Here is a 57340-nt window from a genome sequence, read left to right as displayed (position 1 = left end):
AATCGGTTCATCGGAATTGCTGAAGAGGACGGCTCGATCGTCCAGCTCGGGCGGTGGGTCCTGCGTACGGCGTGCCGCCAGGCCCGCCAGTGGCAGAAGGAGCACCCCGAGGCGCCGCCGCTGTTCGTGAGCGTCAACGTCGCCGTGCGGCAGGTCTGGGACTCCGACCTGGTCGCCGACGTGGCGGGCATCCTGGCCGAGACGGGACTCGCGCCGCAACTGCTGCAGCTGGAGCTCACCGAATCGGCGGTGATGGGCTCTGCGGGCCGCCCGCTCCAGGCACTGCAGGCGCTGAGCGACATGGGCGTGCAGATCGCGATCGACGACTTCGGGACGGGCTACTCGAACCTGGCGTACCTGAGCCGGCTGCCCGTATCCGTACTGAAGCTCGACGGATCGTTTGTCCGCGGCTTCCAGGACGAGGCGCACCCGAACCCGGCGGACGAGACGATCGTCGAGGCGATGGTCCAACTGGCGCACCGGCTGGGGCTGACGGTCACGGCGGAATGCGTGGAGACGGCGGGGCAGGCGTCGCGGCTGCGGCGGATCGGGTGCGACACGGGGCAGGGGTGGCTGTATTCGCGGGCGGTGACGGCGGAGCGGATTGCGGAGCTGATCGGGGCGGCGGCGCTGCCTGTTTGAGCGGGCGATGGTGCGGGCTGGTGCGCCTGCGGCGGGCCTTGTCCCCGACCCCGCCCCTTCCCGAACTGGGGGCAAGCCCCCAGACCCCCCGTATGCGACCTTCGGCCGCATGTCCTCAAACGCCGGACAGGCTGAATGTGCGGCTCGACCGCACATTCAGCCCCGGGTTACATCAGCACGCGCCCTGGTCGCGCCAGACTCCCCATTCGCCCGTCGTGCCCGGCTCCTCGCCCTGCGTCCACCACTGCGCCTTCCAGGTGTGGCCCTTGTGCGAGACCAGGCCGCCGCCCGTGTAGACCGCCGTGCCGGACCAGGCCGCCGCCGTGCAGCCGGTCTGCGGCGTGCTCGGGGACGGAGAGGGGGTCGGGTCGCTCGCAGAGGGCGTCGGACTCGGCGTCGGGGTCGGGTCCGGGGTCGGGGAGCCGCCGACCGCCGTCACGATGTCGTTCAGCAGTGTCGTGTTGGCGTCCAGGCCGAGCAGCGAGTACATCATGGCGCCCGCCAGGCCACGGCTGTGCGCGTAGTCCGCACGCGCCTGGATCGCGCGCTTGTCGAGGCCGGTGAAGAACTCGCCGTCCTTGTAGAAGTACGCCGCCTTCGCCTCGTCGTCCCAGAACGTCGTCGCCGCGTTGTCGACGATCCCGCCGAGCTCCTTGTAATGCGCGATGCCCGCCTGCTGGCTCACCGGTCGGGCCGTCGACGCGCCGGCCGCGGACTGGGCGAGGCCGTTCTTCGCGCCCGCGGGGACGCCCTTCCAGCCGCGGTAGTAGAACTCGTAGCCGAGCGTCAGCTTGTCCGCCGGGAAACCGCCCGCGATGCCGTACGCCGTGTTCCCGTCCAGCCACGCGTCGATCGCGTTGTCGATCGAGTACTTCTGCGTGCCCGGGGCTATCGGGTCCGTCGGGTCGGACGCCGGGGAGTACAGCGGCGACTGGTGGTACGTCGGGCCGTCCGCGTCCCAGGCGCCGTGCATGTCGTACGTCATGATGTTCGCGTAGTCGAGATACGCGCCGATCTTGTCGGTCTCGATGTTCTTGATCTTGTCCTGGCCGGCCGGGAGCGCCGCCGTCAGCAGGTACTTCTTGCCGCCGTGCGCCGCGCCGTACTCGTCGAGCTGCTTGCGGAACTCGGCCAGCAGGAGCGTGAAGTTGGCCTTGTCCTCGGGCCCGTAGTGGTTGCCGAGGTGGCCGTTCTCCGAGCCCGGGTACTCCCAGTCGATGTCGATGCCGTCGAAGATCCCGGCGGCGGTGCCCGCGCCTCCGTAGCCGCCCTCGACGGGCAGGTCGCCCGCGATGTACTGCTTGACGCAGGAGGCCACGAACTTCTTGCGGCTCGCGTCCGTCAGGGCCGCGTCGTGGAAGTACTTGGAGTACGTCCAGCCGCCCAGCGAGATATTGATCTTCAGCTTGGGGTACTTCGCCTTCAGCTCCTTGAACTGGTTGAAGACGCCCACGATCGGCTGGTTCCAGGTGTCGGCCACGCCGTCGACGCTGTCCGCCGCCGCGAAGGACCTCTGGTAGTCGGCGTACGAATCGCCCGCGCCGTCACCGGCGTTGGGGTTGGCGTCGTCGCCCGCGGCCTTGTTCGCCTCGAAGCAGGTCAGGTCGGTGGGGTGGATATTGCCGAAGGAGTAGTTGATGACATCGAGCTTGCCCGCGATGCCGCGGGTGTCCAGGTGCTTGGGGTAGAAGGCGTTGCCGTACACGCTCCACTGGTCGTAGTACGCGATCTTCACCCCGCCGGACGAGGACGCGGCGGCATCCGCCGCCTGGGCCGAGCCGAGGCCGACGGACGCGGCGAGGGCGCCTGCGGCGAGCGCGGCGCTTGTGAGCGCGGCGATCAAGAGTCTGCGGGAGCGCACGGGCTTCCTCCGAGGGGGGTGTGCGGAACGGGAGTTGGAGAAGAGATAGCGATCCGGCCACCCCCGTCAATGGTCTGAACCAAATGAGGACTAGACCAATTTCCGCGAGAAACCCCTCGTCAAGCAGGTGCACCCCCAACAAGGAACCGCTCGCCACCATCAGTGACGAGCGGTTTTAGGACTGCCTTAAGGCCATCGGAGCAGGCGGTTCAGGAATGAACCACTCCACGCGGCAGATCGTAGGCGTCCGCGATCAGTTCGTACGAACGCAGCCGCACGTCGGCGCCATGCGCATTGGCCGTGATCATCAACTCGTCGGCCCCCGTGCGCTTCTGGAGGTCGTCCAGGCCCGTGCGTACCGCGTCCGGCGTGCCGTGAATGACATTCACCAGCCAGCTGTCGACGAACTCCCGCTCCATGGGGCTGAATTCATACGCCGCCGCCTCGTCGGGCGTCGGGATCAGACCGGGGCGGCCGGTGCGCAGCCGGACCATGGACAGCGCGCCCGTCAGGACCTGGCGGCGTGCCTCCTTCTCGTCGTCCGATGCGAGCGCGGAGACGCCGATCAGGGCGTACGGGGCATCCAGCACCGCGGACGGCCGGAAGGACTCGCGGTACAGGTCGAGCGCCGGAATCGTGTTCTGGGCCGAGAAGTGGTGGGCGAAGGCGAAGGGCAGTCCGAGCACTCCGGCCAGCCGGGCGCTGAAGCCGGAGGAGCCGAGCAGCCAGATCGGCGGCCGGCTGGAGGGGCCCTGCACGGGGCCGGGGACGGCGTGGATTCGGGCGTAGGGATGGCCGTCGGGGAAGTCGTCGTCCAGGAAGCGGGTGAGTTCGGCGAGTTGCTGCGGGAAGTCGTCCGCGCCCTCGTTCAGCCGCTCGGTACGGCGCAGTGCCGCCGCGGTCGCGCCGTCCGTGCCGGGTGCCCGGCCAAGACCCAGATCGACACGGCCCGGCGCGAGGGCCTCCAGGGTGCCGAACTGCTCGGCGATCACCAGCGGCGCGTGGTTCGGGAGCATCACGCCGCCCGAACCGAGGCGGATCCGCTCGGTGTGGGCGGCGAGATGGGCGAGGATCACGGCCGGGGAGGACGAGGCGACGCCGGGCATGGAGTGGTGCTCGGCGACCCAGTGGCGGTGGAAGCCGCGGCTCTCGGCGAGTCGGGAGATGTCCACGCTGGTGCGCAGCGCGTCGCTCGCGGTGCGGCCGACGCCGACCGTCACCAGGTCCAGTACCGACAGCGGTACGGGTGCGGTGCCGATCGCCGTGCCTCGAATCTCGTCCACCGGTGGGTCCTCCTGCGCATGAAAATAGGTACAGCGCAGTCAAACAGGAGGGCCTCTCCGTTTATTCCGGGTGCCCGGACTGCTCGGGGTGCCCGGACCATTCCGGGTCCTCGAACTATTCGGGGTGCTCGAACTCCAGCTTCTGGAAGAGCGTGCCGAGCTTCGGGCCGTACACCCACGCCCTGCGCTCCGCCAGCCGCAGCCCCTCCCACACGGTCACCTGGTTCGCCGTGAGCACCGGCTTGCCCACGGCCTCCTCCAGATCGGCGAGATACGCCGCCGTGTGCAGGGCGGTGTCCGGCAGCAGGACGACCTCGGCGTCGGGGTGGTCCCCCGCACGCGCCAGCTCCAGTACCTCCTCCCGGCCCCAGGTGCCCACCTCGGCCGCCGTGACGATCCCGCTCGCCCGGTCGGCCACGACCTCGGCCCCGGACGCCTTGAGGAAGGCGGTGAACAGGGCCGTGATGTCCTCCGGATAGGTCGCGGCGACCGCGACGCGCAGAGCGCCCAGCTCCCGCAGGGCGTGCGCGAAGCCGAAGGACGTGCTCGACGCGGGCATCCCCGCCGCCAGGGCGAGCGAGCGGATCTGCTCGTGCGCACCCTCCCAGCCGTACACGAAGCTCCCGCTGGTGCACGCCCACACCACCGACTCCGCACCCTCCAGCCGCAGCTGCTCCACCCGAGCCGCGAGCCGGTCCGCCGCGCCCATCCGCAGCAGCGCGTCGACGCGGTGCGCGTCCTCGCCGATGTCGGTGTGGACGACGGGCAGTCTGATGTCGCTGTCGAGCAGCACCTCGAGCCGGGGGTAGTCGTCCTCGGCGGAGTGGCCGGGGTAGAGGAGTCCGACCGTGGTCATGTCCAGCCTTCCTGGTCTTCGGGCCCAGCGGGCTGAGCCGGCTGAGCGGGCTCTGCGGGCGGGGCCTGGGGTGCGGGTGGCACGTCCGCCTGAGCCTCCGGCTGAAGCAGCAGGCCCTGATAGGGACCTACCGCATGCACGCCGATCCGGCGCAGCGCCGACCACATCGTCACCTGATTCGCGGAGAGCACCGGCATCCTCAGTTCGGCCTCCAGCTGCGGGATCGCGTCGTACGTCGGCAGATTGGTGCAGCTGATGAAGAGCGCGTCGGCCGCGCCCACCACCGCTTGGCGCGCCATGTCCACCACCGACCGGTACGGCACCTTCCAGATGTGCCGGGTCAGCCCGAGAAAAGCGCGTCCGGTGACGGTTGCCCCGGCTTCGCCGAGATACTCCTCCAGCGCCTCGGTGACCGATTCCGTGTACGGCGTGACCAGGGCGATACGGCCGACGCCCAGCTCGTCGAGTGCTTCGAGCAGGGCGCCGGAGGTGGTCAGCGAGGGCACCTCCCCCGCCGCGGTCATCGCCTCGCACATGGCCCGCTCACCGGCGAGACCGCCGACGAAACTCCCCGATGTGCAGGCGTAGGCGATCACCTCGGGCTCGGATGCGCTCAGCGCCCGTACCGCGTCGCGCAGTGTCTCGTGCTCGCTCACCAGGCGCGCGAGATCGAGGGAGACCTCGACGGGCACGTAGGGCGTACGGGTGAGCCGCAGAGAGACATCGTCGGGGACCCAGCGCCACAGCTCACGGTCCAGCGCGAAGTCGAAAGGGGCGACCACGCCGACACCGTGCTGGGGCTGTGGTCCGCCGAGGAAGGAGACATCCATAGCAGGCCCCCTTATGGCTCTGGCCCGTTGTTGACGACGTTAGGTTCGGGTGCGAGCGTGGTCAATCCGTACATGTCAGACTCCCCCGTAAACCCTTCGGGCACGGGAGGTGCCCCCGTCGAAACGGCTTCCGCTTGATGTCCGAACCCACTCTTCTGGTGCTTGCTGCCGACCCTGAGCCCCGTCTCGGCCGACTGGCCGGACGGGTCCACGTCCAGTACGCCGACGAGCAGACCCTGGCCGGTCAACTTCCGTACGCCGACGTGCTGTTGGTGTGGGACTTCACCTCCGAGGCGGTACGCGCCGCCTGGCCGGGCGAGGGTCCGCGTCCGCGCTGGGTGCACACCCCGAGCGCGGGCGTCGACCGGCTGCTCTGCCCGGAACTGATCGCTTCCGACACCGTCGTCACCAATGCGCGAGGAGTCTTCGAGGAGCCCATCGCCGAATACGTCGCCGGTCTGGTCCTGGCCATGGCGAAGGACCTCCCCGGCACCCTGGAACTCCAGCGGCAGCGGCGCTGGCGCCATCGCGAGGGCCTGCGGGTCGCGGGCACCCGGGCCACCGTCGTCGGCGCGGGCCCCATCGGCCGGGCCGTGGCCGGCACCCTGGAGGCACTGGGTGTCACCGTGGCGGTCGTGGGCCGTACCGAGCGCGCCGGCATCCATGGCGCCCAGGACCTGGATCCGCTGCTCGCCCGCGCCGACTGGGTGGTGTGCGCCGCGCCGCTCACCGACGCGACGCGCGGGATGTTCGGCGCGCGGCGCTTCGGTCTGATGCAGCCGTCGGCGCGGTTCATCAATGTCGGGCGCGGGCCGCTGGTCGTCGAGGACGATCTGGTGGCCGCGCTGAACAAGCGGTGGCTCGCGGGCGCGGCACTCGATGTCTTCGCCTCGGAGCCGCTCACGCCCGACAGCCCGCTCTGGGACGTGCCGGGGCTGATCGTCTCGCCGCACATGAGCGGCGACACGGTCGGCTGGCGCGACCGGCTCGGGGAGCAGTTCGTGGAGCTGTACGAATTGTGGGAGGCCGGAAAGCCGTTCCCGAACGTGGTCGACAAGAAACGTGGGTACGTCCCCATGCATGATGTCTCCGCTGACTGACCTCACCGCCCACCAGCTCCTGGCCGGCTACGAAAAAGGCGACTTCACACCCGTCGACGCGACCCGCGCGGCGCTGGAGCGGATCGAGGTGGTGCAACCGCTGGTGAATGCCTTCGTCCGGGTCGACGCCGAACAGGCACTGGCCCAGGCGCGCGCGTCCGCCGGGCGCTGGCACCGGGGGGAGCCCCAGGGGCTGCTCGACGGGGTTCCGGTGACCGTCAAGGACCTGCTGCTGCAGCGCGGAGGGCCGACGCTGCGCGGCTCCAAGAACGTCTCCGAACAGGGGAGTTGGGACGAGGACGCGCCGTCCGTCGCACGGCTGCGGGCACATGGCGCGGTCTTCCTGGGCAAGACGACGACCCCCGAGTTCGGCTGGAAGGGGGTCACCGACTCCCCGCGGCACGGGGTGACGGGCAATCCGTACGATCCGGCGCGCACTTCGGGTGGTTCCAGCGGCGGCAGCGCCGCGGCTGTCGCGCTCGGCGCGGGTGCGCTCTCGATCGGCACGGACGGCGGCGGCTCGATCCGCATCCCCGCGTCCTTCTGCGGCGTCTTCGGGCTGAAGCCGACGTACGGGCGCGTGCCGTTGTACCCGTCGAGCCCCTTCGGGACGCTCTCGCACGCGGGCCCGATGACCCGCGACGCCGCGGACGCCGCGCTGATGCTCGACGTCATCAGCGGCGAGGACTGGCGGGACTGGTCCCATCTGGGCCCGGCGGCGGGCGTGCGCGGCACACTCGCGCAGGGCGTGAAGGGGCTGCGCATCGCCTACTCGCCGTCCTTCGGCGGACAGGTGGCGGTACGCCCGGCTGTGGCGTCCGCGGTACGGCGGGCGGTGGGGGCGCTCGCCGAACTCGGCGCGTACATCGAGGAGTCCGACCCCGACATCGCCGACCCGGTGGAGTCCTTCCACACCCTGTGGTTCAGCGGCGCGGCCCGGCTGCTCCAGCCCTACGGGCCCCGCCAGCGCGAGCTGCTGGACCCGGGACTGCGGGAGATCGCCGGGCACGGCGCGCGGTACAGCGCGCTGGAGTACCTGGCGGCCGTGGACACCCGCATGGCGCTGGGCAGGCGGATGGGCCGCTTCCACACCTCCTACGACCTGCTGGTCACCCCGACCCTGCCGATCACGGCGTTCGAGGCGGGCCCGGAGGTCCCGGCGCACTCGGCGCACCACCGCTGGACGGGGTGGACGCCGTTCACGTACCCCTTCAACATGACGCAGCAGCCCGCCGCGACGGTGCCGTGCGGGCTCGACGAGGACGGGCTCCCGATCGGCGTCCAGCTGATCGGCCCGCGACACGCGGACGCGGTGGTCCTGCGGGCGGCGCACGCGCTGTACGAGTCGGGTGCGGCGGCGATTCCCGGGCCTACGCTCGCCGGAAGCTGAGCGTCTCGCCCAGCGCGCCCGCGCGCCACAGGTCCTGGCACGCGTCCGCCATCCGGTCCAGGCCGTCCACCACCGTGCCCCAGACGATGCCCGGCACCCACCCGGTGTCGCCGTTCAGCAGCAGGTTGTTCCGCTCGTAGAACAGCGCCAGGTCGACCGTCACCGGGCGGGAGACGTCGCGGTCGTATCCGTACGCCGCCGTGCTCAACTCCGTACCGCTGAAGGTGAAATAGCACAGATCACCCGGAATCGGGGTCACCGTCGGGTTCTCCAGCGGTGGCTCCTGTTCCGCGAACGCCGGGAACAGGGCGTAGATCTCATTGCGGGCGTACTTCGCGTGGTACACGTCCCCCGCGAGGGGCAGCGCGTCCCACACGGCCGCGCAGGCGAGCGGGGCCTTGTCGTCGAGGAGCTTCGCGGTGCAACGCACACCGCGCTTGTCGAGGGCTACGGTCACATATCGGTCGGCCATTTCGTACGCATACCCAGCCGGGAGCCGGGTAGCCGCGCGCCCATGGCTCGTACAAGACTGACAGGATCGATTCGCAGACGCACAGTGCTGCTCGGCACCGCTGCCGCCGGTGCCCTCGGCGCCGCGAGCGCGGCGGGCTGCAGCCGGGTGCCCTCGGGTGACGCGCTGGCCCGGCTCAAGTCCCAGCGCACGGTGCGCCTGGGCATCGCCGGCGAGGTGCCCTACGGGTATGTCGACGACCAGGGCGAGTTCACCGGGGAGGCTCCGGAGCTGGCCCGGGTGATCTTCAAACGGCTGGGGATCGACAGTGTCCAGCCGGTCGCCACGGACTTCGCCTCCCTCATACCCGGGCTCAACTCGCAGCAGTTCGACGTCGTCTCGGCCGGGATGTACATCAACAAGGAGCGCTGCGAGCAGGTCATCTTCGCCGACCCCGAGTACCAGATGCTCGACGCTTTCATCGTGCGCAAGGGCAATCCCAAGAACCTGCACACCTACGAGGACGTGGTGAAGGCGAAGGCGAAGTTCGCCACCGGCACCGGCTATGCGGAGATCGACTACGCGGTCGCCGCCGGCTATCCGGAGAAGGACATCGTCATCCTCCAGGACCAGGTGGCGGGCCTGAACGCCGTCGAGTCGGGCCGGGTCGACGTCTTCGCGGGCACCGCGCTGACCACCCGCGAGGTGGTGAAGAAGAGCCGGAAGGCAGAGGCGACCGAGCCGTTCGCGGCCGTCGTGGACGGCGAGAAGAAGATCGACGGCGGCGGCTTCGCCTTCCGTCCCACCGACACCGAGCTGCGCGACGCGTTCAACGTCGAGATACACAAGATGAAGAAGAGCGGCGAGCTCTTCCGCATACTGCGGCCGTTCGGCTTCACCAAGAACGAGATGACCGCTCTCACTGCCGAGGAGCTGTGCCGATGACAGCCGGACTCTGGCAGAACTGGGTACTTCCGGGCATCTGGATCACCGTCCAACTGCTGGTGTACAGCGCGGTGCTGGCCGGTTTCGTCGCCTTCGCCGTCGGTATGGCCCGCACCCACCGCTCCCCCTTCGTCCGCTTCCTGGCGGGCTTCTACACCGAGATCTTCCGCGGCACGTCCGCGCTGGTCCTGATGTTCTGGCTCTTCTTCGTGCTGCCTCCGCTGCTGGGCTGGCAGCTCGTCCCGATGTGGGCCGCGGTGCTGGCACTTGGCCTCTCCTACGGCGCGTACGGCGCGGAGATCGTGCGCGGCGCGCTGAACTCGGTGGCGCCGGCCCAGCGCGAGGCCGGCGTCGCGCTCAGCTTCTCGCCCTGGCAGCGGATGCGGCTGATCCTGCTGCCGCAGGCGGTGCCGGAGATGATCCCGCCGTTCTGCAATCTGCTGGTGGAACTGCTCAAGGGCACGGCGCTGGTGTCGCTGCTCGGGGTGGGCGACGTCTCCTTCGCGGCGTACCTGGTGCGGCTCGCGACCCAGGAGAGCGCACAGATCTACACCGTCAGCCTGGTCATCTACTTCGTGCTCGCCTTCGTCATCACACGCTCCATGAAGGCCCTTGAGACGAAGACCAAGAGGAATATCGGCGTCGCGGTCTCGGGAGGTGGCGCGAAGTGAACTGGGACTGGTCCGCCGTCTGGGACTTCATGCCGCGCTTCTGGGACGGCGTGCTGATCACGCTGCAGATCCTGGTGCTCGGCTCGCTGATCTCCTTCACTCTCGGCCTCCTCTGGGCGATCGGATTCCGCGCGCCCACCCGTTTCGTACGGTGGCCGGTGAACCTGATCACGGAGTTCATCCGCACCACACCGCTGCTGGTGCAGCTCTTCTTCCTCTACTTCGTACTGCCGGAGTGGGGCGTGCAGTTCTCGGCGCTGACCACGGGAACGATCGCGATCGGGCTGCACTACTCGACGTACACCGCGCAGGTCTACCGGGCGGGCATCGAAGCCGTGCCGGCCGGTCAGTGGGAGGCGGCGACGGCGCTGAGCCTGCCCGCCCACCGCACCTGGTTCGCGGTGATCCTGCCGCAGGCGGTCCGGCGCATCACACCGGCGCTGGGCAACTACGTCATCGCGATGCTGAAGGACACACCGCTGCTCGCCGCGATCGGCGTCCTGGAGATGCTCCAGGAGTCCCGGCTGGAGAGCGCCTCGACGTTCCAGTACACCGAGCCGCTGACCGTGATCGGCATCGCCTTCATTCTCATCGCCTATCCGGCTTCCCTTCTCGTACGAGCCCTGGAGCGCCGTCTTGTCCGCTGACACCACTCCCACCGATACGACGTCCGAGCTGATCCGCTTCGAGAATGTGACGAAGCGCTTCGGCGACAACACCGTCCTCGACAACCTCTGTTTTTCGGTGAAACCCGGCAAACACGTCACGCTGATCGGTCCGTCGGGTTCCGGAAAGACGACGATCCTGCGGCTGCTGATGACGCTGGCGACGCCCGACGAGGGCACGATCCGGGTGAACGGGAACCGGCTGTTTCCGGCCGCCGAGAAGGAGCGGCGGGAAGCGCGCAAGCAGATCGGCATGGTCTTCCAGCAGTTCAATCTCTTTCCCAATATGACCGCTCTGCGGAATATCACCGAGGCTCCCGTGCGCGTGCTCGGCATGTCCAAGGACGAGGCCGAGGTGCGCGCCAAGGAGCTGCTGGAGCTGGTCGGCCTCGGCGACCGCTGTGACGCGAAGCCGACCCAGCTGTCGGGCGGCCAGCAGCAGCGGGTGGCGATCGCCCGGGCGCTGGCGATGCGCCCGCAGGTGCTGCTCCTCGACGAGGTGACCTCGGCACTCGACCCCGAGCTGGTGGCCGGCGTGCTGGACGTACTGCGGGACATCGCGCGCTCGACGGACATCACGATGCTGTGTGTCACGCACGAGATGAACTTCGCGCGGGACATCTCCGACGAGGTGCTGATGTTCGACGCGGGCAGGGTCATCGAGTCCGGATCGCCGGAAAAAATCTTCTCCGATCCGGAGCAGGAACGTACTCGCGAGTTTCTCGGTGCGGTGCTCTGACCATTTACTCGGGTCGATAAGTGTGACCCTGGCATATGCCAATTGGATGCGCCCCAGCTTATGCGGCTGGGGCGCACCATCATTCTCGCCAACAGCCGCCCCGGAAACGGCTCTTGGCCGCTATCGTGGTACGGAAGCTTGCGGTAACAACCTGGTAGGGGGAAACCGTGGCGCTGAAGCCCGAGCCGACCGCGCCGTTCCACTCGGTGCAATACGTCTTGCGTGTCCTGGAGACGATCTCGAAGCACGGTGGCGGTGTCACCGATGTCCAGATCGCACGCGAGACAGGTCTGCCGACCGGCCATCTGGCTCCCATGCTGGCGATGCTGCGCCGCGAGGGCTATGTGGAACAGGTCGCGGACGGCGCCTATGTGATCGGCGACTCCCTGATCCTGCTCGGCTCGGGGATCACCCGCCAGCAGGCGCTGGAGGCGAAGATCCAGGAGACGCTCACCGAGCTGCGCGACTCCGTGGGCGCGGCCGTCTACATCAGCCGGTACATCGACGGCGAGGTCAAGATCACCCAGTACGCGGACGGCCCGCGCGCCCCGAAGGTCAACGAGTGGGTGGACTTCCGCTCGGCGGCGCACGCGAGCGCGGTCGGCAAGTGCCTGCTGACCCAGCTGGATGTGAACGGCCGCCGTGACCACCTCTCGCGCCACAAGATCGCCCGCCTGACCTCGCGGACGATCACCAGCGAGAAGCTGCTCTTCTCCAAGCTGGACAGCCAGCCTCCGACGGTCCCGGTGCTGGACCTCCAGGAGTACGCGGTGGGCACGGTCTGCGCGGCGGTCCCGCTGACGGCGGGCTCGGCCGTGGGGTGCCTGGCGCTGTCCATGCCGATCGAGCACGCCCACCGACTGCGCTCGGCGGCCGACCTGCTGAACCGCAAGGCGGCGCCGGTGGTGCTGTCGCTGGCGATCTAGGGCGTGTGCTCGCGGGGTGCCCCCGGGGGGTGTCAGGAGCACCCCTCCGGACCAGGTATTATTTTCGACGTCAGCAAGCGCCGCTAGCTCAGTTGGTTAGAGCAGCTGACTCTTAATCAGCGGGTCCGGGGTTCGAGTCCCTGGCGGCGCACAGACAGGGAAAGCCCCTCGCTCACGCGAGGGGCTTTCTCATGTGTGATCCGCGCAGCACGGGGTGGGATCGGGAGCCTCGAACGGCACCAGGCTGCCGCCCACCGCGGGCATCACCGTGAGCACCAGCCGTCCCTCCCGCCACTCGGGCCGTACATGGTCGCGTGTGACCAGCCGTCGGCCGGGGTCCACGGCGCCGGGCGCGCCCAGGGCGGCCACCTCGTCGACGGCGGAGGCGGCCGACAGCTCGCCGACGGTCAGCGTGCCGGGGCTGTTCCCCCACCCCGCCCCCGCTCCGCGTACTCCGCCTCCAGCGCCGACCGGTCCTGGACGCCCAGCAACCGATACGACCCCGCGCCCCCCGGCCGCCACCACACCGGGTCCCCACCCCCGAACCCCACCCTCCGCAACCCCATCCGGTGAACCTTGTTCGTCGCCGTCACCGGCAGCTCCCGCAGCACCCGTACGAACCGCGGCGCCATCTTCGTGCCCAGGTCCGGCTGCGCCGCCAGGAAGTCGGCGAAGGCCTCCGGGTCGAAGGACTCCCCGTCCCGAAGGGCCACCGCCGCCATCACCTGGTCGCCCGACACCGGGTCGGGCACGGCGTAGACCGCGACCGCCGCCGCGGGCTCCCAGCGGGCGAGGATATTCTCGATCATCGCGGCGGCGAGGTTCTCGCCGTCGACCCGCAGCCGGTCGTCCGTACGGCCCGCGAAGTACAGGAAGCCCTCCGCGTCGCGGAAGAAGAGGTCGCCGGTCCAGTACCAGCCGCCGCGGGTCCGGGCCGCGTCCGCCTCGGGGTGGCGCCAGTAGCCCTCGAAGGGGTTCGGGCCGCGGTTGACCAACTCCCCTATCGCTTCGTCCCCGTTGAGCAGCCGCCCGTCCTCGTCCAGCGCCGCGGCCGCCCGTTCCTTGCCCGTGTCGGGGTCGACCACCGCGAGGTCGTCGCCGGGACCGGCCCTGCCTATCGCGCCGACGGGCGTGTCGGGGGTCCGCTGGATCGCCGCGCCGCCTTCGGAGGAGCCGTAGCCCTCGACGAGGCGTACGCCGAAGCGCGCCTGGAAGCGGGCCGCGTCCATCGCGCCCGCCTCGGTGCCGAAGCCCAGCCGCAGGGAGTGCGAACGGTCGTCGTCGCGCTCGGGCGTGGCCAGCAGGTACTGCACCGCCCGGCCGACGTAGGTGAAGTACGTGGCGCCGAACTCCCGTACGTCGGACAGGAAGCCCGAGGCCGAGAAGCGCCGGCGCAGCGCGACTGCCGCGCCCGCCGACAGCGCGGGCGCCCAGTCGGCGATGACGGCGTTGCCGTGGAACATCGGCATACAGATGTAGTGCACGTCGTCCGCGCGCACGCCGAAGTGCGCGACGAGGGACGCGCCCGCCGCCGCGAGCCGCCCCTGGGAGCAGATCGCGGCCTTGGGCGCGCCCGTCGACCCGGAGGTGAAGTACAGCAGCAGCCGGCTGCCGGGCCCGACAGGGCCGAGCGTGGCCTCGCCCGGTACGGCGGCGGCGTACGGGGCGAGGAGCTCGGCGTAGTCGGCGTCGTCGGGATCGGTCACCAGCACCCGTGTCCCCGGCAGTTCGAGACCGTCGAGGAGGGGAAGGCGGGAGCGTTCGGTGACCAGCACCCGGCAGTCGGTGTGCCGGATGTCGCGGGCCAGTTCGGGCCCGCGCCGGGTCGGGTTGATGCCTGCCACGGCGGCTCCGGCAAGAGCCGCCGCGCTGAGCCACAGGGGAAACTCAGGGGTGTTGTCGAGCAGTACCCCGAGGTGTGGCTCGGCTCCGCGCGGCATCAGGTCCACAAGGAGCGCGGCCCGTGCTGCGGCGCCCGCGGCCATCTGGTGGTGGGTGAGCGAGTGACCGTGGTCTCTCAGGCCCACCCGATGATCGCCCCATTGGCGCTGTACGAGCTCCGCGACGGTGCATGCTTCCGCGTTCCTCATGACGCCGCACGGTAACTGACTATCTGTCAGAACTGAACGTCCGAACAGGCATAGAAGGCGTTGCCGGTGTCGTGCACCGTCCACACCGCGAGGATCACGTGCCTGCCGGACTTCGAGGGCAGCGTCCCGGAGTGACTGAGCGTGGACGGCGGGCGCTGGCCGTTGTAGGGGATCGTCAGGAACGGCTGCGAGTCGAGCGAGGCGCGGGTGAGCTTCTGGCTCGGGTTCCAGCCGTTCTTGGTGATGTAGTACTTGAAGTCGGTCGTCGCGTGCATGGCGGTGAACTGCCACCGGAAGGTGTAGTTCTGGCCCGAGGAGACCTTGGTAGTGGGCCAGGTGCCGCCACGCGGGTCGTCGAGCTGCGAGAAGCGGCTGTTGCCACCGGCGCAGATCGTTCCGTCGGCCGGGCCCGCGGCCGGGAAGCCCTTGGGGCCTTCGACGCTCTGGGGTTCGTAGATGATCTCGCCGCAGTCGGCGACCGTGCGGTTGGCGCAGAGCTTCTGGCGGCTGATGGGCGAGTCGGTGTAGCCGTGGCTGCTGGCGCTGCCGGTGGCGAGCACTGTGGTGCCCGCTACGGCGAGACCGACCACGGCCGCGCTTATCTTCTTGCGCATGCTTCGCTCCTGGAGAACGTGGGGGAGTTCAGGCGAGCCGTGCTGCACGCGTGCGGTGGTACGTATTCCGGTCTAGACCAAGTCCCAGGGTATTAACGGAACTTGAACATGTCCAGACCAATCACGTACCTTCCGCGGCCCCACAACGCCCGGTGTAGAAGGCGATCGTGAGGTCCTTCACCAGAGCCTTGCGCTCGTAGTCGTCGAGCTCCACGAGCCCCCGCGCGGTCAGCCTGCTCACCGTCTCCTCCACCGCGTCCACCACCGAAGTCAGCACGCTGTCACGGTGCTTGGCGTCGATCGCCGCGATCCGCCGGCGCTGCATCGCGGCCGCCACCTCCGGCGCGTACTCGATCCCCGTGGGCTGCGCCGAGAAGACCTCGATCCCCACCGGCGCGCAGTCCGCCGACAGCATCCGGGTCAGCGCGTCGCCGACCGCCTCCGCGTCGCGCAGCGTGGGTGCCTCCTCGTGGAAGGCGTCGGCGGGCAGCTGCGAGAGCACCCGCGCCATCGCCGCCTCGACCTGCTCGCTCAGATAGTCCTCGTGGTCCTCGACACCGAGCGCGGCACGCGCCGTGTCCGCCACCCGCCACACCACGAGCACGACGACCCGCAGCGCGGTGCCGTCCGCGTCGACCGCGGGCATGGGTTCGCTGCGCCAGTGCCGCAGCCGTACGTCCACGCGCCGACGCAGCACCAGCGGGCTCACCCACAGCAGTCCCGTACGCCGCACGCTGCCGCAGTAGTCGCCGAAGAGCGTGAGCACCCAGGCCTGGCCGACGCGTCCGCGCCCGAGCCCGCCGAAGGCGAAGAGCACCAGGATCACGCCGAGCGTGAGCAGGCACCACAGTCCGAACCCGATGCCGTGGAACGGATGCGGGGTCAGCCCGAGCAGTCGCGCCACCGGGCCCGGCACCGCCCCGGCACCCCACAGCACCGCGCCGATCCCGCCGAGCGCGCACGCGCCCGCGACCAGACCGGTCCAGCCGGGCAGCGCGGACGCGGCGCGCTCGCCCAGGTCCGGATCGACGGGCGGCGCGGGTCGCAGAGGCACGGCGGCCGGCGGCGCGGGCCTGCGCCCGACCTTGGGCTGCTCTCCGGTGCCCTGCCGCCGCGCCACCACGGCGGAGCGCAGGGCGATCGGCTGGGAGTCGTCGTCACGGAAGAGGAGATGCACCGGGATCTCGGTGGTCGCCTCCTGGGCGATCACGGGGGTGTGCCGCGGGCCGTCGGACGTCGGTTCGCCGTCGGGCTCCGAGGTCGTGGTGTTCATGACTGCCGCCTCCACTGATGGGTTCGGTGCGTGTCTCAGGCGAAGAGCCGGCGCCAGGTCTCAGGCCCGGGGAATCCGTCCGCCGCCGCGCCGCGCCAGCCCTGGGCCCGCTGGAAGGCCTCGACATTGCGCCGGTCCGCCTCGTCCCAGACCGGCCCGGGGGCGGCTGTGTAGTGCTTGCCGAAGCCGAGTTCGACCAGCTTCCGGCCGAGCTGGGTGACATGCGCGCTGGACCGGCCGGGCCTGAAGTGCCGGGACCCGGGGTACATGGGCTTCGCCGCGCTCGTGCCGCCGGGGCCGGGCGCCGCCTCCGGGATGCTCGTGCCCTGCTTGGTCGCCAGGAGCTGCCAGGTCTGCGCGCTCGGCATCCCGTCGGCGGCCGGGCCGCGCCAGCCCTGGGCGAGCTGGAAGGCCTCGGTGGCCCGCCGGTCGGCCTCGCCCCAGACCGGCCCGGGGCCCTTGGTGTAGAAGTGCTTGCCGCCGCGCTCGGCGAGCATCTCGCCGAGCTTGGTGATGTACGCGTTGTTCGCGCCGGGGCCGAAAGCCGTCGCGCCCGGATACTCATCGGCGGAGACCGGCCCGCTCGCGGTGGTCGTCCCGGTGATGAGGCCGTTGTAGCGGTAGGGCAGATAGCGGTCGGCGTTGGTCCAGTACCCCATGGGCGTGGGCTGCTTGCGGGTGTGCGGCTTCGTCTGCTCGTACGCGACGTAATAGGTGTGCGTGTAGTCGGTCCAGCCGCCGAAGATCGTGACGTGCGAGCCCGTGGTCGGATTGTCCGGGTTGTGGAAGAGCAGGATGTCTCCGGGCTCCAGCTCCTCGCGCGTGATCCGGGTGGCGAACTGCGCGAGGCTCCCGGTCCACTCGTTGCTGCCCATGTTCCAGGCCATCGAGACATAGCCCGAGCAGTCCTGGCGATACCCGTCCGACCAGTACTGGTCCATGCTGTACGGGACTTTGGCGGCCACCCACTGCTTGGCGCGGTTGATGATCTCGGCCCGGGTGACCGGACGCAGCGGGGCGGAGGCTGTGGCGGTGGTGGGTCTGCCGGAGGGGCCGTGCAGCGGGGCGGTGCCGCCCTGCTCGTGGGTGGACTCGGGATCGTCGACGGAAGCGGCCGCCCCCGGCGCGGAGGCGGGCGCGGAGGCGACCCCGACGGGCGTCGCCGTCCCCGTCGCTGCTGCTGCTCCTCCTCCGCCGCCGCCCAGGACCACACCCGCCGCCGTGAACAGCACGAGTGCCCGGCGGCAGCCGTGTGCGGCCGGGTGCTCCCCCGCGGCCAGAGCCCGGCGCTGCTGCGCGCACCCTGCACAGTCGCAGTCGGCGGTGGGCTCGAACTCCTCGAATACCGGCGCGGTCATACGTGGCCCCTGTCACTGATCGATCTGTCACGTTTGATCGCATTTTGACGGAGTAGCGGTAATAAACGACGATCCGACAGGCCGGAACGATCAGATAATGGCCAGTAGCACCCTTCGCCGTCCGGTAGAGTTCTCTGGGTCAGCAGGCGCCGCTAGCTCAGTTGGTTAGAGCAGCTGACTCTTAATCAGCGGGTCCGGGGTTCGAGTCCCTGGCGGCGCACGCAACACCGAGGCCCCCTCACGGCGAGTGAGGGGGCCTCGGTCGTATCTACGGCCATTTTCGGCCACCCCGCACCCGAACACCGCTCGCCCACAAGGGTGCCTAAAATCGTACATTTATCCGCTTAGGTGCTTCATTCACCCTTGCGATCATGGCTGGGGTCGTAGAACCTATCCTGGAAGCAATGACTCCAATGGGGCATCCATTTCGCGTAGTTGGGGGTAGTACAGGCGCATCAGTCCGTTGTCGGAGTACGGGGAAGGGGACCCCGTTCACGGTCCGAACACGTGACGGGCATGATGCAACCGGCGAGTGACTGTTTCGTGTCTGTAGGGACGGTGGCCCGCCACTGATGTGTCCAGGGCAACTGGTCGAGGGGGACCGGGGTCAGGACTTAAGAACCGACCACATCACACGCAGCCAGCATGCGTGCGGGGGGATGACTCATGACGTCGACGCCGAACGGCGCCGGGCAGCAAAACGACCCTTCCCTGACGACTCAGCTCCGGGTACCCGCCCATCTGCGCACCGGAGGGCACCGGCTGCGCCCGAAGAAGGCGCTGCCCCGGTACGACTACGAGCACTACAGCCGCCTCGCCGGCCCCCTCACCCAGCCCGATCCCACCAAGCCGTACACCGTGCAGTACCGCTCCCTGCTCTCGCAGGAGCCGCACCGCATACGGGCCGCCCTGCTGCTGGGAGCCGCGCCGCTGGTGTCGCTGGGTCTGTTCGCCTGGCTGATGCAGCCACAGCACTGGACCGAGCGCGATCCGAACCTCAAGAACGACACGCTGCTCATTCTCGACATCGTCATGCTCGTCTCGATCGGTCTGATCGAGCTCTTCCGCACGATGAACGTCCTGTCCAACGCGCACGCGACGCTGGTGGCGCGTGATCCCGTCCCCGTGGTGCCCGAGTCAGGCACCAAGGTCGCCTTCCTCACCTCCTTCGTGCCGGGCAAGGAGCCCCTGGAGATGGTGACCAAGACCCTGGAGGCGGCCGTCAGGATCCGCCACCGCGGGCTGATGCACGTCTGGCTCCTCGACGAGGGCGACGACCCCGCCGTCAAGGAGGTGTGCGCGCGGCTCGGCGTCCACCACTTCTCGCGCAAGGGCATAGCGAAGTGGAACCAGGCCAAGGGCGCCCACCGCGCCAAGACCAAGCACGGCAACTACAACGCCTGGCTCGAGGCGCACGGCGGCAACTACGACTTCTTCGCCTCCGTCGACACCGACCACGTCCCGCTGCCCAACTATCTGGAGCGGATGCTCGGTTACTTCCGCGACCCCGACGTCGGTTTTGTCATCGGCCCGCAGGTCTACGGCAATTACGACACGTTCGTCACCAAGGCCGCCGAGTCCCAGCAGTTCCTCTTCCACGCCCTGATCCAGCGCGCGGGCAACCGCTACGGCGCGCCCATGTTCGTCGGCACTTCCAACGCCGTACGCATCAAGGCGCTCAAGCAGATCGGCGGTCTGTACGACTCGATCACCGAGGACATGGCCACCGGCTTCGAGATGCACCGCGCCAGCAACCCGGACACCGGGAACAAGTGGCGTTCGGTCTACACCCCGGACGTGCTGGCCGTCGGCGAGGGGCCCACGGCCTGGACCGACTTCTTCACCCAGCAGCTGCGCTGGTCGCGGGGCACGTACGAAACGATCATGAAGCAGTACTGGAAGGGCTTCTACTCCCTGCCGCCGGGCAAGCTCTTCAACTACACGATGATGATCATCTTCTACCCGATGTCGGCCCTCAACTGGATCCTGGCGGCGCTGAGCTGTGCGCTGTTCCTGGGCATGGGCGCCTCGGGTGTGCAGATCGACCCCACGATCTGGATGATGCTGTACGGCAATGCCTCGGCGCTCCAGATCGGCCTCTACATCTGGAACCGCCGCCACAACGTCTCGCCGCACGAGCCCGAGGGCTCCGGCGGACTCGCGGGCATGGTCATGTCCGCGCTCTCCGCGCCGATCTACGCACGCTCGCTGATGGACGCCGTACTGCGCCGCAAGAGCAAGTTCGTCGTGACCCCCAAGGGCGACTCGTCCAGCCCGGACACCCTCTTCGGCACCTTCCGGATCCATCTCTTCTTCATCCTCGTCTTCGGCGGATCGCTGGGCTCCTCCTTCTACTTCGGGCACGACCATCCGGCGATGATCACGTGGGCGACGCTGGCCCTGCTGATCACCGCGGCGCCGATCTTCGCCTGGCGCCACGGCATCCGCGCGGAGAAGAAGAAGCGCACACGGCGGCACGGCGGCGGGCGGCCGCCGGCCGCACAGCCCGAGGCCCATGTGCCGCAGCAGCGGCCGGGCTCCGTCGCAGAACAGACCATGCAGATCGCCCTTGGGGGACGTAAGAAATGAGCACGCTGCCCGTCCGGCCGAACCACCGCAAGAACCGGGCCCGCCGGATAGCGATCGGCGCCGCGGTGATCGTCGCGGTGGCCGGCTTCAACGGGCCCGCGCTGTGGCGCTTCGGCTCGGATCAGTACCACGACTACAAGATCAACAAGCCCGAGTACAAGGCTGCGAACGGTCACTGGGACTTCCTGGACGTCCCCGCCGAGTACCGCATCAACACCATCCACGCCGCGCTGCTGCACACCGGCAAGGTGCTGCTCATCGCCGGATCGGGCAACAACCAGAAGAACTTCGACGCGAAGAAGTTCGAATCGGTGCTGTGGGATCCCAGGACCAATGAGTTCAAGAAGATCCCCACACCCAAGGACATGTTCTGCGCCGGGCACACCCAACTGCCCGACGGCAAGCTCCTGGTCGCGGGCGGCACCAAGCGGTACGAGAAGCTCAAGGGCGACACCACCAAGGCCGGCGGCCTGATGGTCGTGCACAACGAGGACCCGGACGAGCCCAAGACGCTGCCCGCGGGCACCAAGTTCACCGGCAAGCAGAACGGCAAGACCTTCGTCTCCAAGGACCCCGTCCTGGTGGAGAAGGCGAAGAAGGTCTTCGACCCGGCGACGGGCAAGTTCCTGCGGACCGAGCCGGGCCTCGGCCGCATCTACGTCGAGGCCGAGGAGTCCGGTAAGGACCACGAGACCGGCACCGAGGACAACTACCGCGTGCAGGGCCTCAAGGGCTCCGACGCCCGCAACATCTACGGCATCGCGCAGAAGCTCGCCCTCGACAAGAAGGACTTCCAGGGCATCAAGGAGGCCTACGAGTTCGACCCGGTGGCGGAGAAGTACATCACCGTCGACCCGATGAACGAGGCTCGCTGGTACCCCACGCTGACCACGCTCAAGGACGGCAAGGTCCTCGCGCTCTCCGGCCTCGACGAGATCGGGCAGATCGTCCCCGGCAAGGACGAGGTCTATGACCCGAAGACCAAGAAGTGGCAGTACACCGGGATCATCAGGAAGTTCCCCACCTACCCGGCGATCTTCCTGATGGACAACGGCAAGCTCTTCTACTCCGGCTCCAACGCCGGGTACGGACCGGCCGACGTCGGCCGCGCGCCGGGCGTCTGGGACCTGAAGACGAACAAGTTCGTCAAGGTCCCCGGGCTGAGCGACCCGGACAAGATGGAGACCTCCGCCACGGTCATGCTGCCGCCCGCCCAGGACCAGAAGTTCATGGTCATCGGCGGCGGCGGGGTCGGCGAGTCCGAGAAGGCGAGTGAGAAGTCCCGCCTGGTCGACCTCAAGGAGAACAACCCCCGCTTCAAGGACGGCGCTTCACTGGAGAAGGGCACGCGCTATCCGAGCGCCTCGCTGCTGCCGGACGACTCGATCCTGGTGACCGGAGGCTCCTCGGACTACCGGGGGCGCGGCGGCTCGAACGTACTCCAGGCGCGCACGTACGACCCGAAGACCGGCACGTACAAGCGGGTCGCCGACCCCGCGGTGGGGCGCAACTACCACTCGGGCTCGGTGCTGCTCCCCGACGGCCGCGTCATGATCTTCGGCTCGGACTCGCTGTTCGCGGACAAGGCGAACACGAAGCCGGGCGTCTTCGAGCAGCGCATCGAGATCTACACGCCGCCGTATCTCTACCGGGACTCCAAGCCGGTGGTGAGCGGGGGCCCGAAGTCGATCGCGCGCGGGGACACGGGGACGTTCAAGGTCAAGAACGCCGCGTCCGTCAAGACGGCGAAGCTGATACGGCCGAGCGCGGTCACGCATGTCACGGACACGGATCAGCGGTCGATCGCGCTGGACGTGAAGAAGGCGGCGGGCGGGGTCGAGGTGACGGTGCCGTCGAATCGGGCGTTGGTGCCGTCGGGCTGGTACATGCTGTTTGTGACGGACGAGAAGGGGACGCCGTCGGAGGGTGTGTGGGTGGAGGTTCCGTAGCCCTTCGGGCGTGTCCTCAAACGCCGGCGGGGCTGGATGTGCGGCCCTGCCGCACATTTCAGCCCCGTGGGGGTCCCCCCGGACGAAGTCTGGGGGAGTTTGAGGCGCGGGGTCTGGGGCGGAGCCCCGGTTACGGGGAGGGGCGGGGTGGGGCTGTATCGATTTGCGGCTCCGCCGCGTGGGGCCCGCCGCAGGCGACCCGCACCGCCCCCACCCCACCGCCTACTTCGACGCCCGCGCCAACCCCAGCGCGTACTCCGCCCACCACTCCCCCGCCCGCGGCCCACCCCTGCACTCCCCGTCCGACTCCCCAGGCCGCTTGACCCACAGATACGCGTCGACGAGCGCGTCGCCCGTCCGCGTCGTCGGTTTCTCGCCCAGCGCGCGGCCCGGCGGATTGCACCACGGGTCCTGGCTCGCGGTGTACGGGCCGTTGCCATTACGGCTGGTGTCGATCACGAAGTGCTTGCCGCCGACCTTCGCGGACAGCTTGCGGCCGAACTCCTTGCTCGCCGCGGTCGGATAGAAGTTGGAGACGTTGACGGAGAAGCCGTCGGCCTTGTCGACCCCGGCTCGTCGCAGCGGGTCGAACAGCGCGTCCGGCTGCGACCAGCCCGCGTTGCCCGCGTCCAGATACACCTTCGTGTTCGGCTGCTGCTTCAGCCGCTCGACGGCACCCTTGAGCAGGTCGAACCGCTCTTCGTGGAACTCCTGCGGCGTGCACGTGTCCACGAGATGCAGCACCGCGTCCGGCTCCAGGATCACCGTGGCCCGCCGGTCGCCGATCCCTGCCGCGACCTTGCCGACCCACTCCCGGTAGGCGTTGCCGTCGGCCGCGCCGCCCTTGGAGAACTGTCCGCAGTCGCGGTGCGGGATGTTGTAGAGGACGAGCAGTGCGTCCCGGTCGGCCTGCGCGGCCGCCTCGGTGAAGCCCTTGGCCTCGGCCTCCGGTTTGTCCGGGCCGATCCATTCGCCGACGGGCTGCTCGGCGATCTTCTTGATCAGTTCGGCGTTCTTGTCGTCGCCGTCCTTGCGGTACGCGGCAACCTGCCGCGCGGCCTTCCCGTCGGGATTGACCCAGTAGGGATCGTTCGCCTTGGGCTGCTGGCTCACCGCCGGTTTGTTGTCCTCGCCGTCGTCGGTGGAACAGCCTGCGAGCAGAAGCAGCACCGCCGCCCCCGCCGCGGCCCCGCACAGGCGGGCACGCCCGGTGGAACTCCCGTACATCCACTCCCCCTTGGCTGCACTTGCAGGTGACCGCCACCCGGGCTTTCCACCGGACAAGACAGGTCGAATCCATCCTGACACACGCGCGGCGAGAGCCACGAGCCCGCACCTCGTCGCGGTGTGCTCGCCGGGCGACGGGAAGGAAATAGCCACCGAGGGCGACGAGTTCACGACATGGTGTTATCCCGCCCCTAGGCCCGGCCCACCGACCGCTCTAGAGTGTCGGGCAACGGCCCCGGCCCCTGACCTTGAGCGCGACCGGACCAACCAGAACCTCCCGTGCCGGTGCCGGGCTTCTCCCGCAGCCCGGGCGCCCGCGGTCGAGGACCGGCTCGGCCGACGGCCCCTGGGGGGAGCATGTCGTCGGTCGAGCCAGGTTGGACCCTGTCGACTGCTTCGCCCACTACTCCTTCACCACCGCGGTCAGATACGCCGAGACGACCACATTCGCGTTGTACGTGCGTGTCGCGCGGTCGAACGTGCCGCCGCAGGTGATCAGCCGCAGCTCCGCCCGCCCGTCCTCGCGCGGCCCGTAGACCTTCCGCGGATCGAAGCGGTCCCGGCCGAAGACCTGGATGTCGTCGATGGTGAACTCCACGACCGAGCCGTCGGTCCTGCTCACCCGGACCTTCTCGCCGGGGCGGGCGGAGCTCAGCCCGTAGAAGACGGCCGGTTTTGTCTCTGTGTCGACATGACCCACGAGCAGCGCCGCGCCGGACGCTCCCGGCTGCGTGCCGCTGCCGTACCAGCCGACGGTGTTCTGCATGGCGTACGGCGGAGGGTCGACCGCGCCGGCGGAGTCCAGACCGCGCGGGACGACGGGGGCGGCGACGCCTATCGACGGTATCTCCACCCGGTCGGGCGTGGCGGGGCTCAGCGGATCGAGGGCGGGCGGCAGGGGCACGCCGAGCGGCCGTCCGACCGCCGCCACATCGCCCGTGGTCGGCGCGGAGGTGCCGCCGAAACCGCCGGTGAACCCTTTGCCCCAGAGCCACAGCCCGAGCAGGAGTACCGCCCAGGCCACTCCGGTGAGCAGCCGACCGGTCCCCGCCGAGCGTTCGGCGGAGGACATGTCAGTCCGATTCCGTCCGGCGCCGCCGTGAGCTGCGGAAGGCCACGGCGGTCGCCGCAACGCCCGCGAGGACGAGACCGATCACGGCGTGCGGGGTGCCGGGGCCCGTGCCCTCGACGCGGTCCGTCGTGGCCACGGCGAGATGGGCCGCGCCGCCACCGCCCGCGCGGACCGGCGCGACGGGGGTCCGCTGATCCGTCGGCGACTGGACGACCTTGATCTGGCCCTTCGCCGGGTGGCGATGACCGTCACAGACGACGCTGACCTCGTACGCGGCAAAACTCACGCCGGCTTTCACGGTCGTCTGTCCGGAGAACTGGGAGCCCTGCTTGGTGGAGAGCTCCACGTCCGCGGCGAAGGCCTGGGACGTGACGGTGGCCGTGGTCCCCGCGCAGCCCGAGACGCTGATCGCCACCTGATCGCCCGGGACGACGGTGGCCGGTGCGACCGCGACTTGCACGGAGTCGTCGGCATGTGCGGCGGTGGCGGCGGGCGCCAGGACCAGGACCGTGGCCACCCCTGCGGCACGGAGAGCTATCAAGCATGAACGCATCGTGAACCTCCTGATACGGAAAAGATTCACGCGTCTGGGGCGTTTTCGCATCCGCAAGAGCGGCCCGGTCGTCCATTTGAGCCCCCTGACGTGCCCAAATGCGTCAGACCCGTTCGGCTCACACCCGGTGGGCGCCAGACCGGCCGACGTCAGATCCGGTCGACGAGATCGGCGATCGAGTCGACGACCTTGGAGGGCCGGAAGGGGAATTTGTCGATGCCCTCGGGGCTGGTCAGCCCGGTCAGCACCAGGAAGGTCTCCATGCCCGCCTCGAGACCGGCCAGCACATCCGTGTCCATCCGGTCGCCGATCATGGCGCTGGTCTCGGAGTGCGCGCCGATGGCGTTGAGCCCGGTCCGCATCATCAACGGGTTCGGCTTGCCCGCGAAGTACGGCTCCTTGCCGGTCGCCTTGGTGATCAGCGCGGCGACCGAGCCGGTGGCGGGCAGCGGGCCCTCGGCGGAGGGCCCGGTCTCGTCGGGGTTGGTGCCGATGAACCGTGCCCCGGCGTTGATCAGCCGGATCGCCTTGGTCAGGGCCTCGAAGCTGTACGTACGGGTCTCGCCCAGCACCACGTAGTCGGGGTCGTGGTCGGTGAGGACATAGCCGATGTCGTGCAGCGCGGTGGTCAGACCCGCCTCGCCGATGACGTATGCCGTGCCGCCGGGGCGCTGGTCGTCCAGGAACTGCGCGGTGGCCAGCGCCGAGGTCCAGATGTTCTCGACGGGCACGTCCAGGCCCATCCGGGCGAGCCGGGCATGCAGGTCACGCGCGGTGTAAATGGAGTTGTTCGTCAGGACCAGGAAAGGCTTCCCGGTCTCCCGCAGCTTCTTGATGAAGGCGTCGGCACCCGGGATCGGCACGCCCTCGTGGATGAGGACACCGTCCATGTCGGTGAGCCAGGATTCGATCGGCTTGCGCTCTGCCATGCGGGCGGACTCCTGCCGTACGGAAACTCACTGTGCTGGGGACGCCGCGACGACGGTGTGGCGGCGCCCCCAGCCTAATCAGGAAGCTGTGACCTTGACCCCGTCGGATTCGTGCTCCGTACCCGCGTGCGCCCTCACATGTGTTGTAGATGAAGGCAGGACTGAGGCATTGGGCTGGACCCGTTACCACTAACTGCCGGTCGCGGACTTCCACGCGTCCACATAGGACTGGAGGTTCTTGTCGATGTCCTTCCAGTCCGGCTCGAAGACCTCGATGCCCTCCAGCAGCTTGGCGAGGTCGATGGCGTTGGCGTCGGTCGCCTTCACATCGCTGCGGGCCGAGAAGCCGCCGCCGATCGCGCTGACCTGCTTCTGCGCCTTCTCGGTAAGCATGAAGTCGAGGAGCTTCTTGCCGTTCTCGCTGTGCGGGGCCTTGTTGACCAGACCCGCCGCGTAGGGAAGCGCGAAGGTGGTGGGCTTGCCGCCCTCCTTCGCCGGGAACCAGATCGCGAGGTTCGGCATGGACTTGGACTGCGCGAAGTTCATCTGCACATCGCCGTTGGCGACGAGGATCTCGCCCTTGTCGACCTTGGGCGCGAGCTTGGAGGTGGAAGAGGACGGGCCGACGTTGTTGGCCTGGAGCTTCTTCAGATATGCCATCGCCGGCTCCTGGCCGCCGAAGTCGTGCATGGCCTTGATGACCACGGCGGTGCCGTCGCCCGCGACGCCGGGCGTGGAGTACTGCAGCTTGTCCTCGTACGTCGAGTCGAGCAGCTCCTCCCAGGTCTTCGGAGCGGTCTTCAATTCCTTCTTGTTGCAGACAAAGCCAAAGTAGTTGTTCACGACCGAAGTCCACTTGCCGTCACCGGACTTGTCGGCGCCGTTGACCTTGTCGGCGCCCTTGGGCTCGTACGCCTGGAGCAGTCCCTTGGAGTCGGCCTGCTGGATGAAGGGCGGAAGGGTGACGATGACATCGGCCTGGGTGTTGGACTTCTCGCGGGCGGCGCGCTGCACCATCTCGCCCGAGCCGCCCTCCACGTACTTGACCTTGATGCCGGTCTCCTTCTCGAAGTCCTTGAAGACCTGGTCGTACCAGCCGTCGCCCTTCTCGCCCTTGAGGCCGTCGGCGCTGTAGACGGTGACGACCTTCTCTTCGGCGGCGGCCGAGCCGCCACAGGCGGTGAGGGAGGCGGCGAGTGCGAGGCTGCCGACGACGGCGGCGATCGGCTTGAGGTGGCTGTGCATGGCGTGTGCTTCTCCTAGCGGTAAGAGGCTCTGGTGCGGATGCGGGAGACGGCGAGCAGGACGAGGAGCGTCGTGCCCATGAGGACGACCGCGAGGGCCGATCCGGTGAAGAGGGACCCGCGGTCGGTGGCGGTGAAGATGAGTACCGGCAGCGGCATCCAGTCGGGCGGGTAGAGCATCATCGTGGCGCTCAGTTCGCCCATGGACAGGGCGAAGCAGAGCCCTGCGGCCGCGGTGAGCGACGGCAGCAGGAGTGGGAGTTTCACCCGGAACATGACGTACGAGGGGCGGGCGCCGAGGCTCGCCGCCGCCTGCTCGTACATCGGGTCGAGACGGATGATGGCGGCGGCGACCGACTGGTGGGCGAACGCCGTGACAAGCACGGTGTGCGCCAGGATCACGATCCAGCGGGTGCCGTTGAGCAGCATCGGCGGCTTGGAGAAGGCGACGAGGATCGCCAGGCCGACGACCACGGAGGGGACGGCGACGGGCAGCACGAACAGCGCGTCGAGCACGCGCCGCCCGCGTTTCCCCAGGCCGGCGGCCGCGATGGCTGCCCAGCTGCCGACGGTGAGGGCGAGCAGGCTGGCGGTGACGGCGGTGACCAGGCTGGTGGTGAGGGCTTGGAGGGATTCACCGCGGAGGGCAGCGCTGTAGTGCTCGGTCGTCGGCCCGGAGGGGAAGGCGCCGGACCAGTGCGTCGAGAAGGACGCGGCGACGATGACGAGCAGCGGCAGCGCGAAGAGAGGCAGGAAGAGGACGAGGAAGAGCGCCCAGGCGGCCCATTTCCCCTTGCGGCTATGCACCAACACGACGGCTGACCATTCGGTAGAGGCTGTAGAGACCCACGGAGATCGCGATGTTGACGACGGCGACGACGCAGGCGGCCGGATAGTCGGACTCGAGGATCGCCTTGCCGTAGACGAGCATCGGCAGGGTGGTCACGCCCTTGGCCCCGGTGAACAGGACGATGCCGAACTCGTTGAGGCACATGACGAGTACGAGACTCCCGCCGGCGGCGAGCGCGGGCAGCGCCTCGGGCAGGATCACCCGCCGCACGATCCGCGCGGGCCGCGCCCCGAGCGAGGAGGCGACCTCCAGCTGGGCGGTGTCGAGCTGCGAGAAGGCGGCGAGGAGGGGGCGCATCACGAAGGGTGTGAAGTAGGTGATCTCCGCGAGGAGTACGCCCCAGGGGGTGGTGAGGAAGTGAAAGGGGCCCTCGGCCGCGCCGGTGACGTCCGTCCACAGTCCGTTGGCCATCCCGACCGTGCCGTAGACGAAGAGCAGCGCGAGGGTGATGAGGAAGGAGGGAAAGGAGAGGAATACGTCGATGAACTTGGCGACCGCCTTGCCGCCGGGGAAGGGCACGAAGGCGATGACCAGGGCAAGGACGAACCCGAGGACGAGACACCCGACGGTGGCACCGACGGCGAGCCAGACGGTGGTGGCCAGGGCGTCGCGGAAGGCCTGGGAGCCGAAGACGTCGGAGTAGGCGCCGGGTGAGAGGGACTCCTGTACGACGAGCGCGAGGGGATACAGGAAGACGAGCGCCAGGACGGCGACGGGAGGAAGAAGCCACAGCGTTGTGGGCATACGTTCCGCGAGGGCGATGGGGGCACCTCCCAGGCCCGAAGGGCCCTGGGGGAGGGTGGGCACAACCCCCGGACGGCGTTCAGCGAATGCCGGGCGTCCAGCGGGACTACCCATGGCTCACCCCGTCCGCCAGCAACACCGCGTCCTCCGGCGCGAAGTGCACCGTGACCTCGTCCCCCAGCGAAGGCGTCGCCCGCAGTTCACGGACGTCCGCCTTGACGCGGTGACCGTCGACGTCCACGTACAGCCGGTGTGTGGAGCCCCGCCACTGGATCTCGGCGAGAGTGCCGCGCAGGGCGTTCGGGCCGTCCCCGAGGCCGATCAGGTGCGGCCGTACGCACAGCGTCGCGCTCGCCCCGGCTGCGATCTCGGCCGTGGGGACCTTCAGGTCCGAGCCGGCGAAGGACACGGAACCCGAACCGACCGTGACCGGGATGAGGTTCGCGTTGCCGACGAACGACGCCGTGAACTCCGTACGCGGCCGCCGGTACAGCTCCTGCGGCGTACCGCAGTCCCTCAGCCGCGCCCTGTCCATCACCGCGATCCGGTCCGCGAGCGTCAGTGCCTCGACCTGGTCGTGCGTGACGTACAGGATCGAGACGTCCGGCAACTCCCGGTGCAGCCGGGCCAGTTCCGCCAGCATCCCGGACCTGAGCTGCGCGTCCAGTGCCGACAACGGCTCGTCGAGGAGCAGCACGCCCGGCCGGATCGCCAGCGCCCGCGCGATCGCGACGCGCTGCTGCTGACCGCCGGAGAGCTCGCGCGGATAGCGCTGCGCGTAGGCCGCGATCCCGGTCATCTCCAAGGCCTCGGCGACCCGCGCCGGTATCTCTCGCTTCGGTGCCTTCTGCGCCTTGAGGCCGAAGGCCACGTTCTCCTCGACCCGCATGTGCGGGAAGAGGGCGTACTGCTGGACGACCATCCCGATCCCCCGCCGGTACGGCGGCAGTCCGGTGACATCGCGGTCGCCGATGAACACCCGCCCGGAGACGGGCCGCACGAATCCGGCGACGGCCCGCAGTGCCGTGGTCTTGCCCGAGCCCGAGGGCCCGAGCAGCGCCATGACCTCGCCCGGCTCGACGGTGAGGTCGAGCGAGTCGAGCACGAGATTCTTCCCGTACGCGACCGAGACGTTCTCGAAGCGGATCCCGCTGGTCATCGGTCTGCCCCGGCCAGGAGCTCCGGCAACTCGGCGACGGATCCGAGCACATGGGTCGCGCCGTGCGTCTGCAGCTGCTCCATGTCGTGCGCGCCGGTCAGCACGCCGGCGACGATACCCGCGCCGGACCGGACGCCGCTGCGCATGTCGTACGAGGTGTCCCCCACGACCGCGATCTGACGGACGCCGTCCACCGCGCCGGTGCGCAGGAAGGCGGCGAGCACCATGTCGGGGTAGGGGCGGCCGCGGCCGCCCGCGTCGGCCGGGCAGAGAGTGAGCTCGACCAGGCCCTGCCAGCCGAGCGCGGCCAGGATCGCGTCCTGGGTTGCGCGGGCGAAGCCGGTGGTCAGGACGACGGTGCGCCCCTGGTCGCGCAGGTGCTCAATCGCCTCCCGCGCGCCGGGAACCGGCGCGATGCGCCCGCCGTCGACGAGTGCGCCGTACGCCTCCTCGAACGCGGCGTTCGCGGCCTGCGCCTTCGTCTCGTCACCGAAGAGGTGCCGGAAGACGGAGATCTTCGACTCGCCCATCGTCGCCCGGACGTAGTCGATCATCGTGGCGGGATCCGCGCCGAGCCGCTCGGCGGCGGCGGCGAAGGCCTGCTCGACGAGGCCTCCGTCGGCGACGGTGGTGCCCGCCATGTCCAGTACGACGAGATTCAGCTCGTTCAACTTCTTCACCAGCCCAGTTCGTTCGCGGTCGTTTCGGCGATCGCGGGCGAGCAGGTCATGCCGCGCCCGCCCGGCCCTGTCACCAGCCACACTCCGTCGCGCACCTGCTGCCGGTGCACGACGCGGCTGGTGTCGGTGCACTGCGCGTACACACCCGCCCAGCGGCGGCGGATCCTCGGCAGCGGCCTGCCGAGGAAGGACTCGACGACCTCGGTGAGGTGCTCGTACGGGTCCTCGATCGTGTCGAAGGCGAAGGGATGCTCGTACTCGTGGGTGTCGCCGATGGTCAGCCCGCCGTCGCGGCGCTGCACCATCAGCAGCTGCATCTTGTGCGCGGCGGCGGTCGGGGTCTGGTCCTGTCCGGCGTTGAGCGCGTCCAGGGCCTCGCTCGCGTAGGCCGGGTAGTAGCGGAAGCTGTCGGCGTCGGCGACCGAGGTGGTCAGCGGCTCGCCGAGCGGGTCGGTCTGCATCATCTGCAGGCGCACCCGGCGCACGGGCAGGTCGGGGACGAGTTCGCGGACGAGACCGGAGAGCGCCGCGCCCGGGCACAGGACGACGGCGTCGCCGGTGTGTACGTCGCCGTGGTCGTCGCGGACGGATCGGTCACCGAGCACGTCGCGGACCTCGCGGCCGCCGAGGTAGGTGTAGCGGCCGGAGGCCAGCAGGGCCTGCTTCAGGGCGAGTTGGGCGGGCCGGGGCTCGACGGCCGCGTCCCGCTCGCACCACAGGGCGGCGGTGAAGGAGCCGCGCAGGGCGGGGTTGATCCGGCGCGCCTCGTCGGCGGTGATGAGCTTGTAGCCGCGGGCCGGGGCGTCGGGCCGCGCGACGGCGGCCTCGGCGACGGCCAGCTCCAGGTCGCCGCGCACGGGAGTGAGCGAGCCGATGGCCCGGAAGCCGAGCCCGGGCACCCGCGCCCCGATGGACTCCCACAGCTCACGGGCGCGCAGAGCGGTTTCGAGCTCCTCGCCGCCCGCGCGGCCGCTGACCCATATCTGGCCGAAATTGCGCAGGCTCGCGCCTCGTGCCTCGCTCTCGCGCTCGATCTGTACGACCTCGTGGCCGCGTTCCACTGCGTGCCAGGCGTGCATGGTTCCCACCACGCCGGCTCCTACGACGATGACTCTCACGACGCCAAAGCTCCTCGGGGTTGGTGTCCCGTTCGGGGCCGGTCGGCAACGGGACGGTGAACGGGCCTTCAATCTTGGCCTAGACCCGTTACGTTCCCGTTATCAGGGTGAGGTGTCCAGAGGGCGCTGCGCTGCATCTCCCGGGGGACAACCCCCGGACCCCCGGCAGAAACCCCCGCGTTCAGCCCTCAGTCCTGATGGCCCAGATGCGCGGTGAAGCTGAAGCGGTCGCCGCGGTAGAGGGTGCGGACCCGCTCCAGCGGCCTGCCCGCCGTGTCCCGCGAGAGGCGGTGGATCAGCAGCATCGGCAGGGCAGGGGGCGTGCCGATCAGCAGCGCCTCGCGCGGTGTCGCGAGCACCGTCTCGATCCGCTCGTCCGCGTCGCCGAAGGAGATCCCGAGCTGCTCACGCAGATAGGCGTAGAACGAGGAGTCGGGGTCGAAGTCGGCGTCCAGGCGCGGCACTCGGGCCACGGAGACGTACGTACTCTCCAGGCCGACGCGTTCGTCGTCGGCGAGCAGCACCCGCTCCATGTGCCATACGGGCTCGCCGCGGGCCACGCCGATGTCGGCGGCGAGGGCGTCGTTGCAGGGGAAGCGGTCGAGGCTGATGAGCGTACGGCCCGGGGTGCGTCCCTGGCGGCGTACGCCCTCGGTGTAGCTGGCGAGCGAGAGCGGCTGCTCCAGCTTGGCGCCCGCGACGACCGTGCCGCGGCCCTGGCGGCGCAGCCGGCCCTCCAGCAGGAGTTCTCGTAGTGCCTGACGCACCGTCTCGCGCGAGACCTCGTACCGTACGGCGAGTTCACGCTCGGTCGGCAGCAGCCCTCCCTCGCCCAACTCCTCGATCAGGAGGGAGATATGGGCCTTGACGGCGTAGTACTTGGGGATGCGTCCGTGCTCCGGGATGCCGGAGCGGACAGGGGCGCCGGGCGCCTGGTCGTTCGGGTAGTCCACCAGCGGATGTTCGCAGACGTATATGAACGATCAGCGGCGGCCCGCACGCATCCGGCGCTGCGCGAGCACGAGGATCCCGGTGCCGAGCAGGACCGCGCCGATGGCTGCGCCGAGGCGGAGGAGGGTGCCGGTGCCGGTGGTGGCGAGTTCGTCGACGGTGTCGGTTGCGCCGGAGCCGTCGTCGTCGAGGACGGCGAAACGGTAGTCGCCGGACTCCCCGACCCAGTCGCCGTCGCCGCCCTGGCGCTGGACGACCGCGGCGTTGACCGTGACCTGGTTGGGCGGGGTGTCGGCGGCCAGGGCGAGGCGGACCTTGACGGTGACCGACTTGTGGGCGGGGACGACGAAGCCGGGGAATCCGTCGTCGAAGGCGCCGACGATCTCGTCCTCGGCGGTCGTCTCCAGGGTGACGGGGCGCCAGCGGGCCGCCGCGGCGTCGTAGAACTCCAGCGCGAGCCGGGCGGGCGTGAGTCCCGGGTCACGGCCGGTGAAGACGATCACCGGGTGGATGTTGCCGCACCTCTCGCCGGTGGTGTTGGCGAGGTCCACGGACCACTCCACGAAGCCGCCGCCGGGGTGGTGGACGGACGGGCCGCCGTGGATACGGGTGTCGATGGGGAAGTCGGGGTCGGACACCTTGCCGCAGGTGGGCAGCTGGTCGTCGGGGCGTCCGGGAAGCGGCGGTGCGGCCGGCCCCGCGAGGGTCTCGGCGGCAGCGCGGGCGGTCACGGCGGCGGCCGTCGCGGCCGCGCCGGTGAGCACCGCGGGCGCGATGGTGGCTGCGGTGACTCCGACGGCGAGGGCATTGCGCAGTCGCATGGGAGACCTTTGCTGCTCGGCTGCGTACGAACCCCGGGGGGACACCCGGTCATGCAGCCAGACCCTGCCACGCGCGCGCGGCGGTGACCGGTCGCCACGTCCGGGCAGGGCCGATCAGCCACGCAGATCCGCCCTATCAGCCTATTTTCGGTGCGGTGAGTGCGACTTCGGCCCGGCCGAAGAGGGGGGCGAGGACGAGCTGCGCGGCGCCTTCGGCGACGGCGTGCGCGCCCCCTTCGGCGAGCGCCACCGGGACACGGACCCGCTCGCCGACACCGCGTACGAACGGTTCGACGTCGGCGTCGACAACCCGGCCGCCGAGCAGTACGCGGTCGATGTCGAGCAGTTCGACGAGATTGGCGGCGCCTATCCCGAGGACGCCGGCGGCCCGGTCGAGATCCCCGAGCCCGACGGCTCCGAGACACAGCGCCTCGATGCACCCGCGCCTGCCGCACTCGCACTGGGGCCCGTCGAGCTCGATGACCTGATGCCCGAACTCCCCCGCCCCGGTGCGCGCGCCCCGGTAGAGCGCCCCGCCGAGTACGAGACCGGCGCCGAGCCCGGTCCCGAGGTGGAGATAGGCGAACGACTCCCCGGCCCCCCGCAGAGCGAGCCCGAGGGCGGCGGCATTGGTGTCCTTGTCGAGTACGACGGCCAGCCCGAGCCGGACGGCAAGGGCATCCCGGAGAGGGAAGCCGTCCCACTCGGGAAACCCGGTGACGCGATGGGCGATGCCAGTGGCGTGATCGAGGGGCCCCGGCATGGCGACGCCGACCCCGAGGACGCGCCCGCCCGCCGTGGGCAGCGCCTCCACCTCGCCCGCCGCCCGCTCCACGACCGCGCCCGCCCCCGCGCCGAGGTCGAGAGGAGCGGTGCGCACCGCGACCGGGGCGCCCGACAGGTCCAGCAGGACGGCCGTCAGTTCGTCGCGGTCCAGATGCAGGCCCACGGCGTGCCCCGCCGAGGGGACCAGGCGCAGCACCGTGCCGGGTCTGCCGCCGGTGGACGCGCGGCGGCCCGCCTCCGCCGCCAGCCCCGCCTCCCGCAGCCGCGCGGTGATCTTGCTGACCGCCTGCGGTGTCAGCCCGGTGCGCTCGGCCAGCTCCATCCGGCTGATGCCGAGCTCACCGGCCGTACGCAGCAGATCGAGCACCAGGGCGGCGTTGTGGCTGCGCAGCGCGGGCAGATTCGCTCCGTTGATGGTTCGGTTCATGGGCTTCACGGATCCCATTGTCCTCTGCGCTTGCACTTTGGCAACACCGTTGCTTAAGTGGAAGACATGACCGGTACCGGCACCCGCACCCCGCTTCGCGTCGGACTCGTCGGCTACGGCCTGGCGGGGTCCGTCTTCCACGCCCCGCTGATCGCCGCCACCGAGGGCCTCGCCCTCGACACGATCGTCACCTCGAACCCGGAGCGGCAGCAGCAGGCCCGCGCCGAGTTCCCCGACGTGCGCTTCGCGGACTCGCCCTACGAGCTGGGGGACCGCACGGACGAGCTCGACCTGATCGTGATCGCCTCCCCCAACAAGACCCACGTCCCGATCGCCACCGCCGCCCTCAAGGCCGGTCTCCCGGTCGTCGTCGACAAGCCGGTCGCCGGCACCGCCGCCGAGGCGCGTGAGCTCGCCGCCCTCGCCGAGGACCGCGGCCTGCTGCTCTCCGTCTTCCAGAACCGCCGCTGGGACAACGACTTCCTGACTCTGATGCAGCTGATCGCGGCCGGCGAACTCGGCGACGTACAGCGCTTCGAGTCCCGCTTCGAACGCTGGCGGCCCGAGCTCAAGGGCGGCTGGCGCGAGTCGGGCGACCCGCAGGAGATCGGCGGCCTGCTGTACGACCTGGGCAGCCACGTCGTCGACCAGGCGCTGACCCTGTTCGGCCCGGTCGAGCGGGTGTACGCCGAGGCGGACGTACGTCGCCACGGCGCCAAGACCGACGACGACACCTTCATCGCGCTCACGCACACGAGCGGCGTCCGCTCCCACCTGTACATGAGCGCCACGACCGCCCAGCTCGGCCCCCGCTTCCGAGTACTCGGCTCGAAGGCCGGATACGTGAAGTACGGCCTCGACCCGCAGGAGGCGGCCCTGCGCGACGGCGTCCGCCCGGCCGGGGACAAGGACGCATGGGGCGTCGAGCCCGAGTCCCAGTGGGGCCGGATCGGCGCGGGCGACGGCGGGCGCCCGGTCGAGTCGGCCCCGGGCGACTACCCCGCGTACTACGCGGCGATCGCCGTCGCCCTGCGCGACGACACGCCCCCGCCGGTCACCGCCCACGAGGCGGCGGACGCGCTGGACATCCTGGAGGCCGCCCGCCGCTCCGCACGCGAAGGAATCACCGTGGAGGTCCCGGCATGACGGTCCCCATCCCCGCCCCGCTCACCGTCGAGGAGATCGAGGCCCAGGAACGCAAGCTGGCGCTGCGCCGCTTCACCCACGACGACGCCTGGGCGCTCGGCAGCCTGCTGGTCGAAATGGCCCACCTGCGTGAGGCCCCGGTCGCGATCGACATCCGCCGCGGGAAGCAGCAGCTCTTCCACTGCGCGCTGGCGGGGTCGAGCGCCGACAACGACGCGTGGATCGACCGCAAGCGTCGGGTCGTCGAGCGCTACGGCGAGAGCTCGTTCCTCGTCGGCGCCCGCCACCGCGCCAAGGGCACGACCTTCGAGGACTCCTCGCGCCTGGATCCGAACCTGTACGCGGCACACGGCGGCTCGTTCCCGATCACCGTCGAGGGCGCGGGCGTCGTCGGTACGGTCACGGTCTCGGGCCTGCCGCAGGCCGAGGATCACGCCATGGTGGTCGAGGCGCTGGAGCGCTTCATCTCCGCCCACCGAGGCGGTCACTGACTCCGGCGCGGGGATACGGGACCGGTCCCGAACCCCGCGCCGGGCTGTCCATGCGGGCGAGGGCGTGTTTGAGAAGTAGCGCCGTACGCCCGTAGGGCGGGCCCCGCGGCGTCTGGTGCGTGCAATCGCAAGGCGGAGGGTCGCCCTCGTACTGGACGTACTTGGGCGACTCCGACAACACCGCGAGTGTGCGTGCCAGGCGTCGCGGGGCAGGCGCGAGTTCTCAAACACGCCCTAGGCGTCCTTGAGCTCCTGGCGTTGCCGCCCGAGCCCGTCGACCTCCAGCTCCACCACGTCGCCCGCCCGCAGGAACGGCTTCGGCTCCGGCTGCCCGAGGGCCACACCCGCCGGCGTCCCCGTGTTGATGACGTCGCCGGGGTACAGGGTCATGAACTGGCTGACGTAGCGCACCACCTCGGCCACCGGGAAGATCTGGTCCGCGGTGGAGCCGTTCTGCTTGAGCTCGCCGTTGACCCACAGCTTCAGGCTCAGCACCTGCGGGTCGGGGACCTCGTCCGCCGTCACGAGCCAGGGGCCCAGCGGGTTGAACGTCTCGCAGTTCTTGCCCTTGTCCCAGGTACCGCCGCGCTCGATCTGGAACTCGCGTTCCGAGACGTCGTGCGCGACCGCGTACCCGGCGACGTACGACAGAGGGTCCTCGGTGTCCTCGATATAGCGCGCCGTACGCCCGATCACCACCGCGAGCTCGACCTCCCAGTCGGTCTTGCGGCTGCGGCGCGGCACCAGCACGGTGTCGTTGGGCCCGATCACCGTGTCGGCGGCCTTGAAGAAGACGACCGGCTCGGCCGGGGTGTCCGCGCCCGTCTCGGCGGCGTGGTCGTGGTAGTTCAGCCCGATGCACACGACCTTGCCGATACGGGCGACCGGCGCCCCCGTCCGCAGGCCGTCGGCCTCAAGGACGGGCAGCCCGCCCGCGTCCGCCGCGGCCCGTATCCGGGCGAGGGCGGACGCGTCGGCGAGCAGCTCCCCGTCGATGTCGGTGACAAGGCCGGACAGGTCCCGCAGCGTCGTACCGTCCTGGTCGAGCAGGGCCGGTCGCTCGGCGCCCGCAGTGCCGACACGCAGCAGCTTCATGGTCAATCTCCCCTGGTCGAGTGCGAGCCCCGACGATGGGTAGCGGCCATCGGGAGGATCGGAGGATTGGCCGATCCTCCAAGACGTCAGACCACTCCGCAAGACCCCGTTCACAACCTGGACCGTTACGCGGCAGTAGCAAGCGCGCCGGCGACAGGCATGTCCCGGTAGAGGAACGCCCGCTCGACAGCGGTCCAGATCGTGCTGGTGACGATGTAGAGCGCGGCGGCCAGCGGCACCCACGCCACGGTCAGCAGCGTGAAGAAGGAGAGCAGCGGCATGACCTTCGTCATCGCGCCCATCGCCCCCATGCCGGGCATCTGCTGGTCGGCGGCGAGGGGCGCGGCCGCCATCTGCCGCTTCGTACGCCGGTAGTTGTACGTCGCCACGGCGGCGACGATCGCGAAGAGCACGAGGTACACCAGCCCGGCCCCGCCGAAGACCCCGCCGTGCGCGAGGGCGTCGGACCAGCGGTCACCGAGGGGCGCGGCGAAGAGGGTGTGCGAGAGCAGGCCGTTCGGCTCGCCGCCGATCCGCACGCTGGAGAACAGGTGATACATGAGAAAGAAAGCGGGCAGCTGCAGCAGGCTCGGCAGACAACCGGAGAGGGGCGAGACCTTCTCCTCGGCGTGCAGCTCCATGAACGCCTTCTGCATACGGTCCGGGTTCTTGGCGTGCTTCTTGCGCAGCTCGGCGATCTGCGGCGAGAGCCTGGCCTTGGCCTTCTGCCCGCGGGCGGCCGCCCGCGAGAGGGGATGCACGGCGAGCCGTACGAGCGCGGTGAACAGGATGATCGCGGCGGCGGTGGCGGACGCGTGGAACAGCGGCTGCAGCAGGTCGGCGAGCTGTGCGACCAGGCTGGCGAAAACGGACATGGGTGAGCCCTCCGAGGGTCTCGTCGTGCCGGGATGAGGACATACGTCGGCATGACGCCCGCGAGGGGTGTGTACGAGTGGGTTCCCTACGCGGCCGTCAGGAGGGCACGGCCGGGCGCTCGGGGCCTGGTCCGCCCCTTCGCGTCGGGATCGCGCTGGGGCAGGAAGGCGGTGCGCTGCTCGCGGTCGCGGATGGCGGTGCGGACCCGGGTGCGGGGCACGACGGGCGCACAGCGCGCGCTGATGACGGCGCAGACGACGAGCGCGGAACCGGCGGCAGCGGTGGCGGTCGCGGCGAGCGCGAGCGCGGCGGTGAGGCTGCCGCCGTCGATGAGGAGGACTTCGACGAGGAGGAAAAGCAGGAGCGCGGCGGGCCGAACCGACTGCAGCAGTCGACGCTGTCCCATGCCCGCTCCTCCTCTCAGATCGTTCAGATGGGTCCTCGAACCCTCCAGCCGTTATACACGACGGCTGCTAGCTCTGGCGGGGCCGCATGGACTTCAGCTTCCCCCAGACGACGAGCCGGTATGTGGAGGTGAACTCGGGCGTGCAGGTGGTGAGGGTGAGGTAGTAGCCGGGCTCGCTGTATCCGGCGGAGGGCTTCACGATGCTGCGCGGGATGCGGGAGATCACTCCCGTGTCGCGGGGGGAGGTCTGCGCCAGCGAGGCGTCGACCACGTAGAGGTACACCCCGTCCCGTGTCTCGACCTGGACCTGGTCACCGTCCCGGAGCCGGTTGATGTGGCGGAAGGGCTCGCCGTGGGTGTTGCGATGCCCGGCGACGGCGAAGTTCCCGGCCTCGCCGGGCTGAGCGGTCCCCGGGTAGTGCCCGACGTACCCCTTGTCGAGGACTCCCCGCTTGGCGATGCCCTGGGCCACGGGGGCGACGACACCGAGGCGAGGGATGCGCAGGACGGCGTATGCCTGGTCCCAGCGGGGTCTCGGCGGGCTGGATGGACCGGAGTCGGGGTCTGAGTCGGGGCTTCCAGGCTCACGCGACGCATCAGCTTCGGGAAACACCTCCGCATTCCCTCCCGAAGTATCCCCTTCCTCACTTGCTGGACCGCCCCACTCCCGTTCCAGGGCCTGAACCTTGTGCTCGGCGCCTTCGCGGGCCTGCCGGTTGGTCCACCACAGCTGGTGTACGACGAGGAGGAGCACGACGACCCCGAGGGTGACGGCGACCTCGGCGCCCGCCCACAGCCCACGGGCGAGCGTGGCCCGCCTCCGCGAGCCGCGCCCCTGCACGACGACCGCCATCCGCTCACGCACGGGCGCACGATAGGTGCTGATCGCCGAAGTCACCAGATCCGTACGCCGCTACTCATCAGCCCTCTCGTATGGGCTTGCTCGTATGGGCTTGCACGGGCTTCATCCCGCCGAACCGCCGTACAGCAGTACGGTGTCCACCATGCGCCCCGACACGCCTGCCGATCACATCGCCGAAGCCGAGCGCCTGATGCGTACCGCGGCGCGGTACCCCGAGGACGACGAGCAACTGCTTCTCCAAGCCGCGGCCCACCTTGAGCTGGCAGGCGACCGCGAACGCGCCTCCGCCCTCTACGACCGCCTCCTCGCCACGGACTCCGAGCACACCCTGCTGATCAAGGCCCTCCAGGCGGCGAACCTGTGGGAGTACGGCCACGAGGCAGAGGCCCGCGCCCTGATCAACGGCATCCGCACGGCGGCCCCGGCGGACGCGGCGCCCTGGGAGATCATCGCGGAGACGCTGGAGTCCCACGACGAGCTCGAGGCGTCCCACGACTGCTTCACCACGGCCCTGGACCTGCTGCTCCCCGCGGACGACGACGAGGTCCCCTACGCCACCCAGTCCCTCCTCGCCGGCCGCCACCGCGTCCGCCGCCTCCTGGGCCTCCCCCACGACGACCGCGACGCCCTGGCGGACCGGGTCCACCCGGGAGACATCTCCCTGGACGAACTCCACGACCCGAAGCGCCTGTGGGCCCTGGGCTCCGACAACCCGGCCGAACTCCAGGCAGAAATCGCCCGCCTCCGCTCCGAACTCGGCTCCTACCGCTCGGAGTTGTCTCGCCCCTTCCCGGTGGCGGTCCTCCACTGGCCGGAGCCCGAGCTGGACGAACTGCTCGCGGCCTACCCCGAGTTGGAACGCGAATACCCGACCCACGAGGCCCACCTGACGGACCTCGAGGCATCCTTGCGCGACCTGTCGGCCACAGGCACGGGCAACCTGGGCATCGTGACGGGCACGGTCCCGTCGTACGAGGCCTTCGCAGCCTCGGAACAGTCCTCCCCGTCGAACGCGGACCTGCTCCCGCAGTACGCAACGACGCTGGCGGCCAGGGGCCGGGCGGTGGCGTGGCCTCCGTCGAGGGGGGCGGCGTGCTGGTGCGGGTCGGGGGTTGCGTACAGGGACTGCCACGGGGGGCCGAATCAGCCGTGAGGCTCTCGACTGACTGTTGACCTGGGCGCCTCCTGCCACTGCGCCCTGCGCCTCGCGCTCTATGGAGCCTCTTTGCCTGCACCCGCTGAACGCACGCGCCGACGCCGCTCGGGGACTTCGATGTGTCGTGCAAACCTGCGAGATCCACAAGTCCCCAAGCGTGCCGTTGAGGCATCCCCAGTTGTCCTCAGAAGGAGCCGTGAGTGACCCTGTTCGACCCGCCGGGACCTGCACCTGGCGTCTGTGATGATCCTCAACTCATGTTGGTTCACCAGTACTTGATGGCGCGCGACCCAAACGGCCAGCGCTTCGGCCAGGTCCTCCGGGACACCATTGATCAGTTGCTCGACGGGGAGCACACGGGACGCTTCGACTGGAACGACCTTCACAAGACCGAAAAGACGCACGCAGGCACGCTGGTAGAGATCAATCTGCTGCGGGAGTTCGACTTCCTCAGCGGGCAGGACATGGACTACCTGATCGAAGGCATTGAGGTGGACTGCAAGTTCTCGCAGAAGGAATTCGGCTGGATGATCCCGCCGGAAGCCTTGGATGAGATCTGCCTCGTCGTCTGGGCTGACGACCACCAGGGTCTCTGGAGCGCCGGCTTGTTCCGCGCGGATCGCAAGAGACTGACAACGAGCGGGAACATCACCAAGAAGGGCAATCGCGATGGGAAGTTCAGGCTCACGCAAGCCCACCGGTCGATGATCACGTGGCTCTGGCGCAGAGAGCCACTGAAGGAAAATCTTCTGCTGCATCTGGATTCAGATATACGAGATGCGATCCTCGCGCCTACATCAGGGCAACGGAGGATCAACGAGCTATTCCGGCGCGTCCAGCGACGCCGGATCGATCGCAATGTCGTGAGAACTCTGGGCCAGCAGCACGATTACATGGCTCGTGTCCGCGACGACAAGAGCGGGACGCGAGCACGGCCAGCCCTTCGACAGGAGGGCATCATCATCCCCGGGGACTCTGCGAACCACCGAGCCGTAGCTCAGGCGCTGGGGGGACCTATCCCAGAGAAAGGCGAGTTCGTCAGTTTCCAGGTCGCACGAGCTCAGCCTCATCATGACGACCGCCCATCTGTTGAGCTTGACGGTTGCCATTGGGTCGCAGTAGGCGATGGGGAAAACGAGGACGTTCCGGCCCCTAAGCTCCCATCCCGCTAGAGCCGACCGGCGAAACTGACACGACAGCGTGCGCTCACCCCCGAAGTCGGCCCTCGCCATGCCACATCAGTCTCGATGGCCTGCCGGACTCTGGATGGCCTGGTCACTCGCGCACGTGCGATCTTCTCCTACCAAGCCACAAGCCATACGGTAGTGGGATCATCCACTCCAGCGATCCCCCTTCTACGCAGAGGAGTTGACCAGTGGACGGCCCGGACGGCGAGTACCCGCTGATCAGGCAGTACCGGGACTGGATTCAGAACAGCCCGTCCGAGGACGGACCTGAACGGGAACAGTTCTTCAGGCAGGGGACCGTCGTACTTGATACCAACGTGCTGCTGAGCCTCTATGAATACACACCTGTTGCCCGTGAACAGGTCATGGGAGCCCTCCGGAGTGTGCAGCATCGGTTGTGGCTCCCACATCAGGTCGGGCTCGAGTTTGTCCAGAACCGCCATCGCATCATCATCGGCAGGAAGAAGGCCCTGGAAGATGCCTCCAAAGCTCTCCAGAAGAAGCTCGGAGAGGCACGCACGGCGATTGTGGACGCGCGGAAGCTTGTCCAAGACTTGTTGATCAAGTATGCACAGGACGCCACGGCCAAGGAAGCACTTGAATCTGAGATCTCCGATGAGGCCGTTAGGGCGCTGCATGGTGAGTGGAGCAAAGCCCTCGGCAATCACGTCCAAAGGCTCAAGGAGTACGACCTTGCCATTTCATCCGTGAACAGGGGTGACCCCGTACTCTCCCAAGTGGCTGCACTATTCGGCGACAAGATCGCCGAGCCACCCGATCCTGCCGAGCTCCGGCGGCGCGTTGATGAAGCCTCGTCGTACAGGTTCCCTAACCGCATCCCGCCAGGCTTCGCTGACGAAGGAAAAGGGACACCACTCTCCTCGTCCGGTGACTTCCTCCTCTGGGAGGAGACGATCGGGCATATGGCGGACTCGCCAGAGCGCTCCCATTTGCTGTTCGTCTCCAATGACACGAAGGACGACTGGTACCAGCCAGCCGGCAACGGCTTGAGTTCCCGTCCTTGGCCTTCTCTGGCAAGCGAGTTGAGGACGCGCACGGCGGCCGAACTGCGGATCGAGACACCAGGTGAGTTCTACCGAGGCGTGAACCGCTTTCTGGACGCGGAGATCGCCGACGAGACCTATGCAGAGATCGACCGCGCAGCCAAGCATCTCGTCGAGGTTGTGATCTCAGAGCAGGAAGCCGTCCATGTTCAGCCAGGGCAAGAACTTATCGCAGCGGCATTCGATGCTGCAGTCCTGGATGAATCCCTTCTGGACAACATCAATGACGCGGCTTCTCGCCTGCTGTTCACCTGGTGGCTGATCGGCGTCACCGCACAGCTGGGCCGGCGCCCGCGCTTCGACGACGAACCAGACGTGGCCGTAGCACCGGCGACTCGCTCGGCGATACAGCCGGCTCCTACGTGGCTGCCCGGACGCCGTCTCCACCTGGGTGAATGGCCCTACCGGAGTTCATCGTGGATAGCGCCTTGGTTTGCTCAGACCGTCACAAGTGCGTCGCGCCACGACAGGCAAATCCTTCAGCAGCTTGCCGCCCGACAGCTGGACTTCGAGCGGACAGACGATCAATAGCCAGGCCGTGAACCACGCCCACCTGAAGAACGGAGTCACCCCGTGACCAGTCAGCAGTCGCCTGAGGATCTGTGGCGCCAGCTCCAGCCGGATGCACGGCATGCCTTGAAGAACCTCCTTTCGGAGATTACAGATCAAGTGAATCCAGACCCGGGGAACCCTCAGTCGCTGTTCGAGGCCTACACGTACGCCAAGGACATCACCGCGCGAGCTATACAGTCCCGAATGCTGATGCACCTGCCGCCTGAGAACCAGAAGTTCCGGGCACTGCATACAGAAATTCAGAAGGAGATGACTGCTCGTTATGTAGACATCGTTCCGGCGAATCTTCTCAAGAGTCCATATGGCAGCAAGACTCACGAGCGCCTCTTCTCCTTACTTCAAGAGAACTTGGCGCAACCGGTACCTTCAGCAATGCTGCGCATTGTGACTGCAGACGATGTGCACACCGAGCGGAGAGCCCGTGAGCTGCGCGAGCTCGGATTCGACCTCGCTTGGTACGAGCTGGAAGGAATCAATGTCTACGAACTTCGTTCTCTCGAAATAGACTTCGGCATGATTCCCGCTATAGTGAGAAACAAGGTCCGACGGAGCAAGGCACTCACCACGGGTGAAAAGCAGCGGATTCTCGAGAGGGCGGGCATTCCAAAGGATGGGTAGCAGCAGTGGCAGCGACTGGGAGCCGCCGCCAGGTTCCTGGGCCTCTTCGGCTGCCCGTCGCCGGAACATGCAGGCTATCCGCAGCCGGGACACGGCGCCTGAGCGTTTGATCCGACGACTCGTTCACGCGCAAGGTCTGCGCTATCGGGTAGCGGCCAGGCCGCTACCCGATCTTCGCCGGACGGCCGACTTGGTCTTCCGCCCATCGAAGGTCGCGGTCTTCATCGACGGCTGTTACTGGCACGGTTGCCCCGAGCACTACGTCCCGCCCAAGACCAACCCCAGCTACTGGTCGGGCAAGGTCACGCGCAATATGGCCCGTGACCTTGACACTGACCAGCGCCTCCGCGCGGCCGGGTGGACCGTGCTCCGATTCTGGGAGCACGAGTCACCCGACGACTGCGCCCTCACGATCGCTGCGACGGTCAGTCGGCTCCGGAATGACGGGGGCTGACAGATCGGCCATGCTAAACAGCTCTCCGCTGTTCAGCTCCCCGACCTTGGCCCGCTCCTGCCGCACCGGCGCCTTGACCCCGGCCTTCATGGCCGCCTCGAGTGCTTCCCTGATCTGCTCGCCCACCGCCTGAGCGACCGGCGGCGGGAAGGCGTTCCCCACCTGCCGGTACGCTGCGGTCTTCTTGCCCGTGAATTCCCATTCCTTCGGGAATCCCTGGATAAGTGCCGCCTGGGTCACCGTGAGCTTAGGGCCCGCAGCCGCAAAGAGATCACGCTCCTTGCTATTCAGGCGCTCCATGTCCTCCGGCTTGTTCGCAACACCGAGCCCGCACACACCCAGGTATTCCCAGGCCTTCTTGGCCCGCGTCGGGCCGAGGTCCGCGCCGCCATGCTTCTTTGAGCCACCGACGAGTGTGGGGGCAACGCCTCTCGACGCCATCTCCAGCCACCGCTCAAGCCTCTCGTCGGCCCGCGGGTCGTCGACGTCTTTAAAGCGTTCGCGCATGGAGTCCTCCAGCGCCGCCGCGACTGTCACCAGGGGGAGCGCCTTCGGCTTCCGAGTCGGAAAAAACGGAACGTACGCCTTCTTCATCGCCACGAGGATGGCGCGCGGACGGAGCTGCGGGACCCCATAGTCCTTGGCTTCCAGGACGTCCCAGTAGCACTTCCCGTAGCCCAGGGACTCGAGTTCCCCCAGGATCGACCTGCGATACTCGCGGAACTTCTCCTCAGGCTCCAGCAGCCCCCGGACGTTCTCGATCATTACGACCTTGGGCTCCAGCTCTTGGACAAGCTTGAGCATGTCCGGGAACAAGTCCCTCTCATCGTCCGGCCCCAGCTGCTTCCCGGCGACGGAGAACGGCGGACATGGGACCCCGCCGGCCAATAGATCCAGATCTCCAGGATCCAGCTGCAGTCTCTTGCTCAACTCCTCCGGCTTGACCTTCGTGAGGTCAGCCTGAAGCACTTCACAGCCCGCCCACTCCGCGTTGCCCTGCACGTTCTTCTCGAGGGTGGCGATCGCATTGGGGTCGATCTCGATCAGCGCGAGATGCTTGAACAGCGCATTGTGCAAGCCTAGCGCCTGCCCACCCGCCCCAGCGCAAATCTCAACCGAGGTGAACTTCCTCTCGGTGCTGGTCATGCACCCTCCTTCCAGACGTGCCCGACTGGTGCCGATTGGCACCAGTCATCACAGAGGGTGACAGACCCCACTGACAACGCGACCGCCTCCAAGTTTGCGTCACACATCATCGCGCCCCGACCGACCCACACGTGACAGCGGACACGCCTACGATATTGCCCGCGACGCGTGAGCCTGCACGGCCCCTTGGCCAGCTGCTGCCAGCCTGTGTGCAGGCTGTGCAACAGCCGTCGAGCACTCCGCAGGGGCGACCGCTCGCACTGGACCGCAGAATCTCGCACGTCGAGAAACTCGAGCAGCCCAGTATCCCGTCGTCGCCAGACCAGACTGGGCGGTCGTGAATTCCGGTGGCAACACACTTGCCGCGAGGCCCGCTCCGGAGAACCCTGGCTCACCCGTGCACTCCTGGGGGCCGAGACAGCACGACCCGCTCCGGCCAGGACGGGCCCGGCCACCACCTCGGTGTTCACGCGGCAGCATCCAGCTCGGCTTCGTATTTCAGTTGCGCTCGGTCAAGCACATCGTCAGGGACAGCCCCCTGGGCAGCCAGCCAATGAAGCAGGTCAGCGATCAGACTGACCGCTGTCTCCTCGTAGGCTCGCGGGCAGCTGAGCAACGGCGCGACCGCCGGTCCGGCCAGCTCCCGGTAGTCGCCGAGGACCGCATTAGCTCGCTGAATACGAGTGCACGCACCGTCTCCGGCGACCGAAAGCTCGCACCAGACCGCCTTCCCCGATGCCGTCACGAGGGTGCCCCAGTCGCGCGCCATCGCGGACAGCAAGTGGAGGCCGCGGCCACACTCCGACGGCCACCCCTCCTCAGCGAGGACCGGAACCTTGTAGCTCGTGTCGTGGATTTCCACGCGGATACAGGCAGCGTGCAGCTCGAGGACGAGGGTGGCAGCACTTCCCGTGCCCACGTGTTTGACCACGTTTGTCGCGAGCTCGGTCACTACGAGCTCAGTCTCATCCGCTAGACCTGCCAGGCCCCAGGGGCGCAGCTCCGCCCTCACGGCCCGCCGGAGGCTGGACAACACGTCGGGGTACGCCCTGAACGGAATCACGTATCGGTGTGGAGTCTGAGCGTTGCCGCGACTAGTCATGCCGGTACTCCCTCCCTGGCCACATCAGTGCTGCGCCTGCCGTATCCGTACGACTGCACTGCGTAGCGCTCGGTGCGAGTATGACATCGAGAAGTCTCACTGTGTAACTTCTCACGCGAATGGATCGAGTGAATCTGGTAGTACGTCAACTCGGCCCCCATCTAGCCTCATTGGGGCAGCCGGTCAGTGTTCCGGCCGGACTGGAAGGAACCCACATGCCAGCGAGGGCCACGACCCGCCGACGCCACCTCGGCGCAACGCTACGCAAGCTGCGTGCCCGCAAGGGGATGACTCTGGAGGAAGCCGGTCAGCTCGTTGGGGTCTCCAAAGCCACGGTCAGCCGGTACGAGACGACCGAGGGGCCGGTCAAATGGCTGGTGGTCGATGCTCTTTGCCGTGAGTACGGAGCAAGTGGCTCTGAGCGCACGGCCATTGTCGCTCTTGCCAAGGATGCGAAGCAGCAGGGGTGGTGGAGCTCATTTGCTGACCACATCCCGGAGACGATGAACCTGATGCTCACCCTCGAAGACGAGGCTGTGCGCGAGGACCACTTCTCCTGTGTGTACGTACCTGGCCTGCTCCAGACCCGGAGTTACACCACCGCGCTACAGCAGGCCAACGAGATGCGCCGATCGCCTGAAGAGATCGAACGCCTTGTGGATATCCGCATGCGGCGCCAGGAGATCCTCACCCGCCCCAAGGCCCCTCACCTCTGGGCCATCCTCGATGAATCCGTCATCCGCCGCGTCATGGGCTCCCCCGAGATCATGCATGAGCAACTCAGCCATCTGCTCTCCGTCGGCAGGTCAGGAAACATCACACTTCAGGTCCTGCCCTTCGCCCTTGGCGCACACTGCGCAGCCCTCGGCAGTTTCGTCATCCTCGGCGGCGCCGAGCCCTCCCTTGATGTGGTGTACGTCGACCTTCACATCGGCTCCGTCTTCATGGAGAAGGAGGCGGAACTGAACCGCTACCGGCTTGCGTTCGAATACCTGCGCGCACAAGCGTTGGACATCGAGGCATCACGGGAGCTGATCAGCCGTGCCAAGGAGGACCTGAAGGATGCGACGAGCGAGCACTGAGATTCCAAACTCCGCCTGGTTCAAGTCGACGTACAGCGGCGGCAATGAGACCGAGTGCGTGGAAACGGCCTTCATCGAAGGCAGCACAGCCGTGCGCGACAGCAAGCAGCTGCGCGGGCAGCAGCTACGGGTGCAAGCCGCAGCATGGACCGGGTTCATCAGCGCTGTGCAGAAGGGACAGCTCGGCTGACCCACCGAGGCAGCCCTGCTGCAGCCAAGGCTGCAGTAGGGCACTCTGGATGGGCCAGCTACTGGTCCAGGAAGTCACGCAGCTGGACAGTGAACCGTGAAGGCACCCGCTCCAGCAGGAAGTCGTCAACAAAGACGACCTCCTCAACGTCCCATCCCTGCTGAGCAATCTCGTCGCCGAACTTCATAATCCTATTGCTCTCCAGATGCTCGCCAACCATCTCGAAGGGGTTCTTCACGGCAACCGCGACCCGCCCATCGAAGAGCACCACCGGGTGGCTCTCAAGCTCCATCACCGCCCCCGCCTCTTCCGTGTCGGCGGCCCAGTTCGTCAGCAAGATGGTTGCGTTCTGGCGGTCCAGGTCAAGCCTGTCGCCACGCATGATTTTCAGCAGGTCGGCGGCCAACCGCCAGTCGAGAAGCGGGTGGTAGGCCATGTTCGTGTAGTCGCGCAGACAGTCGTAGCAGGAGCCCCTGCACTCACTTCCGTGGCTGCCTTCCCTGAGCTTTGCCAGCATGGCATCGGTGACCGCCATCAACTGGCCGAACGTGTCTGGCTCCGCGAGGTGCGTGCAGTAGCCGGCACCGTTGTCGAGGGTGTCGGAGAGGAAAGCGAAGACCCTGGCTCCAACGTCCTTGGTCACCGCGCCATGGATCCCGGCGGCAATCTCAGACGGCTGGATGTCGAGCAGCACCCCAGCGGACTTCCGCAGCAGGGCTGCCAGCGAGTACCAGGCTGCCTTACGGCCCGTACGGTCGTCGGGGAAGCCATTGACATGCGGCACGGGCGACAGGTCGAGCCGGTATCCGTATTCGCGGAAGACGGGCTCACGCGGGCCGAAGAGAAACAGATCAGTCCGCTGGGTGGCACCGAGCGCCACGCTGATCGCCTGGTCCTCGTGCACCTTAATCAGTGGTGACCGCTCGATCGCGCCAAGCTCGGCGTAGGCGCCAGACCACATGTTGGTGGCCAGGACGGGGGCGAGCCTGAAGAGGCTGCCGCCGTTATCGTTCACAGCGTACCTGCGTCCCTTGCCGGCATGGACAGCGATACTCTCTGGGCCGACGTTGCGTTCACGCGCTTCGGTCTCGAGGTTCGCGCCGGTCCTGGGGGCGAGCGAGCGGGCCCGCCAGGAGAAGTTCCCGTCGAAGTCGCGCTTGTAGGGCCACTTAGGGGGTGCGAAAAAGCCTTCAGGTTCACGGAGCTCGACATGCGTGTACGCACCCTCGGCTGAGGTGCACGCGGGGCAGGACAACGGCTCATCGTTTTCCGTCGACACCGTCGGCGTGATCCCTTCCTCCACATGGGAGCACGCGCGGCAGATTCCGATGTGCCGCGCGGGACCCATCGGATCGCGGACAGCTTGTGCATCGAGTCCCGCAGGGCGAAAGTTCACGACACCAACAGACGTATATACCGCTCCGTCCTTCACCGTCTCTGCGCCCGGCGCAAACTGCGATACCGCAATGGGCAGCCCCCTGTCGACTGCACCGGCGGGCGGCCATGGGTAGGCCCGGCTGGGCCTGCGCGTGTAGAGGTACCGGACACTGGTGGGGAAGCCGAACATCGGCAGCAGGCCCCCTTCGGCCAGCCGCTGGCTGAGATCTCCGTGGCCATGTCCGGCATCAGCGACTTCATCGATCTCGCTGACGAAGCTGCTCCGGACCCAGTGGCAGGCATCCTGTGCCTTCTCCGGTTCCTGGGTATGGGCCGCCAATGCGCGGGCGATCCCTGCGATGACTTGGTGGTGTCCGTCGATCCAGACACTGATGGCCTTGCGTACCCGACCCCAGTCAGCAACGGTGCCGAACTGCCCATGCACATTGCGTGTCAGGTCGAGTTCCTGCCCATCTGCTGCGGCACCGCCGACCGCCGCGAAGGCTCGGCGGAGAACTTCAGCAGCGAGAACGCGCTGATAGATGTCACGCATGTCCGTCGAGAGGTACGGCTCGGGCGTCTCGTCGTTAGTGATCCGCTCCGGTGCCTGGAAGTAGTGCTCGTCGTGGCTACGGCCTCGGCAAACGGTCAGCGCAAGCGCCACCGGCGCGGCACGACGTCCGGCACGGCCTACACGCTGCTGGTAATTGAAGCGGGTAGGCGGCATGTTGGCCATGAGCACGATGGCCAACGAGCCAATGTCTACGCCGGCTTCCATGGTCGTGGTCACGGAGAGAACATCGACGCTGTCGGGCCCCTTGGTTTCTGTGCCCTCAAGGAAGATCTCCTGGAAGCGGGCCTGCCGTGCCTGGGCGTCAAGCCGATCCGTCTGGCCAGTCAGCTCTGCACAATTAAGGCGGAACCTGCCGTTGCCCTCGGACGCCTGCCAGGCGTAGTAGTCGTCATCCGCCCTGCTCACTAGTATCGGCTCCGACGAGAGCAGGCGCCCGCACTTGGGCTTCGTGCAGAGACCGACTCCCCTGTGCAAGTGCTTACGCTTGCACTTCGCGCAGACCCACATGTGCGGGCCAGCGGGCCGAAGACTGACCTTCTCTGGATTGATGACGTAATCGACTACGGCGTCGCCCCAGGCTCGCTCAGCTCTGCGGCGTACATCCTCCGGATCCTGGCCTAGATCCGCGGCGACAGCCTCCCAGAAGATCCGCAAAGGTGCGGGCGGCTCAGCCCGCCCGTCCCGCAGTTCCTGAAAGCGGCGGAGGTGGCCGAGAACACGAAGGCTGGCCCGCACAAGCGCAATGTCCGACGAGGTATCAGCACCAACAGGAGAAGTGTCCGACGCGAGGCTCAGCCAGCCGAGGCCCAGCGACTCGAAGTCCCTTCCGGCGCTGCCGAAAAGGCCTCCGAGCATCTCGCTGCGGAGCGACTCCTGAATGCTCCTCAGGAGATTCTCCTGGCGCCCCTCGAGCCCGAACCTCGGATCCACGGGCTTCCTGCTCCAGTCGTACAGGGAAGCCCAGGATAGGTCAGGTGACCCCCTCTGCCACGCCACCCGCTCCAGACTTTCCTTGGGGCCGCCGGGGTTCACCCCGAGGGTGAGAAGAGCCTCCTCGATCTCTACTGAGTGGGCCTTCAGGCTTAGATACTTGCCGAGATGGGCTAGGAGCTCCGCCTCACGAACCGGGTCAGGAACTCCGTCGATCGGGTCTGCATTCCAGATCTCCCTGAGTGCGACCACGGCGTCTTTGTCGCGTGAGCGCATACGAGCGAGCGCATCGGTGGCAGTTTGCGTGTCGACGGTTGCCTCACGCTTGAAGTACTTCCGCACAAGCTCTGCGTCGTCGGCGGGGCTGCCCTGTCCGCCCACCTGCTCAGCGAGTAGCAGCCTGAGCAGGTCCTGGTAGTGGCGAAGCCCAAGGCCGGCTGAGATTTTGGCGGCATCCTGGCGACTGTCCGAGAAGATAACCGCCTTCTTCTGGTCCAACCCGGACAGCACGCTGGTCGTGAGAACCTGGTTGATCTTTTCGAAACCAGTACGCATTGGACGTATAGGGGTCCTCATCCGCCGCCTGTCGCCCAAGCTAAGCACTTCGGACCTGATCCTGGGCGTCTCCCAGTCGTCGCCGCAGGCAGGGCACCGAGTGGGGGCAGCGGGCAGCTGCTCCAGGCGGAGAGCCTGCTGCTTCTTTCGCGACTGGGGGACCGTCACGTGAAATGACCAACCCGTAGCCTCGCTCCGGTCACGGGAGTTGGCCAGATGCCCTGTACGCGGGCTGAATTTGCTGCGCTTGAACTTGAATTCGGCACTCCGTACGCCGCCCTCAGAGGAGCTCCTCCACGCACAGTCGGGGGCGTCAATCACAGGCTCCTGCGTGCGCGGCCAGTACACGATGTAGTTCGCCGCACTCGCTCCCAGCGACGCGCCTTCAGCCTGTGCCTCCAGATCTGGCACGTCGGGCAGCAGTCCACCCTCAAAGCTCTTGGCCGTGATCGCCGAAGCTGGAGCGTAACCGCCGAGCATCACGTCACCGCAGTTCTGGCAGTAGAGCAGTTCCAGGACGCGGGAGGCGCAGCTACTGCACCGGGAAGTCGGACGTGCGAATAGCTTGCCGACCGTCCGGTCATCGCCCTCCATGCGCTCAACTCCGGAGCAGTCTGGATCCGAGCAAGCCCAGATTCCGGGGATGTTCCTGAAGAAGAGGTGGCCGCGCAGTTTGGGGAGCAGCCCTGTCACTTGTTCATCTGCGGTCCTCAAAGCGGTGAGGAGGCCACGAAAGGCCCTTGCCCTTGACTGTTCATCCACTTCCGGGAAGAGGATGTCGGCAGCATCGCTGTCCAGTCGCGCGACAAGTTTTTTACCGTCATAGAGAGCCGTTACCAGAGCTCGGTGCGCGGCGGTTTCCCGTAGCACCTCGGCAGTCTCCGCAGGGGATGGATACTCACCGACCCTGCTCAGCCTCTCCGCATGCTTTGAGATGTTGGCAGTATCCGCCATCGGGAGATCGAGTTCACCGCCCAGCACCTCAAAGCGGTCCTGCGGAACTCCGAAGAATTCCTCCAAAAATCCACCGTCACGCTGCGGGTCCAATGAGGCGGATGCAGCAAGCACTCTGAACTGTTCCGGCCGCTCATCGATCCCCAGCCGGTGGCGCAGGTTGCGCAGAAGGTACGCGACCTCAGTGCCGGCCGTACCCCGGTACATGTGGAGTTCGTCGACGATCAGCGTGAACTTCGCTGTCGGGTCATCGCGCAGCCGTTTCCGGGTCTGCTCGAAAATCGCGTCCTCTTCAGGCCGCTGGAGCATGATGTTCAGCATCGAGTAATTGGTGATCATAATGTCCGGCGGAGAGTCAATCATGTCCCATCGGGACCGCATCTCGGCGCCGTCCACGCGCGGCACGAAATACTGCTCGCCGCCCTCGCCCGCAATCTCCCTGGCACGGTTCGACCGCCTCTCGGTTTCCCGTAGCAGGGTGCCGAGCTTCGTGACTGCCTGCTTGTTCCTCGACTCCCCGGTCACCGGGGTAGCTCCTGTGTACCTTCCGAAGTAGAACCGATGACCGTTGCGGTACTTATTAGCCCACTGCCGCGCCGCATCGCTGTCGAGGGCCTTGCGCAGTCGCATCATCTGGTCGTCAACCAGCGCGTTCATCGGATACAACACCAGCGCGCGCACCGCTGCTTTGTGTCCAGTCTCGCCGCGTCGCTGTGGAACATACGAGCCGCCAGCGCCCGACCACCACTTCCCCGGATTCGCCGGTGTCCCGTTCACCCAGGCTTCGGACTCTCGTACCAGCTCAGCCATGACAGGTGCCATGAATGATTCGGTCTTGCCGGAACCGGTTCCAGCAGTGATGACTACGTCCTTGCCGTCGCGTACAGCGGCCACCAGGGACTGGTGCTGGTGGGAGTGCATCGTCTCGATGCCTTCCATCAGCCCAGAGCTAATCAGCTCAGCAAGCTCTCCGGGTGCTCCTGCCGCTGCCACCGACCCGGCGATGTCCATTCCGCAGGACTTGTAATGCGGGCGGATCTCAATTAGCGGCCTCCGCCAGGCGCCTCCATCCCTGTCAAGGAGATCGCGGCGCTCTCGCATGAGCTGCAGATTCGCCAGCCCAAAGGGAGTGTCGTAGTAGCGGAACAGTGCATCACGCAGTTGCTCAAACGACCCATTAATATCAAGGTTGTTACCGTCTCCGGACACTCGAAAGCTCCTCCTAGTCGTTCCTGTCACCAAGCTCTTGCTTGAGCGATATAGCAATGCGCTCGGCAACGGCGCGAGGAACATTGCGATAGGTGATCGTCCTGCATTTCGAACCGAATTCAGGTGGCAGCGCTGTACACATGACAGCAATGCGCCGCTGGAGATCCGGCAGAGGTTTCCCCCAGTCGACAATCAATCGGCCAAAACGCTCCCTCCCCTTCCCCTCCTCCTGGAACCAGCGAAGATTCTTCCGGGGCTCAACTCCCAGCCGATCCAGCTCTAGGTAGACACCGCGCTCGAGCGATACGGATTTCCATGTGCCTTCGTGGAGAATTTGACACACAACACGGTGGTCGGCACGCCTGAAGCGGTAGAGTCCGTCTTCTTCCCAGCGCTGGGTCGGCACAAATACTGACGGCTCGAGTTCCAAGTCGTATCTCTCCACAGCGGTACCGGAGGCTGGCGCCGCTGCCAGGGAACCGGGTTCGAGTGGGGGCAGCCATGCCGCGGCCTGGATGGCGAAGCAGTTGGAGTACTCAACTCCCAGCCTCGCCGCGGTCTCTGCGAGCCTTGCGGAATCTTCGAACTGCACCAGCCACGTATCCGGCACCGGGATATCGGTCGTAGGGAGCGAGCTGGGAACTCTGACCAACTCGATGTCGTCGCACTCTGCCCGCATTACCCGTTCTTCGAATCGGGTTGTGCGGCTCCCCACGAGCGCGGCAAAGCCACTGGCCGACGGCAGCCTGGTGAGCACGCCTGGGGCCACGCTCCATCGGCCAGACGGCCAGTCAACATCGATGTGGCCCAACGCCTGGCAGTCCCTGACCCACCGGCCCGCCGCACCATACGAAATGGGAAGGTTCTCGCTGCGAGCCAGCCAAGTGATGCCTCGCTTCAGGTCAGTAACCTGACCCGAGCCCAGCTCGCTGACCCACCGCAGCAGCAGTCCGCCAACGTCGGTAGGTGGTGGCCGGGTCACGTCAGCACCTCCCTCGCTGCTGTGACATACGCGTCCCACAAAGGTCCGGCTGCTGCTGAGGCTGCGGACAGCACCGTTTCCGCCCATTCCATGTCGTCAGCTGCTGGGGTTGGCTTAGATGCCGACCCACCCGGGTCCAACCTCCTCACCGTTGTGCGGTGCTGCCAGCGTTGGATCAGCCAGATGTAGCCATCAGGGATGGTCACCTCGGCGCAGTAGCCGTATGCCTCCCCCGGGAGTCGCTCGCTCATCCAGTCCGGGATATCAGGAAGATCCATCGGCAGTGGCTCCCCCTTCGCGCCGATGAGCACAAGCTCCTTCACCCGCCGCGGGATCATCAGGGTCTTCGGCAGTGTCAGCTGCTCAGGTACGTTCGCGCCCCTGATCGCGCGCTCCTCGGGTCTCACGCTCGCCGCGTCGGCCGCTGCGGACGCTCCACAGCGATGCGCAATGCTGCCGGCACTTGCAGCCTCCCGCTCGCACAGTGCCGAGGAGACGGTGAAGGTCGCCGTGCCCTGATCCGGCGTGGTCACTTGGTAGGTTCCGTCATCGAGCGGCATGAGCCTCGCTGGAAAGGGTCTGAGTACCTTCTGCAACGGGAAGTCATGGATGTAACTGCCGTCTTCGCCGCTCAGCGTCACCTGCTGCGTGACTTCCCCTTGCGATATGTCTCGCGGCAACAGCCAGTCAGGGATGCCCCCCTGGAGATAGTGGTGGTGACCAAGCTCCGTGCCGATCCGTAAGCCACCCGTGAACCGGATACCCCGGCGCGTCGATGGCACGAAGTGCGCAGCTTGCGGCATACCCCCCTTAAGCAGAGCCGCCGGAGTAACCGCAACCTTCAGGTCCACGTTTCTGATCAGCGTCCAGCCGGCAAGAGGCGCTTTACGCACGTCGACCCGCTCATCGTCGGCGACCTCTCGCAGCACTGACCGCACGTCATCGAGTTGACTATTCGCGACCAGGAGGGTGTGAGGCTCTCCAGGGCTGAACGTGCCGACGCTGACGAGATCGCCGCTGTACTCGTCCTCAACGAAGAAGACAATCGACTGGGGTGCCCACGCCAGGTAGAGGTCCTCATTGTCGAGGACAAGTCCATGCGTCAGCTGATGGGCGCTGACGTCAAGTTCTTCGAGGCCTGTGTAGAAGCCGCCGTACGGATCCGACAACTCGTAGCAGTGCGCACTTGAGCCGTCGCGGCGTACTGAAGCCGTCCGGATTCCAGGTACCGCCTCAGCCGCCCAGTGGAGCTGACGGGCCCGCTTCGTAAGGACAAGCCGCAGCGAAGACACCCGACGCGCCCGGAGACCACGCTCGTACAGTGTGCCGTCCCAGTGCTCGACGAGACGTTCGAGCAGCTCAGCCAGCACCAGACGCTTGTCTGCCGCTTCTGGCGCGGCGCCAGCTCTGTGCAGAACCTTGAGGAGTGGGCGCGACAGTCCGTGCCCGTGCGACGCGGTCCAGAGTCTCAAGCGCCTGATGATCTCCTGGCCTGGGAATTCATCTGGACTCCCGGGTTTGACGCCAGTCGACGCGAAGAAGGCAGTTAGGATGCGTCGATCTTGCTCACGCAGCAGGGCCTGCGAGATGGGGTATCCGATGCGGGTCAAGTGACTGTCCCCGGAAACGGTGCTGTGGCCTCGTTCGCCACCTCTCGTCATGAGCCAGGTGTCCAGCAACTCCCACATGTCCGCAACTGGCCTGAAGTGGGAACGCAGGTTGTCCCGTTCACGCGGTCCGACGCTGAACACCTCGGCCAGGCGCTCGTAATAGTTGGAAGACGAAATATCCCCCTGCGTGGCCATTTTGGAAGCTGCCAGCACGCTAACCGCGAGGACCGGCAGAACCGGCGGGGCATCACTCTGGTCCCCGCTCGCCCAGTGACGGCACCGCCACTGCAGCCGACTGAACATCTCAGGAGGCCGGTCCCAGTGGAGCTCCGCGCTTACCGCGTCAGCCAGTTCAACCAGCAGGCCGCTGCCATGCATGAGCGTGCTCTCCGCAGTTTCGTCGACGTAGAAGACCACTGCGTGGCCGGCCATGTGCGGCCCGAAGAACTCCCGTTCAAGCGTGGTCTGCCACTGCTCGTAGGCCACTCCCTTCAGTCCACCGGTCACATCACTCCTCCGCATCCCACACGTCGCTTGGGCTCGAGAAGGCATACCACCGCGCCAGGCAGCACTGCGCTGCATGCCTGGAGCACACGGATATGCCTATCATCCGTTAAGTCTTCATCAATGCGTCCACAGATGCGCCAAAACCCCACATCAGACCGGGAGTTTGTGGAGCCTGGTTGATCAGCGACTCGGCTAGGCACTCCTGGGCTCACCGCAGTCAGCCCCTGTCTCGCGCTTGCTAGCGGATCTCGTACTCACCGTGCGGGATGGCCCGCTCCCAGACCACCTCGAAGGCGTACACGCACTGCCTGACAATGGCTCGGGAGGCCGCGCGGGAGTCGGGGCGTTCCTGCACGGACTGCTCACCATGGACGGCCCCCTCTCACCCGGAGGCCTGCGGG

Annotated in this window: 52 protein-coding genes and 2 tRNA genes (2 of these 54 only partly in view); 22 read left to right on the top strand and 32 right to left on the bottom strand. The window is 67.8% G+C overall.

Features of this window, described 5'->3' with window-relative positions; all coding sequences use genetic code 11:
• Positions 1-642, top strand: partial view of a putative bifunctional diguanylate cyclase/phosphodiesterase gene (locus OG905_RS25760; RefSeq protein ID WP_328677615.1) — the 3' portion only. The gene continues 1167 nt to the left of window position 1, outside the view; the window shows 642 of its 1809 coding nt (coding positions 1168-1809); its start codon lies beyond the left edge, outside the window; the stop codon is at positions 640-642.
• Positions 643-814: 172 nt separating this feature from the next.
• On the opposite strand, the gene OG905_RS25755 is transcribed toward OG905_RS25760, so the two are convergent.
• The 4 genes from OG905_RS25755 to OG905_RS25740 form a co-directional block, all read right to left on the bottom strand.
• Positions 815-2503, bottom strand: a complete 1689-nt coding sequence (locus OG905_RS25755; RefSeq protein WP_328677613.1) for a glycosyl hydrolase family 18 protein — start codon at positions 2501-2503, stop codon at positions 815-817.
• A gap of 209 nt (positions 2504-2712) precedes the next feature.
• Positions 2713-3786 (bottom strand): LLM class flavin-dependent oxidoreductase, encoded by a 1074-nt coding sequence (locus OG905_RS25750; protein WP_328677612.1) that lies wholly within the window; start codon positions 3784-3786, stop codon positions 2713-2715.
• A gap of 115 nt (positions 3787-3901) precedes the next feature.
• The gene (locus OG905_RS25745; RefSeq protein WP_328677610.1) at positions 3902-4642 is read right to left on the bottom strand and encodes a maleate cis-trans isomerase family protein; all 741 of its coding nucleotides are present in this window, start codon (positions 4640-4642) and stop codon (positions 3902-3904) included.
• Positions 4639-5472 carry a maleate cis-trans isomerase family protein gene (locus OG905_RS25740; RefSeq protein WP_328677608.1) on the bottom strand — a complete coding sequence of 278 codons (834 nt, stop codon included), beginning with the start codon at positions 5470-5472 and terminating at the stop codon, positions 4639-4641. The genes OG905_RS25745 and OG905_RS25740 overlap by 4 nt, the downstream gene beginning before the upstream one ends.
• Before the next feature lie 137 nt (positions 5473-5609).
• Here OG905_RS25740 and OG905_RS25735 point away from each other — a divergent pair, with 137 nt between their 5' ends.
• Together OG905_RS25735 and OG905_RS25730 are read left to right on the top strand one after the other, a co-directional pair.
• A complete protein-coding gene (locus OG905_RS25735; protein ID WP_328677606.1) occupies positions 5610-6572 on the top strand; it encodes a D-2-hydroxyacid dehydrogenase in 963 nt (320 codons plus the stop codon).
• On the top strand, positions 6556-7962 hold the full coding sequence (locus OG905_RS25730; RefSeq protein ID WP_328682602.1) for an amidase: 1407 nt from the start codon (positions 6556-6558) through the stop codon (positions 7960-7962). Before OG905_RS25735 ends, OG905_RS25730 begins: the two co-directional genes overlap by 17 nt.
• Here OG905_RS25730 and OG905_RS25725 read toward each other — a convergent pair.
• A complete protein-coding gene (locus OG905_RS25725) occupies positions 7943-8434 on the bottom strand; it encodes a DUF3830 family protein (protein ID WP_324980290.1) in 492 nt (163 codons plus the stop codon). The two genes, OG905_RS25730 and OG905_RS25725, sit on opposite strands and share 20 nt — an antisense overlap.
• Positions 8435-8476: 42 nt before the next feature.
• Here OG905_RS25725 and ehuB point away from each other — a divergent pair, with 42 nt between their 5' ends.
• The 6 genes from ehuB to OG905_RS25695 all read left to right on the top strand — a co-directional run bounded on the left by ehuB (position 8477) and on the right by OG905_RS25695 (position 12510).
• The gene (gene ehuB / locus OG905_RS25720) at positions 8477-9358 is read left to right on the top strand and encodes an ectoine/hydroxyectoine ABC transporter substrate-binding protein EhuB (protein ID WP_328677602.1); all 882 of its coding nucleotides are present in this window, start codon (positions 8477-8479) and stop codon (positions 9356-9358) included.
• Positions 9355-10029, top strand: coding sequence for an ectoine/hydroxyectoine ABC transporter permease subunit EhuC (ehuC, locus tag OG905_RS25715; RefSeq protein ID WP_328677600.1), 675 nt, complete (start codon positions 9355-9357; stop codon positions 10027-10029). Before ehuB ends, ehuC begins: the two co-directional genes overlap by 4 nt.
• Positions 10026-10676, top strand: a complete 651-nt coding sequence (gene ehuD, locus OG905_RS25710) for an ectoine/hydroxyectoine ABC transporter permease subunit EhuD (RefSeq protein ID WP_328677599.1) — start codon at positions 10026-10028, stop codon at positions 10674-10676. The genes ehuC and ehuD overlap by 4 nt, the downstream gene beginning before the upstream one ends.
• Positions 10666-11433, top strand: coding sequence for an ectoine/hydroxyectoine ABC transporter ATP-binding protein EhuA (gene ehuA, locus OG905_RS25705; protein WP_328677597.1), 768 nt, complete (start codon positions 10666-10668; stop codon positions 11431-11433). The genes ehuD and ehuA overlap by 11 nt, the downstream gene beginning before the upstream one ends.
• Before the next feature lie 167 nt (positions 11434-11600).
• Positions 11601-12359 (top strand): IclR family transcriptional regulator, encoded by a 759-nt coding sequence (locus OG905_RS25700; RefSeq protein WP_324980305.1) that lies wholly within the window; start codon positions 11601-11603, stop codon positions 12357-12359.
• 77 nt (positions 12360-12436) lie between these two features.
• Positions 12437-12510, top strand: a tRNA-Lys gene (locus OG905_RS25695).
• 38 nt (positions 12511-12548) lie between these two features.
• On the opposite strand, the gene OG905_RS25690 is transcribed toward OG905_RS25695, so the two are convergent.
• The 5 genes from OG905_RS25690 to OG905_RS25670 all read right to left on the bottom strand — a co-directional run bounded on the left by OG905_RS25690 (position 12549) and on the right by OG905_RS25670 (position 17694).
• On the bottom strand, positions 12549-12728 hold the full coding sequence (locus OG905_RS25690) for a hypothetical protein (RefSeq protein ID WP_328677596.1): 180 nt from the start codon (positions 12726-12728) through the stop codon (positions 12549-12551).
• A gap of 38 nt (positions 12729-12766) precedes the next feature.
• On the bottom strand, positions 12767-14449 hold the full coding sequence (locus OG905_RS25685) for an AMP-binding protein (RefSeq protein WP_328677595.1): 1683 nt from the start codon (positions 14447-14449) through the stop codon (positions 12767-12769).
• 26 nt (positions 14450-14475) lie between these two features.
• A complete protein-coding gene (locus OG905_RS25680) occupies positions 14476-15063 on the bottom strand; it encodes a lytic polysaccharide monooxygenase auxiliary activity family 9 protein (RefSeq protein ID WP_328677593.1) in 588 nt (195 codons plus the stop codon).
• Positions 15064-15184: 121 nt separating this feature from the next.
• Positions 15185-16336: an SPFH domain-containing protein gene (locus tag OG905_RS25675; RefSeq protein WP_443043989.1), complete on the bottom strand. Its 1152-nt coding sequence runs from the start codon at positions 16334-16336 to the stop codon at positions 15185-15187.
• 35 nt (positions 16337-16371) lie between these two features.
• Positions 16372-17694 carry a peptidoglycan-binding protein gene (locus OG905_RS25670; RefSeq protein ID WP_328677592.1) on the bottom strand — a complete coding sequence of 441 codons (1323 nt, stop codon included), beginning with the start codon at positions 17692-17694 and terminating at the stop codon, positions 16372-16374.
• A 146-nt stretch (positions 17695-17840) separates the two neighbouring features.
• On the opposite strand from OG905_RS25670, the gene OG905_RS25665 reads away from it, so the two are divergent.
• The 3 genes from OG905_RS25665 (at position 17841) to OG905_RS25655 (ending at position 22232) form a co-directional block, all read left to right on the top strand.
• A tRNA-Lys gene (locus tag OG905_RS25665) sits at positions 17841-17914 on the top strand.
• A gap of 446 nt (positions 17915-18360) precedes the next feature.
• Entirely contained in the window at positions 18361-20283 is a 1923-nt protein-coding gene (locus tag OG905_RS25660; RefSeq protein ID WP_328677590.1) for a glycosyltransferase family 2 protein, read from the top strand.
• A complete protein-coding gene (locus OG905_RS25655; RefSeq protein ID WP_328677588.1) occupies positions 20280-22232 on the top strand; it encodes a galactose oxidase-like domain-containing protein in 1953 nt (650 codons plus the stop codon). The genes OG905_RS25660 and OG905_RS25655 overlap by 4 nt, the downstream gene beginning before the upstream one ends.
• A gap of 222 nt (positions 22233-22454) precedes the next feature.
• Here the strand turns inward: OG905_RS25655 and OG905_RS25650 are convergent, their stop codons facing one another.
• The 13 genes from OG905_RS25650 to OG905_RS25590 form a co-directional block, all read right to left on the bottom strand.
• A complete protein-coding gene (locus tag OG905_RS25650; RefSeq protein ID WP_328677586.1) occupies positions 22455-23459 on the bottom strand; it encodes a glycoside hydrolase family 6 protein in 1005 nt (334 codons plus the stop codon).
• A gap of 403 nt (positions 23460-23862) precedes the next feature.
• Entirely contained in the window at positions 23863-24531 is a 669-nt protein-coding gene (locus OG905_RS25645) for a class F sortase (RefSeq protein WP_328677583.1), read from the bottom strand.
• A gap of 1 nt (position 24532) precedes the next feature.
• Positions 24533-25084 (bottom strand): hypothetical protein, encoded by a 552-nt coding sequence (locus OG905_RS25640; RefSeq protein WP_328677581.1) that lies wholly within the window; start codon positions 25082-25084, stop codon positions 24533-24535.
• A 149-nt stretch (positions 25085-25233) separates the two neighbouring features.
• On the bottom strand, positions 25234-26013 hold the full coding sequence (locus OG905_RS25635; RefSeq protein ID WP_328677580.1) for an HAD-IIA family hydrolase: 780 nt from the start codon (positions 26011-26013) through the stop codon (positions 25234-25236).
• Positions 26014-26202: 189 nt separating this feature from the next.
• Positions 26203-27258, bottom strand: coding sequence for a 2-aminoethylphosphonate ABC transporter substrate-binding protein (locus tag OG905_RS25630; RefSeq protein WP_328677579.1), 1056 nt, complete (start codon positions 27256-27258; stop codon positions 26203-26205).
• Positions 27259-27272: 14 nt separating this feature from the next.
• Positions 27273-28070, bottom strand: a complete 798-nt coding sequence (locus tag OG905_RS25625; RefSeq protein ID WP_328677578.1) for an ABC transporter permease — start codon at positions 28068-28070, stop codon at positions 27273-27275.
• A complete protein-coding gene (locus OG905_RS25620) occupies positions 28057-28851 on the bottom strand; it encodes a 2-aminoethylphosphonate ABC transporter permease subunit (RefSeq protein ID WP_328677575.1) in 795 nt (264 codons plus the stop codon). The genes OG905_RS25625 and OG905_RS25620 overlap by 14 nt, the downstream gene beginning before the upstream one ends.
• Positions 28852-28957: 106 nt before the next feature.
• A complete protein-coding gene (locus OG905_RS25615; protein ID WP_328677573.1) occupies positions 28958-30010 on the bottom strand; it encodes an ABC transporter ATP-binding protein in 1053 nt (350 codons plus the stop codon).
• A complete protein-coding gene (locus tag OG905_RS25610; protein ID WP_328677571.1) occupies positions 30007-30690 on the bottom strand; it encodes a phosphonatase-like hydrolase in 684 nt (227 codons plus the stop codon). Before OG905_RS25610 ends, OG905_RS25615 begins: the two co-directional genes overlap by 4 nt.
• Positions 30687-31808 (bottom strand): TIGR03364 family FAD-dependent oxidoreductase, encoded by a 1122-nt coding sequence (locus OG905_RS25605; protein ID WP_328677570.1) that lies wholly within the window; start codon positions 31806-31808, stop codon positions 30687-30689. The genes OG905_RS25610 and OG905_RS25605 overlap by 4 nt, the downstream gene beginning before the upstream one ends.
• A 188-nt stretch (positions 31809-31996) precedes the next feature.
• Positions 31997-32761, bottom strand: a complete 765-nt coding sequence (locus OG905_RS25600; protein WP_328677568.1) for a GntR family transcriptional regulator — start codon at positions 32759-32761, stop codon at positions 31997-31999.
• A gap of 30 nt (positions 32762-32791) precedes the next feature.
• The gene (locus OG905_RS25595) at positions 32792-33580 is read right to left on the bottom strand and encodes a hypothetical protein (RefSeq protein ID WP_328677566.1); all 789 of its coding nucleotides are present in this window, start codon (positions 33578-33580) and stop codon (positions 32792-32794) included.
• 136 nt (positions 33581-33716) lie between these two features.
• Positions 33717-34793, bottom strand: coding sequence for an ROK family transcriptional regulator (locus tag OG905_RS25590; protein ID WP_328677564.1), 1077 nt, complete (start codon positions 34791-34793; stop codon positions 33717-33719).
• A 66-nt stretch (positions 34794-34859) separates the two neighbouring features.
• Between OG905_RS25590 and OG905_RS25585 the strand changes: the two genes are divergently transcribed.
• A complete protein-coding gene (locus tag OG905_RS25585) occupies positions 34860-35939 on the top strand; it encodes a Gfo/Idh/MocA family oxidoreductase (protein ID WP_328677562.1) in 1080 nt (359 codons plus the stop codon).
• Positions 35936-36430 (top strand): heme-degrading domain-containing protein, encoded by a 495-nt coding sequence (locus tag OG905_RS25580; RefSeq protein ID WP_328677560.1) that lies wholly within the window; start codon positions 35936-35938, stop codon positions 36428-36430. The genes OG905_RS25585 and OG905_RS25580 overlap by 4 nt, the downstream gene beginning before the upstream one ends.
• Before the next feature lie 234 nt (positions 36431-36664).
• Here OG905_RS25580 and OG905_RS25575 read toward each other — a convergent pair whose 3' ends face one another.
• From OG905_RS25575 to OG905_RS25560, 4 genes are all read right to left on the bottom strand, one after another.
• A complete protein-coding gene (locus OG905_RS25575; protein ID WP_328677558.1) occupies positions 36665-37525 on the bottom strand; it encodes a fumarylacetoacetate hydrolase family protein in 861 nt (286 codons plus the stop codon).
• A 125-nt stretch (positions 37526-37650) separates the two neighbouring features.
• Positions 37651-38400 (bottom strand): YidC/Oxa1 family membrane protein insertase, encoded by a 750-nt coding sequence (locus OG905_RS25570; RefSeq protein WP_328677557.1) that lies wholly within the window; start codon positions 38398-38400, stop codon positions 37651-37653.
• Between the two features lie 86 nt (positions 38401-38486).
• Positions 38487-38807 carry a DUF6412 domain-containing protein gene (locus OG905_RS25565; protein ID WP_328677556.1) on the bottom strand — a complete coding sequence of 107 codons (321 nt, stop codon included), beginning with the start codon at positions 38805-38807 and terminating at the stop codon, positions 38487-38489.
• Positions 38808-38874: 67 nt separating this feature from the next.
• On the bottom strand, positions 38875-39660 hold the full coding sequence (locus OG905_RS25560; RefSeq protein WP_328682600.1) for a class E sortase: 786 nt from the start codon (positions 39658-39660) through the stop codon (positions 38875-38877).
• Positions 39661-39811: 151 nt separating this feature from the next.
• On the opposite strand from OG905_RS25560, the gene OG905_RS25555 reads away from it, so the two are divergent.
• The 5 genes from OG905_RS25555 (at position 39812) to OG905_RS25535 (ending at position 44721) form a co-directional block, all read left to right on the top strand.
• Positions 39812-40822, top strand: a complete 1011-nt coding sequence (locus tag OG905_RS25555) for an SEC-C domain-containing protein (RefSeq protein ID WP_328677554.1) — start codon at positions 39812-39814, stop codon at positions 40820-40822.
• Between the two features lie 203 nt (positions 40823-41025).
• Positions 41026-41997, top strand: coding sequence for a NaeI family type II restriction endonuclease (locus tag OG905_RS25550; RefSeq protein ID WP_328677553.1), 972 nt, complete (start codon positions 41026-41028; stop codon positions 41995-41997).
• 203 nt (positions 41998-42200) lie between these two features.
• Positions 42201-43607, top strand: coding sequence for a PIN-like domain-containing protein (locus OG905_RS25545; RefSeq protein WP_328677552.1), 1407 nt, complete (start codon positions 42201-42203; stop codon positions 43605-43607).
• Positions 43608-43649: 42 nt separating this feature from the next.
• A complete protein-coding gene (locus OG905_RS25540) occupies positions 43650-44267 on the top strand; it encodes a hypothetical protein (protein WP_328677551.1) in 618 nt (205 codons plus the stop codon).
• A complete protein-coding gene (locus tag OG905_RS25535) occupies positions 44260-44721 on the top strand; it encodes a very short patch repair endonuclease (protein WP_328677550.1) in 462 nt (153 codons plus the stop codon). Before OG905_RS25540 ends, OG905_RS25535 begins: the two co-directional genes overlap by 8 nt.
• On the opposite strand, the gene OG905_RS25530 is transcribed toward OG905_RS25535, so the two are convergent.
• Together OG905_RS25530 and OG905_RS25525 are read right to left on the bottom strand one after the other, a co-directional pair.
• Positions 44656-45867 carry a DNA cytosine methyltransferase gene (locus tag OG905_RS25530; RefSeq protein WP_328677549.1) on the bottom strand — a complete coding sequence of 404 codons (1212 nt, stop codon included), beginning with the start codon at positions 45865-45867 and terminating at the stop codon, positions 44656-44658. The genes OG905_RS25535 and OG905_RS25530 overlap by 66 nt on opposite strands.
• Before the next feature lie 466 nt (positions 45868-46333).
• Positions 46334-46969: an ATP-binding protein gene (locus OG905_RS25525; protein WP_443043988.1), complete on the bottom strand. Its 636-nt coding sequence runs from the start codon at positions 46967-46969 to the stop codon at positions 46334-46336.
• 215 nt (positions 46970-47184) lie between these two features.
• Here OG905_RS25525 and OG905_RS25520 point away from each other — a divergent pair, with 215 nt between their 5' ends.
• On the top strand, positions 47185-48051 hold the full coding sequence (locus tag OG905_RS25520) for a helix-turn-helix domain-containing protein (RefSeq protein WP_328677547.1): 867 nt from the start codon (positions 47185-47187) through the stop codon (positions 48049-48051).
• On the top strand, positions 48032-48241 hold the full coding sequence (locus tag OG905_RS25515; protein ID WP_328677545.1) for a DUF397 domain-containing protein: 210 nt from the start codon (positions 48032-48034) through the stop codon (positions 48239-48241). The genes OG905_RS25520 and OG905_RS25515 overlap by 20 nt, the downstream gene beginning before the upstream one ends.
• 58 nt (positions 48242-48299) lie before the next feature.
• Here OG905_RS25515 and OG905_RS25510 read toward each other — a convergent pair whose 3' ends face one another.
• The 3 genes from OG905_RS25510 to OG905_RS25500 form a co-directional block, all read right to left on the bottom strand.
• Positions 48300-53840, bottom strand: a complete 5541-nt coding sequence (locus OG905_RS25510) for a DEAD/DEAH box helicase (protein ID WP_328677544.1) — start codon at positions 53838-53840, stop codon at positions 48300-48302.
• A 13-nt stretch (positions 53841-53853) separates the two neighbouring features.
• A complete protein-coding gene (locus OG905_RS25505; protein WP_328677541.1) occupies positions 53854-54597 on the bottom strand; it encodes a hypothetical protein in 744 nt (247 codons plus the stop codon).
• A gap of 221 nt (positions 54598-54818) precedes the next feature.
• Complete coding sequence (locus OG905_RS25500) at positions 54819-56939, bottom strand: hypothetical protein (RefSeq protein WP_328677538.1); 2121 nt, start codon at positions 56937-56939, stop codon at positions 54819-54821.
• A gap of 367 nt (positions 56940-57306) precedes the next feature.
• Here OG905_RS25500 and OG905_RS25495 point away from each other — a divergent pair, with 367 nt between their 5' ends.
• Positions 57307-57340: the 5' portion of a hypothetical protein gene (locus OG905_RS25495; RefSeq protein ID WP_328677536.1), read on the top strand. It continues 374 nt past the right edge of the window; the window shows 34 of its 408 coding nt (coding positions 1-34); its start codon is at positions 57307-57309; its stop codon lies off the right edge, out of view.

The organism is Streptomyces sp. NBC_00322, assembly GCF_036147535.1.
In the GTDB taxonomy this organism is placed as follows: Bacteria; Actinomycetota; Actinomycetes; order Streptomycetales; family Streptomycetaceae; genus Streptomyces.
Note: the sequence above shows the minus strand (reverse complement) of the source record. Positions and strands in the feature narration are given on the sequence as shown.

What these genes read in the sequence shown, in the direction of transcription:
- OG905_RS25635 (WP_328677580.1), bottom strand. Translation starts at nt 26,013, where the DNA reads ATGGCAGAGCGCAAGCCGATCGAATCCTGGCTCACCGACATGGACGGT.
- OG905_RS25640 (WP_328677581.1), bottom strand. Translation starts at nt 25,084, where the DNA reads ATGCGTTCATGCTTGATAGCTCTCCGTGCCGCAGGGGTGGCCACGGTC.
- OG905_RS25725 (WP_324980290.1), bottom strand. Translation starts at nt 8,434, where the DNA reads ATGGCCGACCGATATGTGACCGTAGCCCTCGACAAGCGCGGTGTGCGT.
- OG905_RS25735 (WP_328677606.1), top strand. Translation starts at nt 5,610, where the DNA reads ATGTCCGAACCCACTCTTCTGGTGCTTGCTGCCGACCCTGAGCCCCGT.
- OG905_RS25575 (WP_328677558.1), bottom strand. Translation starts at nt 37,525, where the DNA reads ATGAAGCTGCTGCGTGTCGGCACTGCGGGCGCCGAGCGACCGGCCCTG.
- OG905_RS25645 (WP_328677583.1), bottom strand. Translation starts at nt 24,531, where the DNA reads ATGTCCTCCGCCGAACGCTCGGCGGGGACCGGTCGGCTGCTCACCGGA.
- OG905_RS25585 (WP_328677562.1), top strand. Translation starts at nt 34,860, where the DNA reads ATGACCGGTACCGGCACCCGCACCCCGCTTCGCGTCGGACTCGTCGGC.
- OG905_RS25525 (WP_443043988.1), bottom strand. Translation starts at nt 46,969, where the DNA reads ATGACTAGTCGCGGCAACGCTCAGACTCCACACCGATACGTGATTCCG.
- OG905_RS25675 (WP_443043989.1), bottom strand. Translation starts at nt 16,336, where the DNA reads ATGAACACCACGACCTCGGAGCCCGACGGCGAACCGACGTCCGACGGC.
- OG905_RS25670 (WP_328677592.1), bottom strand. Translation starts at nt 17,694, where the DNA reads ATGACCGCGCCGGTATTCGAGGAGTTCGAGCCCACCGCCGACTGCGAC.
- OG905_RS25590 (WP_328677564.1), bottom strand. Translation starts at nt 34,793, where the DNA reads ATGAACCGAACCATCAACGGAGCGAATCTGCCCGCGCTGCGCAGCCAC.
- OG905_RS25685 (WP_328677595.1), bottom strand. Translation starts at nt 14,449, where the DNA reads ATGAGGAACGCGGAAGCATGCACCGTCGCGGAGCTCGTACAGCGCCAA.
- OG905_RS25560 (WP_328682600.1), bottom strand. Translation starts at nt 39,660, where the DNA reads ATGGCGGTCGTCGTGCAGGGGCGCGGCTCGCGGAGGCGGGCCACGCTC.
- ehuC (WP_328677600.1), top strand. Translation starts at nt 9,355, where the DNA reads ATGACAGCCGGACTCTGGCAGAACTGGGTACTTCCGGGCATCTGGATC.
- OG905_RS25680 (WP_328677593.1), bottom strand. Translation starts at nt 15,063, where the DNA reads ATGCGCAAGAAGATAAGCGCGGCCGTGGTCGGTCTCGCCGTAGCGGGC.
- ehuB (WP_328677602.1), top strand. Translation starts at nt 8,477, where the DNA reads ATGGCTCGTACAAGACTGACAGGATCGATTCGCAGACGCACAGTGCTG.
- OG905_RS25660 (WP_328677590.1), top strand. Translation starts at nt 18,361, where the DNA reads ATGACGTCGACGCCGAACGGCGCCGGGCAGCAAAACGACCCTTCCCTG.
- OG905_RS25730 (WP_328682602.1), top strand. Translation starts at nt 6,556, where the DNA reads ATGTCTCCGCTGACTGACCTCACCGCCCACCAGCTCCTGGCCGGCTAC.
- OG905_RS25630 (WP_328677579.1), bottom strand. Translation starts at nt 27,258, where the DNA reads ATGCACAGCCACCTCAAGCCGATCGCCGCCGTCGTCGGCAGCCTCGCA.
- OG905_RS25555 (WP_328677554.1), top strand. Translation starts at nt 39,812, where the DNA reads ATGCGCCCCGACACGCCTGCCGATCACATCGCCGAAGCCGAGCGCCTG.
- OG905_RS25535 (WP_328677550.1), top strand. Translation starts at nt 44,260, where the DNA reads ATGGGTAGCAGCAGTGGCAGCGACTGGGAGCCGCCGCCAGGTTCCTGG.
- OG905_RS25520 (WP_328677547.1), top strand. Translation starts at nt 47,185, where the DNA reads ATGCCAGCGAGGGCCACGACCCGCCGACGCCACCTCGGCGCAACGCTA.
- OG905_RS25740 (WP_328677608.1), bottom strand. Translation starts at nt 5,472, where the DNA reads ATGGATGTCTCCTTCCTCGGCGGACCACAGCCCCAGCACGGTGTCGGC.
- OG905_RS25620 (WP_328677575.1), bottom strand. Translation starts at nt 28,851, where the DNA reads ATGCCCACAACGCTGTGGCTTCTTCCTCCCGTCGCCGTCCTGGCGCTC.
- OG905_RS25565 (WP_328677556.1), bottom strand. Translation starts at nt 38,807, where the DNA reads ATGGGACAGCGTCGACTGCTGCAGTCGGTTCGGCCCGCCGCGCTCCTG.
- OG905_RS25650 (WP_328677586.1), bottom strand. Translation starts at nt 23,459, where the DNA reads ATGTACGGGAGTTCCACCGGGCGTGCCCGCCTGTGCGGGGCCGCGGCG.
- OG905_RS25615 (WP_328677573.1), bottom strand. Translation starts at nt 30,010, where the DNA reads ATGACCAGCGGGATCCGCTTCGAGAACGTCTCGGTCGCGTACGGGAAG.
- OG905_RS25570 (WP_328677557.1), bottom strand. Translation starts at nt 38,400, where the DNA reads ATGTCCGTTTTCGCCAGCCTGGTCGCACAGCTCGCCGACCTGCTGCAG.
- OG905_RS25580 (WP_328677560.1), top strand. Translation starts at nt 35,936, where the DNA reads ATGACGGTCCCCATCCCCGCCCCGCTCACCGTCGAGGAGATCGAGGCC.
- OG905_RS25515 (WP_328677545.1), top strand. Translation starts at nt 48,032, where the DNA reads ATGCGACGAGCGAGCACTGAGATTCCAAACTCCGCCTGGTTCAAGTCG.
- OG905_RS25530 (WP_328677549.1), bottom strand. Translation starts at nt 45,867, where the DNA reads ATGACCAGCACCGAGAGGAAGTTCACCTCGGTTGAGATTTGCGCTGGG.
- OG905_RS25745 (WP_328677610.1), bottom strand. Translation starts at nt 4,642, where the DNA reads ATGACCACGGTCGGACTCCTCTACCCCGGCCACTCCGCCGAGGACGAC.
- OG905_RS25655 (WP_328677588.1), top strand. Translation starts at nt 20,280, where the DNA reads ATGAGCACGCTGCCCGTCCGGCCGAACCACCGCAAGAACCGGGCCCGC.
- OG905_RS25595 (WP_328677566.1), bottom strand. Translation starts at nt 33,580, where the DNA reads ATGCGACTGCGCAATGCCCTCGCCGTCGGAGTCACCGCAGCCACCATC.